Below are 57516 nucleotides of genomic sequence, written 5' to 3' on the forward strand. Positions count from 1 at the left end.
CGGCGAACAGGCCGGCGCGCGCATAGGGTTCGGCTCCCAGGAACGCGTCGACCTCCGCCCGGGTGTCGAAGGACAGGACCATGAGACTTCCGATCACCTTGGTTCCGTCGTCATCCTGCAGCGGGCCGCCGAACGCGACACGGTCGCCGTTGGCGATCATGTATTCCAGATGTTCCGCCCGCGTGCGCTGGCGCAAATCGCCCGCATCCGGCCGGTCGATACAATGGACAACGAATGGCATGGTCTGTTCCCCTGTTTGCGTGTCATTGCCGCTTGCGATGGGCGTTTCCTCCGCGTGCCATGGGGCCCTGTTGCGGGTCTTGCGTGGCACAAGCTGTTGCCATACGTGATTAAAGAGGATATGATTGCAATATGCAATTATATAGCAATAAAAACCAGGGCCCGGATGGAAACGACCTGTCCGAAGATGCCCCTGAACCGGATGAGTCCTCCGCGTCGCAGCAGGCGGCGGCGTTGCAGCTCGAGGCCTGGCTGCCCTATCGGCTGTTCCGCGTCTCCGTTCGCATCGCCGACGTGCTCAATGCCTTCTATGGGCCCAAATTCGGATTTTCCCGCTCCGCCTGGCGCACCATGGCGATCGTTGCCAACCGGCCCGGCGTCAGCGTCAAGGAGATCTGCCAGGCCGGCGGGCTCGACCAGTTCACGATTTCGCGCGCCATCCGGCAACTGGTGGAACTCGGCTATGCCCGCCGCCAGACCGGCCGCACCGACCGGCGCTACGCGGCGATCGAACTGACGCAAAGCGGCTGGGAGGCCTTCACGGAGATCTCCGATCTGGCGCAGCGGCTCGAACGGGAACTGACCGACGCGGTCTCGAAGGACGAACTCGCCGTTCTCGACACCATTCTCACCAAGCTCGACAACGCCAGCGCGGGCATCATGGCGCGCGGCTGGAGGGGCGTGCGGGAGAGCACGGAAACGGACGGAGAGGCATCCGGCACGTAACACCGACGGGCGAGCGAAAACGGGCCAACCGGAGCATGTTCCGATCGGATTTCATCGATCGGAATATTCTCAAGATATCGATCTGGGGCGGTTTCTTGTCGTTCAGGCAATTTCGCCTGCGAGACCCGGCGCTCCAGAGCCCGCGATCCGGCCTGCGATCACGAAAGGCAGACCCAACCCATGCGCGCGCTTCTTTTTGTGGCCACCGCCGTCCTGTGGGGCAGCAGCGCCATCGTCACAGGCCAGCAGGCGATCTCGGGCGCGCCGGAGGTGTCGGTCGGATACCGGATGGCGCTCGTGAGCCTGGCGATGTTCGGCTGGAGCCTGGCGCGCGGCCAGAGCCTCGGCGTGCGCCAGATCGACCGCCCCTGGGTGGTGTTGCAGGGGGTCTCGTTCTTCGGCCTGGCGTTCATCACCTTCTATCACGCCACGGCGCTGATCCCGTCGGGCATCGCGGCGCTGATCCTGTCGACCTCGTCGCTATTCGCCGCGCTGGTGGGCTGGCTTTTTCTGTCCGTCCCCATCACCTTGCGCATGCTGGCCGGCATCGTCGTCGGCATCATCGGGCTCGCCGTGATCGCGGCGCCGCAATTCACCGCGCTGTCCTCGGGTGCGGGAACCGTCGCAGGAGCCGGGCTGGCGCTGGCGGCGGCGGCATGCACCGGTTGCGGCACGGTGGTGGCGATGCGCAACCAGCGCGCCGGCATTCCCATCTCCGTGCTGATGAGCTGGGCGGCCCTGTGCGGGGCGCTGTTCTCCTTCGCCCTCGCCCTGATCGGCCAGGCGAGCTTCCATGTCGACGTCTCCCTCGCCTATCTGGCCGGCCTCGCCTATCTGGCGATTATCGCCTCCTGCGTCACGTTCTTCATGTATTTCAGCCTTGTACACCGGATCGGCGCGGCCAGCGCCTCCTATACGCTGGCGCTGGTGCCAGTGGTGGCGCTGCTGCTTTCCGCGCTCTTCGAAAACCTCAGGATCGACGCGAGCGTGCTGAGCGGCGGCTGCGCGGTGCTGCTCGGCAACATTCTCGTCCTCAGTTCCCAGGCCGGCGCACCCGCCCGCGCAAAACAGGCATCGTGATCGGGCAGACCTCATGACCAGACAGGTTTCGCGAAAGGATTGTCCATGAAGAAGCAGACCTTCGGCGTTCACCCCGTGGTTCCGCTTTCCGCCGCGGTCAGGGCCGGCGACTACATCCACCTTTCCGGTCAGGTGCCCTTCACCGCCGACGGCATGCTGGTCGTCGGCGATATCGAGGTCCAGACCCGGCAGGTCCTCGACAACATCGCGGCCGTTCTGAAACAGGCCGGCGCCGCGCTTGACGACGTGGTCAAGACGACGATCTGGCTGAGCGACCCGACCGACTTCCAGCGCTTCAACGCGGTCTACGGCGAATATTTCGCGCAAAATCCGCCTGCGCGCTCCTGCGTGGCCGGACGGCTGATGGTCAATGCGAAGGTGGAGGTCGAGGCGCTGGCCTACAAGCCGTTGGCGTGAGGCGGGAGCATCCCGCTGCCCGGCCTCCTTCCAGACCGGCGCTCGCCGCGCTCTCCTGCGTGGCGGCCGGCAACGGCCCGAGCATGACCGGGACCGCTTCGAACGTCGGTCGGCCAGCATGTCGGATGGGATGGCGTTCTTCTCGGGCAGGATCAGGTCGCCGAACTCGTAGAGGTGGTGTTCCCACTCGCCCGCCTCTTTCAGCCCGTTATATCTTTTGGAAAATTCCACATCGGAAAAGAGGGACTCGAATTCATCCCAGTTCTTCCAGAGGGGCGGATTGATGACGGTCGCCCCATCGAGGCTCCGGTACAATCGGCTCCAGCAGAATGTCTCGTAGACCGTGAACCCATAAAACCGCTTGGTGCTTTTCTCCCTGCGTCATCCAAAGTTTCCGAATGAGGGGGGCCTTGGATGACGCGCCGCCGCTACGCACTCACCGACCACGAATGGTCGATCCGCGGCAAGGCCGCCAAACCGGGCGGTGGTGCTGTGCGTCGATGAAATCCTCGCCGCCGTCAAACGCTTCTGTCAGAAGACAATGAACCGAAAGTCGGATTCAGGTGACAAGGTCATGATCCTACATCGGGTTCATCCATGCCCTCCCCCAAAAATTCCAGTAGAAGGGTTGAGAACCGATCCGCCGAATCCACGTTGGAGATGTGTGCGGCGCCATCAATCTCGGCGTAGCGGCCTTGTCGCGCGCTCTCGGCCATGCGGTGGCTGGTCTCGGGCGGAGACATCGCATCGAGGCTGCCAGCGATGAAAAGCGTCGGCATGGCGAGCGCGGCGATATGTTCCGTGACATCGAATGCGCCGATGCCGCGTGCCACGTGGGCGAGCGAGGTGCCGTCGGTGGTCGCCGCTATGCCGTGCCAGACCTGATAGGTCACTAAACCCACCTGCGTCGCCTGGAACGCGGGAGAGACAAGCGACGGCCAGCTTTGTTCCAACCGTTGGACCGGACCACTGGGGCGCTCGAAGATCATCGCCCAGCCTTCCGCCAGTGCGTGGAAGGTTGGTGTGTTCGTCTTGTCGAAGCTGTTGGCGACGACCAGTCGGCCGATACGGTCGGAGTGGCGGAGTGCAAGCTCCAGCGCGATCATGCCGCCCAGGGAAAGGCCGACCAGATCGACATGTTCTATATCCAGATGAGCGAGCAGAGCTTCGACATCGTCCGCCAGCGCGGCGACGCCAAAGGGTGCGGTCAGCTTGCCTGACGCGCCATGGCCCGCATGATCGGGCACGATCACCCGATAGCCCGCTTCGACCAGCGGTGAGATCTGCGGTCCCCAGGCTCGGCCTGAGTTGCTGATGCCGTGCAAAAGGAGAATGGGGCGGCCGGTGCCGAATTCGATGAAGTAATTGGTGCGGCCAGCGGAGTCGTAAAGGGCCATTGCCAGGTTCCTGTTATCAGAGGGGAAGGAAGAGACGGTCGCCGGGGCGAAAGCGCGCGGCGACGAGCGCGAGCGCAAGGCACAATCCTGCCATCAGCCACCATGCGGGGGTGAGGTCCGCCAGATTCTGACGCAACAGTCCGGCGACCAGCGGCAGCACAGCCGCGAGGATATAGCCCCCGCCCTGTACGAAGCCGGCGAGCGTGCTTGCCTGATCGGCATCCTCGCCATGATCCATCGCAACGATCAGCGAGAGCGGAAAGAGTGCCCCGATGCCTAGCCCCGCCAGCAGCGCCGCCCCCCATGCGAGCGTCAGTGGCGCGAGGCAGAGGCAAAGCATTCCCATCAGCAGCGCAGCGATCGCGGCGAACAAGACCCCCCGGCGATCCGGCGATCGATCAACCCATAGGGACACGGCAATGCCCGCGGCCACCTCCGCCAGTGTGACGGCTCCGAGCATCGCGCCGGCCGCCTCCCCGGACCAGCCGAGTTGCGTGTAGAAGGGCGGCAGCCAGGCGAGAACGAGCGTATAGGCGCCCGTGCCAAGGCCGAAGAACAGCATCAGCAACCAGGCGCGTGGTGCGCGATGGACCGGGCGGCGTTGCACGGATCCCATGATCTCTTTCGGTCCCTGCGGCACCAGAAGCCAGGCGCCCAGCCCAAGAAGAGCAGGCAGTGCCCAGATGCCCAGCGCGGTCGGCCAGCCCCAGACCTGCCCGATCCAGGCGCAGGCCATACTGGATATCAACGCTCCACCCATGATCGCGGTGGAGTAGAAGCCCATCAGGCGTCCACTGCGTGCTCCGGCCCGGCGGCGAATGGCACCCGGCATCAGCGCCTGAACGATGGCGATACCGACGCCGCCGATGACGGCGGTCAACACTAGCGCGACCGCCTGCGGCCACACCCAGCGGGCCAGACAGGCGAGGAGAACAAGCAGGACACCCAAGGCGATGCCGGCCCGCTCTCCTATCCATCCGCGCAGCCATGCCGTTCCCAGCAGGCAGATGCCCATCAACAACACCGGGACCGTGGTCAGCAGACTTGCGCCGATGTCACCAAGACCCGTGTCGCGCTGGATCGCGTCGAGCAATGGGCCGACAGAGGCCAGTGCCGGGCGCAGATTGATGCCGACGAGCAGGATTGCGGCCGGAAACAGCGTCCGGCCTGTTGTTTGGTTCATGATGGTCTCCGGGCGTTACGCCCTTGCCACGGGCCCCGCTTTTGATAATATCTCTACATAGAGATATATTATCTTGACGTCAAGATAGGTGTGCGAGATGGACAGAGCGGCGATAGCGGCGGAACAATGGGCCTGCCAACGGCCGGATATCGACACCCGTGCAATGGTGCTGCTGGGACGGTTGGGAGAAGCGGCGCTGCTGATCACGCGGGATCGGCTCAATCCGCTATTTGCAGAATTCGGTCTTCAACCCGGTGAGTTCGACGTGCTGGCGACGCTCCGGCGCAGTGGCATGCCTTATGCCTTAACGCCCACCGCGCTTTACGAAGCGGCGATGATCTCATCGGGAAGCATGACCAATCGCATTGACCGTCTGGAGAAGAGCAGACTGGTCGAACGAATGCCCAATCCGGCAGATAAGCGAGGAACATTGGTGGGGCTTACCGCCGACGGTCTGGCCTTGATCGACCGCGCGGTAGAGGCACATATCGCAAACCAGAAGCACGTCGTCAGTGGTCTGGACGAGCAAGAGCAAAAACAACTCGCCGCACTTCTCGGCAAGCTGATTCAATCCCAGCAGGACGCGGGCGGCATTTAGGGGGTACAGGGTAAGCGCGGGTCCCGGTTTCGCCGTTCCCGGCCCGTCATTCACCCCTACAGCGAATTGATTTTATCGCGTTTCATTGTTCTGGTCGCAGGCGGGTCCACCATGGGCTTTCTGCCTTGTCGGGAATGATGACGAGCCAAGCTCCGATTTCTCGCCGGCCTTTTGCAAATTCCGCAGGCGCGAGCAATCGCGTTTCTTCGCGATCGCCCTGCGTCGCCTTCTAACGGTTTATCGCCTCTCAGCCGGCGGAAATCGCGTCGACCTTTTCGCGAAGAAACGCCGTGAAGCGCGGGTCTGTGCCGTAGGCGACATTGACCCGTATGGCGGCCGCGCCCCGCGCCTTGCGATCCGGCGTGAAAACCTGGCCAGGTGCCAGGAAGATCCCGCGTTCCGACGCGCTTCGGCAGATCTCCAGTTCGTCGCTCTCGCCCGGAAACTCCGCCCAGAGATAGAAACCCGGCGTCACGGTCGGGCGTACCGTGAGGCCGGCGGTCTCCAGCGCGGCCTTCGACGCCTTGTGCGCCTCTTCCACGCGCGTCTTCAGCCGCCGCAAATGCCGCAGGTATTGCCCGCCCTGGATGAGATTGAAGACAAAACGCTCGACATAATCGGAACTCGCCACCGTCGTCAGCATCTTGAGGTTCGACAAGGACGAGATGAGCGACGGCAGGCCGGCGACATAGCCGCAGCGGAGGCTCGCCGACAATGTCTTGGAGAACGAGCCAACATAGAGAACGCGGTTGAGCTGGTCGAGCGCGGCAAGTCGCGGCAAGGTCGGAGGGACAATGTCCGCGAGCGCATCGTTCTCCACGATCAGCACGCCCCACCGCTCCGCCAGTTGCATCAGACCGAAGGCGACGGCGGGCGAGAGCGTGCTACCGGTCGGATTGTGGGCGAGCGACTGGGTGAAGAAGATCTTCGGCCTGTAGAGCGCCAGCTTGGCGGCGAGATCCTCAAGATCGGGACCGTCGGGAGCGCGCCGAATACCAATCATCCGAGCCTTGGCGAGGGTGAGCTTGCCAAACAGCGGATAATAGCCGGGATCATCGACGAAAACGGTGTCGCCCGGCTCGATCAGATGGCGGATGATCAGGTCGAGCCCGTGGTTGACGCCGTTCGTGAGAAGGAGCCCGTCCGGCTCCACCGCAATGGAACGCTCCAGCAGCATCATGCGCAGCCTGTCGCGCAAGGGACCATATCCCCAGCCGCTGCCATAGCCGAACTCGACCGCCTCCGGATTACCGGTCTTGAAGCTGGAAAAGAACCTCTTGAGCTCGGACCCCTCGGTCCACAGCGACGGTGGCCTGCCATCCCCCGGGCGCACTTCGTAATGCGGATCGAGCTGCTCGCGCAGCAGCGAGACAACATCGATCGCGGAGACGATGTGGGGTGCGGGCTGCGTCGGACGGCGGAGCTCGAACGGAGCGACGTAGTAGCCCGATCCGGGCCGCGCCTCCAGAAGCCCCTGTGCGACCAGCCGGTCATAGGCCTCGGCCATGGTGTTTTTCGAAACACCCTGCTCCCGCGCGGCCTGGCGCACGGATGGCAACCTCTCTCCGGGCTTGTAGGCGCCGGCGGACAGCAGCCCGGACACATGTTCCACGATACGGCCGGCGCGCGTTACCCGCCCGGTTTCAGGCACCGCGAGCGAGCCCCGCACCACGCCCGGTTCGCCTTTCCATTCCCCCTCCCGCCTCGGCATGGTCAAGACCGCCCCGCTTTTTCCTCTTGGACAGTCTTTGGAAATCCGCTCAAACTGTCCCTCGATTGTCCCAATGCCTTTTATGACACATCAACCGCAACGACAAACACACTGTGCGCGCGAACGCGGAATTGCCGGGTCGCGAAATCACCCGACACATGAACAATACGGATGACGATGTCTGTCCGGCCTTCATGCCCGACAATCGGCAGGCTTGCAAAAAGTGCCATCTGCCGCGAAGGCTGGGAAACGGATCACACGACAGGAACAGGAGAGAGCCATGAAGATCACCCGCCCGGGCGAAACCGCCTCGATGGCCGGCCCCACCGACTGGTTCACCGGCACCGTGCGCCTTGACCCGATGTTCGCGGCCGAGGAACCGGGTCGGGTCGCAGGCGCACATGTGACCTTCGAGCCGGGTGCACGCACCGCATGGCACACCCACCCCGCCGGCCAGACACTGATCGTCACCTTCGGGCGCGGCCGGGTGCAGCGTGAGGGCGGGCCGGTGGAGGAGATCCGGCAGGGCGACGTGGTCTGGTTTCCCGCAGGCGAGAAACACTGGCACGGGGCGAGCCCCGACGCCGCCATGAGCCACATCGCCATTCAGGAAGCCGTCGATGGCAGTGCCGTGACCTGGATGGAGAAGGTGGAAGACAAGGACTACAACGGCTGAGGTGCAATAGGGTCGGGCGCAAGGCCCGGCCCCTTCAGTGACCTACCCTGGATATCCGGCCGACAAAGTCGCGGGTGCGGTCCGTTTGCGGGTTGTCGAAAATCTGCTCCGGGGATCCGATCTCCTGCACGCGACCGTCCGCCATGAAAGCGATGCGGTGGGAGACGTCTCGCACGAAACTCATCTCGTGCGAGACGATCAGCATGGCGATATTGTCCTTGGCGAGCAGGCGGATCGTGTCGAGCACCTCGCTGACGCGCTCGGGATCAAGCGCGGAGGTCACTTCGTCGAGAAGCAGGATTTCCGGCTCCAGGCAAAGCGCGCGGGCGATGGCGACACGCTGCTGCTGGCCGCCAGAAAGCTGATCGGGATAGACGTGGAGCTTGTCGCCGAGGCCGACACGGTCGAGCAGTTCCCGTGCCTTTTCCTCCACTTGCCTGCGGTTGCGCTTCTTGATTGTGGTCGGCGCGACGGTGACGTTGCGCAGCACGGTCATGTTGCCGAAGAGATTGTATTGCTGGAACACGATGGCCAGACGATCACGGGCCGCTTTCAACGACTTGCGGTTGCTGTAGTCGACAGCTGCCCCCGCAAGGGTCACCCGTCCGCGATCAGGCTTCATCAGCCCGGTGATCACCTTCAGGAGCGTGCTCTTTCCGGATCCCGACGGACCGATCAGACTGACGACCTCTCCCTGTTCCACCGACAGATCGATGCCGTCGAGAACGCGAAGCGAGCCATAGCGGGCGCCCAGGTCATGAATGTCGAGAAAGGACAAGGCGGTTCTCCAGATAGCCCCCCAAACGGGCGAGCGGGTAGGAAACGATGAAGTACAGCGCGAGCACGACCGCGTAGACGAGGAACGCGGAATGGCCCTTCGTCGTCATGATCTTGCCGGCCTGGGTGAGTTCCAGAACGCCGACCTGCGAGGCGAGCGCGGTGTCCTTTATGAACAGGACGAAATAGCCGAAGATCGGCGGAATGACGATCGGCAGCGCCTGCGGGATGGAGACGAGGCGAAGCGTCTGAAGCGGCGTGAAGTTCATCACCGCCGCCGCTTCAAGCTGGGCGGGCTTGAGCGTTTCCAGCCCGCCGCGGATGATTTCCGAAACGAAGGCGGTGGAGATGACGGACGTGGCGATCAGCGCGATCGTCAGCGGGGCGAGATCGAACCCCAGCACCTGCGCGCCGAAGAAGAAGAGCATCAGCGTGATCAAGAAGGGCACGCGGCGCACGATCTCCACGAAGAGACCGGAAAGGATGCGCGCGGGTATAAGTGCCCGGCGCCGGCTTTGCCGCGCGATCGCCAGGACGAAACCGACGATCATGCCGATGATGCAGCCGACCGCGGAAAGCAGCAGCGTCGTCAGCGCCGCCTCCCCCCACAACAGTATATTGTAGAAGGTGAAGAGCTTCGGCAGGTCGGAAAGGAAATCCGGGCTCATAGGATACGGACCCTCGCGCGAAAGGCATAGCGGCCGACAAGAGCAAGAAGCGACGTCGCCGCCAGGGTGACGAGGACGTAGATGCCGCCGGTAAGCAGGAAGATTTCGATCGAGCGGAAGGTCGTGGAATTGATGTTGAAGGCCCGGCCGGTCAATTCCTCCACCCCGAAGATCGCCGCCATCGAGGTGCCGAGCGTCATCAGGATGTACTGGTTTGTCATGGCCGGCATGACGACCTTGAAAATGTGCGGCAGGATCACGTAGCGCAGCGTCTGAAGATGGCTCATGCCGAGCGTTTCGGCGGCATCGAGCTCCTGCTGATGGACGGAGGCGAGGCCGGCACGGAGAATTTCCGTCAGATAGCCGCCCGCGTTCAGCGTCATGCCCAGCAGCACCGCGGGGAAGGGATCCAGCAGGATGCCAACCTCCGGCAGCGCGAAGAAGATGAAATAGATCTGCACGAGCTGCGGCGTGTTCGTGAAAAAGGTCACATACCAGCGTGCAAGCCGTGACAACCAGCGACCGCCGCGCAGCCGCATGATCGCGCCGACCATGCCGATGACCATGCCGCCGGCAAATGCCATCACGCTGAGCTCGAGGCTGATCAGCGCTCCCCATAAAAGATAGGGGATCTCGGGCGTGACCTGTCCGAAATGCAAAGTGTAGTGCATCGAAGCGGGTTCTCTCTGAGCTCTTGCGCCAAACGATCGGTTTCCGCTGACGCGCCTTGCGGCTTTTCGCGTGCGTCGGCGGTATGGGCGGGGGTGCAAAACCGGCACAGGCCGGCGAGCCGCCCCGCCTGGTGGACAGGCGGGGCGGTCAGGATTGATGCGCCTTGCGCTCAGAAGTAGGGCTGGGCCGGGATCTTGTAGACCATGTCCATGCCGAACCACTTCTTGTAGCTCTCGTCCATGAAGCCGCTCGTCTGCAGGCTGTAGATGGCTGTGTTCAGCCAGGACTTCAGCGCCGTATTGCCCTGCGCGATGCCGATGCAGTCGTAGTCGACGCTGGCGCTGGGGTCGGACAGAACCTTGGTCTTCTTGTCGTAGTTGGCGGTGTACTTGCCGATATAGTCGACCACATCGACGATCGCGTCACCCCGACCCTGGAACAGCGCCTTCACAGCATCGGGATAGTTGTCGAACAGCATCACCTTCGCGTCGGGCAGGTGCGTCTTGACGAATTCGACCGGAGTGGTGCCACGCACCTCGATCAGCTTCACATCCGCCGAATTGAGATCCGCCAGCGACTTGAAGGGCTTGTCGGCAAGCGTCAGTGCGCTGAGTGCCTCGGTCTGGATCGGCAGCGTGAAGTCGATGACCTTGGCGCGCGCCGGAGTGCGCGTCAGGGCTCCCAGAACGATGTCCGCCTTGCCGGTCGCCAGAAACGGCACACGGTCGGCCGAGGTGACCTCCACGAACTTCACGTCGACGCCGAGAAGCTCGCCCAGCTTGTGCGCCACGTCGACGTCGAATCCCTCGATTTCATTCTTGTCGTTGTATTGGCCGAGCGGCGGCAGATTCGGGTTGATGCCGACCGTGATCGTGCCGCCGGAGAGGATATCGTCCAGCGACTTCGCAGTTGCCGATTGAGCGGAAAACGCCATCAGCGCCACGCCCGCGACCGTACACAGAGACTTGAGAAGGTTCATTTTCGCGTCCTTGATTTCTGTTCCCTCGCGCCTTGGAAAGCGCGTGACCGAGCTTGCCTGTCGGCTTTCAACGGTGTACGTTTCGTATACCGTTCGTAGACAAAAGAACCATCCAAGTGAGCAATTGTCAATCGTCAGACCGAGACGAAATTTCATCTGAACCCTCGAATTCGCGCGGTTCCAGCGACCTCCGCATGCCCGGCGTGCAACGGGGAGGGCGCGTCCGATTCACCTTCGACGGGGAACTGGTGGAAGCGTTTTGCGGGGAAAGCATTGCGGCCGCAGCCTTGGCTAGCGGCATCCGCATCCTGCGCAGCGCGCCGGGTTCGAATGACCCGCGAGGCACGTTCTGCTGGATGGGAAGCTGTCAGGAATGCGTCGTGGTCGTCGATGGCGTCCGACGGCCAGCCTGCCGCACTCCCGTCCATGAAGGGCTCGTCGTGACATCGGGGACGATCTGATGGCAGCCACCTGTGACGTGATCGTCGTGGGCGCGGGGCCCGCCGGTGCGGAAGCCGCCATGGAATGCGCCCGCCATGGGCTCGACGTGGTGCTGATCGACGAGGCGCCGGATGCCGGCGGCCAGGTCTATCGCGCCACGCCGAAGGGGTTTCGCACCCAAGGCCCACGCGAACCCGAGGCGGAAATAGGCGACGATCTGCGCAAGCGTCTGGCGGACAGCTCCGTGCGGTGCCGCTTCGACACGCTGTTGTGGTCGATTGCGCCCGGTTATCGCGCCGATCTGCTCGGCCCCGACGGGCCATCGAGCGAAGAGGCTCCCATCGTCGTCATCGCGAACGGCGCGCGCGAGCGGGTCGTTCCCTTCCCCGGCTGGACCTTGCCGGGCGTCATCGGTCTCGCCGGTGCGACCGTGATGCTGAAATCGCAGAAAGTGCTGCCCGGCCGGCAAACGCTGGTCGCGGGTGCCGGGCCTCTCCTTCTCGCCGTTGCCACAACCCTTCGAAAAGCTGGAGGCGAGGTCGCCGGCGTCATCGACCTCGCCTCGCGGCGTGAATGGCTGGCGACCGTTCCCGCGACCATTTCGCGGCCCGACCTTCTGGCGCGCGGCATCGGCTGGACCTCGCGCCTCACCCTTGCCGGCGTCCCGATGCGCTATCGCCAGGCGATCCGCCGGATCGAGCAGGCCGAAGCGGGCAAGCTGCGCGCTTTCGTCGGTCCCGTGTATGCCACCGGCGCACCGGTTGCGGGCACTGTTCGCGAATTCGTGGTCGATGCGGTCGCCGTCGGCAATGGCCTGGCGCCCGCGAGCGAGGTCACGCGCCTGCTGCGTGCCGAACATGTCTACGACACGGTCCAGAAGGCCTGGGTGCCTCAGCTCGACGAGGATTTCCGGACGTCCCTGCCCGGCCTCTTCGTCGTGGGCGACGGAGCGGGCATCAGTGGCGCGGCCGCCGCCGCGATCGACGGACGGCGTGTCGGCCTCAGCATCGCCTTCGATGCCGATCGGCTTTCCGCAGATAATTACCGCGCGCAAAAGCGGACGCTATCGACCGGCGCGAAAAAGGCCCGGCGTTTCGGACAGGCGATGGCGCGGCTGATGGCACCGCGTTCAGGCCAGATCGCGGCCATTGCCGCCGATGCGGTGGTCTGCCGGTGCGAAGACGTTACCCGGGCGGAGCTCGATGCGGCCGTGGCAGACGGGGCAACCTCGCCCAATCAGGTCAAGGCCTGGACGCGTTGCGGCATGGGCCCCTGCCAGGGGCGCACCTGCGGCGACATCGCCTCTGCGCTGGCTGCCGCAGCACTTGGCCAGGAGGCACCGCCCGCCCCCATGACCGGCCGCTCCCCGCTGCGTCCATTACCGCTCGGCGTTCTTGCCGGCGACATCGACTACGACGATCTCGAACTCCCGCCCCCGGCCCCGCTATGACCCCTCCGGTGACCGCCCAAGCCTCGAACCAGACCTTGTGAACCGCATGTCGAAGTCTCTTCCCCTTGATGCTGCAATCATCGGCGCGGGCGCCATGGGCGCCACGGTCGCCCTGCATCTGGCGCGCAGCGGCATGCGAGTGGCGCTCATCGATCGTGGCGAGATCTGCCGCGAGGCCTCCGGCGTCAATGCCGGCACGCTGACGCTGCACATGACGCGGGCGGCGCTCGTTCCCTACGCCATGAAAGGACGCGAGCTCTGGCTCAATGCCCCCAACTGGCTGGGTATGGACGTCGGCGCGCGCTCCGCCCCCGGCTTTTCGCTCGCCTTCACGCGTGAAGAGCTGGAGATGGTCGAAAAGCGCGCCGAAGCTCGTGCAGCCATGGGCGCACCCATCGAACTCGTAACGCCGAAGCGCGCCTGCGAAATCGATCCGGGACTGAACCCGTCGATGATCGCCGCGGCCTTCTGCGAACTCGACGGCCATGTCACCGCCTACATGACCGGCCGAGCCTACCGGCGCGCCCTTCTGGCGACCGGGGCGATGATCATGGAAAACAGCCCCGTGACAGCGCTCGACCGAGAGGATGGCCTCCACGTCATCCGTATCGACGGCGGCGCCCCCGTCAGAGCGAAACGGCTGGTTCTCGCGGGCGGTGTCTGGCTTGAACCCATGCTTGCCTGGCTCGGCCTGAAGGTTCCGGTCAAGACGCTGATCAACCAGCTGGTTGTGACCGAGCGCATGCGACCGGTCATGCGCTCGGTGGTCGGCATCGCCAACGGGCTCCTCTCGCTCAAGCAGTTCGAAAACGGAACGGTGCTGATCGGCGGCGGCTGGCAGGGCAACGGCGACCGGGTGCGCGGCGGGGTGGAGACGATCCCGAAGAACCTGATCGGCAACATCCAGCTTGCCCGTCACGCCATTCCCGCGCTCGGCGAGACCCGGGTCAATCGCGTCTGGCTGGGGCTGGAATCGGAAACGGCGGATGCGCTGCCGATGATCGGCGAGATCCCGGGCCACGAGGAAGCCTATGTGATCGGCTGCGTCCATTCCGGCTACACCAGCGCGCCCTACATGGGCCGGCTCCTCGCCGACCGGATACTCGGCCGCGAACCGGAGATGCCGCTGTTCGGCCCGGCCCGCCTTATTCAAAAAGACAAGAACATGGAGTTGAGCGCGTGACCCCCGCAGGAGAACATCCCTATCGCGGCATCTACGCCGCCACGCTGACGCCGTTTCTTTCCGACGGACAGATCGATGAAGACGCGTTGCGCGCGCATTTTCTGAGCGTGACGGCCGAACCGGGCATCGTCGGTGTCCTGTGCAACGGTCACGCTGGCGAATGCTTCCTGCTGAGCCGCGAGGAACGGCGCAGGGTTACGGAAATCGCGGCTGAAACCATAGGCGCGACGCATATCATCGTTTGCGGCATCCTCGCCGAAGCGACACAGGAGGCGGCCGCACAGGCGGGCGATGCGGCACAGGCGGGCGCGGATGTCGCGCTGGTCTTTCCGCCTTTCTCCTGGGCACTGTCGCAGGACGACAGCATGGCCGTGACCCACCACGACACGATCGCGAAGGCCTCGGGCCTGCCGCTGATGATCTATCAGGCCGGCGTTTCCTCCAAACTCGCCTACACGCCCGAGGTTCTGGCAAGTCTTGCCGTGCTGCCCGGCGTGGTCGGCATCAAGGAGGGAAGCTGGGAGAGCAACACGTATGAGCGCAACCGCCGCCTCGTGGCGGAACTGGCTCCGCATGTGGAGGTCATGGCATCGGGAGACGAGCATTTGCTGTCCTGCTTCGTACAGGGTAGCACTGGCAGTATTGTCAGTCTCGCCGCCATCATGCCGGCCGACATCGTCGCGCTCGACAGGGCCGTGCAGACATCAGATCTGAAGACGGCCATCGAGATCCACCGCCGTATCCAGCCACTCGCCAACGCTATCTACGGCCTGGCACCCTCGGGACACGCGACGGCGCGTTTGAAGATGGCGATGGAATTGCTCGGCCGGTGGAAGAACGGGGCCGCCCGTCCGCCGATCACGGCCTTGAAAGAGGAGGAAATGAACATGTTGCGCAATGCTCTGGACGGAGCCGGCCTGTTACCGGCGGTATCGTGACCGTGGAGACGGGAACGCCAGAGGGGGCGGGAGGCCTTCAAGCTTTCGACCTGCAGCCGGAGAGTTCTCTGGCGGAACGTGCCTACGAGCAGCTCGCACAGCTGATCCTGACCAAGGCGCTGCCCGGCGGCAGCTCCGTGGTGGAAGGACGACTCGCCAAGCAGCTGGACATTTCGCGCACCCCGATGCGCGAGGCGATCCTGCGGCTTGCGGCGGAAGGACTGCTGGTCAAGCAGGGCTCTCGATCCTTCGCGGTCAGGAAGGTCCAGCCGGTGGAGTTCTTCCAAGCCCTGAAGCTGCGCGAACTGATCGAGGCGGAAGCGGTCGAGCTGGCGATCGGCAAGGTCGCGGCCGAGGACATCGAGGACCTGCGCGCGGAAATCATCCGTCTGGGGCAGCGCGATGCGCAGGAAACAGCTCACTGGGAGCTTGACGACCGCCTCCATATGCTTTTCCCCGCGGCCCTCGGCAATGCGGTCATGATCCGGGTGCTCACCAACCTGCGCATCTCGACGCGGCTGTTCGAACTGTCGAGCGCCGCCGGCCGCGTTTCGGCCGACGCGACAGAACACCTCGCCATTCTGGAGGCATTCGAAAAGGGCGACGCCCGCCGCGCCCGGGCGGCGATGGTCACCCACCTTCGCAACGTGGCGGCGGAAACCCTCGATATCGTCAGCGGCCGCGATCCGGGCGGCCCGAAACGGAGAAGCGTGAAATGAGTGAATACGATCTGCTCATCAAGGGCGGCACCGTTGTCACCGGCGTCGACGTCATTGCCTGCGACGTGGGGATCAACGGCGAGCAAATCGCGGCGATCGGTACGAATCTCACAGGCGCGCGAACCATTGATGCATCGGGTCTTCTCGTCATGCCCGGCGGTGTCGACAGCCATTGCCACATCGAACAGCTCGAGCCGGACGGTTCCATCCACGAGGAAAGCTTCGGCACGGCGGCACGCTCCGCGTTTGCCGGCGGCACCACGACCGTCATTCCGTTCGCCCCGCAGTTCAAGGGCGAGCCGATCGGCGCGCATCTGCCGGACTATCGCGCGCGCGCTCAAAAGTCGCCGATCGACTATTCGCTGCACCAGATGGTCACTGATCCGAGTGAAGCCGTTGTCTTTAACGAACTGCCCGCGATCGCGGCCGGTGGCGTCGGCAGCTTCAAGGTGTTTCTCACCTACGATCCGCTGCATGTCGATGACGGACAATACATATCGGTGCTGGAGGCGGCGAAGCGCGCGGGCGCCGTCGTCTGTGTGCACTGTGAGAATTACGAGGCGATCCGCTGGCGTTCCGAGCAGCTTCTGAAGGATGGCAAGACCCAGCCCGCCGCCCATGCCTGGTCGCGCCCGAAGGTGGTGGAACGCGAAGCGACCTACCGCGCCATCGCCCTCGCGGAGCTGGTCGACACACCGATCCATATCTTCCATGTCTCCTGTGCCGAGGTGGCCGAAGAGATCGCCCGCGCCCAGGCCCGTGGCGTCAAGGTGACGGCGGAGACCTGTCCGCAATATCTCGTTCTTTCCGGCTCCGACATGGATCGTCCGGGCAAGGAAGGCGCGAAGTACATGTGCAGCCCGAGCCCGCGCGAGGCGGCCGATCATGCCGGCCTGTGGGCGATGATCCGACGGGGCGTTCTCGACGTTCTGTCGTCGGATCATTGCGGCTACAGCTTTGCCGGCGACAAGGGCAAATGGCTGAACGGCCCGGATGTCGACTTCACCAGGATACCGAACGGCATCCCCGGCCTTGCCGCCCGGCTGCCGCTGATCTTCAGTGAGGGTGTCGTGAAAGGCGAGATCGATCTTCCGACCTTTGTCCGCCTGACGGCCACCAACCCGGCCAAGCGCTTCGGTCTTCATCCGCGCAAGGGCACGATCGCACCGGGTGCCGACGCCGACCTCGTGCTGTGGGATCGGGAACGCAAGGTATCGATCACCAATGCGCGGATGCAGCACACGATCGACTACACGCCCTATGAGGGAATCGAGGTGACCGGCTGGCCGGTGAAGACGATCGCCCGCGGCCGCGTGGTGATGGAAGACGACGAGGTCACAACCGAGGACGGCCGGGGGCTCTTCCTGAAGAGCGCCCGCACCAGCGCGAACTGAAAGCCCGATTTCCAGTTTACGCCTGCGCGGCGATATGGCCGTGTCGCCGCGCAGTTACCGCCATGAGCCAAGAGGCGCACATCGCTTGCGGATGAGGCCCGCGCATTCAGCTTGCGCCCCACCATCAAAAGAAATGTCTTTACTTTCTATATAGGCACATCCATGCCCGAATATGCAATATCTACGGAATTTCCGTCAGTTTTATTAAAAATAATAATGTATATAAATTTTTATACTCGAATTTAACTAGAATAAACACGCTCCAGAGGCCAAGATCCGCGATAACATATCCTTCATACACTATGACCCTATAGCCCTCGCCACACGCTCCGACATGAACTATCCTGCACGTGACTATTTTCATTTACGAATGTCGTGATAATTCCCTTTCGTTATGGTGCCCTAAGGAGCAAAGCGAAATGCTCTCAGGGCCAAAACCGCATTGCATCGTTTTCGGAACCTCCGCACTCATTGGCGAACCTGTATTGCGAGAAACGTTGATCACTCAGCACCCGTAATGAACTCAGAAAACCAGACTTTACCTGACAGTCCTGCTTCAGAACCAGCGTCCGGCGGCACTTGCCTAGAGGAGGTTCTGTCCGAAGGTGTGGCCCATCGAGAAGAGGGCAGAATCGCGGAGAGCGTTCATCTTCTGTCCATGGCACGCGACAAGTTTCCAGATGCGATAGCCGCGATGTACGAGCTGTCGATTTCCCTGCGCCTTGCCGGTCAGTGTGACGAGAGCCTGGCGCTGAACCGGGCCGCTTTGAAAATCGATCCCGACCACCGGCCTTCGTTGCTTGCCTGTATCGAAACCAATCTTCAGCACGGAAGAACGGAAGCGGCGCTGCAGGCGGCACAAGACGCGCTGGAAAAGCGGCCGGAAGACACGCAGTTCCTTATCAAGAAAGGTGCGGCGCTTCGAAGAACGGGACGCAGCGAGCAAAGCGTCCGGCATCTCGACGCGTTGCGCGCCCGCGCGCCTGAAAACCTCGCGTTGCTGGTCGAACTTGCCATTTCACTGAGGGACGCGGGCGATGAGGACGCAAGTCTCGCGGTCTGCGAACAGGCGCTGGCACTCCACCCGACGCACAGGAATGCGCTGCGCGCTCGAATTGACACCCTCCTGCATTTTCACAGGCTCAAGGGGGCCCTTGCCGCGATCGACAATGCCGGTGACACTTTTGCGAGGGATATCGGGCTTCAGCTGAGACGGGGAAGATTGCTGCAGCAAATCGGCCGATTCGATGAAAGCTCCCGGAGCCTTGCGGCATTGCTTGAGCGGCTGGAGCCGGACGATCCGCAGCGTGACAGGGTCGAACTGGAGCGGGCCCGCGCCCTGCTCGGCGAAGGGGACTGCGCGGCGAGCCTCGCTCTGACAACGCGCATACTGAACAAGCAGCCCCGCAATCTGGCGGCCTGGCTTCACCGCATCGATACGCAGGCCCACGTTCTCCAACTGGACGATGCGTTGACATCCGCAGATGACGCCTTGGCGGCGCTTCCCGCAAACGACGCCTTGTTGCTCAAGAAGGCAACGCTTCTGCGGCAGGCCGGTTGGCTTGTCGAAAGTGACCGGCTGCTCAGGTCCATCGCCAGCGACACGCCGCAGTTGCAGCTCGCCCGGATCGAGAGCGCGCTCGCGCTCGGCCGGATCGATACGGCAAGGTCGGCCCTTCAGGCGCTATGGGATCGCGGAGACCAGACAGCCAGGATCGCACTTGACCTGATCAGGACCCTGAGAATGGAGGGAGACCTCACGCAGGCGCGGATATTCGCCGAGACAGCGGTTGGTGTCCTTCCCGATGCCCCAACGCCTCTCACGACATTGCTCGACCTGTGCCTGGAAATGAATGACCGCGAAACCGCGGACCGGCTCTTGGAAGAGATGCCGCCAGGCATGCGCGACAAACCGGCGTTGCGTCAGCTTCTGGCCAAGATCGCGCTTAGGGACGAAGACTTCGAAGGTGCGGCGACGTCGCATATCGAAGCGGCCGGGGATGCGAGCGTTCCCACAATCGAATTCAACGCGGCGCTTGCCGTCGCGCGAAGCGCGATCACCGAGCGCGATACGGTGCAATCGATCTTTGGCCGGCTCGAGGGGCTGCTCGATCGCAAGGCGGCGTCCCTCCCGCCCTTCACGATCTCGATGCTGAGAGCGAGGATGCTCGCCGCCGCCGGCGACTGGAAAAAGCTTCATCCGCTGGTTACCAGCCTTGAAAAGGAACAGCCGAGGTTGCTCGAACTCACATTGCTCAGGGCCCGAGCGGCCTTCGAGCTTGCAAGGTTCGACGAAGCGGGTGCGGCGGTCGCGCGGGTTCTGGAAAACAACCCTCTGGATGCACCCGCCGCACGGCTGCGGAACGCACTTCTCCTGCTGCAAGGCAAGATCGAGCAGTATTTCGAAATCAATATCGCACGCGCGGCAAACCCCGCCGCAATGACCGAAACCGACTATGTCGAGCTCGTCAAGAACCTGCTCATGGCAGGCAGAAACGATCGCGCGGCCGACCTTCTGAAATACCCGCCACGCCACTTTAGAAATAGCGAAAGGATCGGATTTCAGAGGCAGCTCATGACCGGAGATTCGACTTTCGCGGAACCGGATCGCGAACGCGTCACGCAGGAACCGGATATCGCGACAATACCCGGCAAGACGCTCGCGAGATTGCTCGATTTCAACGACGAAACGGCATTGGCCGGCGATGTCCTCATTCCGTCCTTGTGGATCGCCTGGATGATGCGCAGCGACGCGAAAGAGAGCTTTGACGACTGGCGCCGTGTCGCGCTTGCCGCCGACCACGTCTACGAAGCGATCAGACAGAAGCCACGCTTCGGGGCCCCGCCCCGCGAGGTGCTGCACGACACGGACTACGCAGAACTCGGGGAGCGGATGCGAAACAGGCTGCCGACGCTCATCGTGACGAGCCATTCCGGCCCGGCGATGCTCTCGTTGATGCTGGAGCGGTTTGAAACCATCCGCTATTTCGTCCAGCCGTTCCAGAAGGACTGGATCCACTCCATCAAGGCCAATACGATCCGCTTTGCGGGCCACAAGAACGACACCGCGGTCGAGATCGTCCGGAACCTCAGGCAAGGCAACAGCATCTATTCGCTGCCGGACCTGCCCGTCAGCATTGTCAAGATGCACGATCCCAGCACGATGGCGGTTGGGACGCTTTTCGGCCAGCCCTACCCCATCCTGGACACGTTTCCCAAGATCAGCCGTGCGATGCGGATACCCAGCTTCTGGGTGCAACCGGTCTGGCGCGAAGGAAAAATCCACATCGACATCGAGCGCTTGCCGATGGCGGAGCCGGGCGAAGCGGAAGATGTATGGTGCGCGCGCTGGGCGCAAAGCTATCTCGACCGCGTGGAGGCGTTGTTGGCATCAGGTCCGGAGAACCAATCGCTCCGCCTTCCTGTGTGGCGCTATTTCCTGCTGAAAGGCCTTGGCCCGGCCGCCATCCGGCATGCGGAAGAATCCATGAAAAGACTTGACCCTGCGGACAGGAACCCTGCACGCTGGATAGACCACATAAAAAACTGGGCAAGCGGTGTGGGCATACTCAACAGACGTTGAGTGCCCCACATTCCCCAAAGAAGAACGTGAAGATGGTCTGCCGCGTCGTTCCTCAGTCACCAGACGGAGATGCCAAGTGAAGTTCCTTCTCGTTGCACCCCGCTATGAAACCGACAACGAGCAGGTCAGTCCACTGAATGCGTTCGACGCCTCGATCGGCGGCTACGAGATGAACCCTTCCACCGCCATCGCGACGATCGCGGCCATGGCTCCGGCAGGCATCGACGTGGAGCTGTGCAACGAGGTTACGCAGCCGCTCGACTTCGATAGCGACGCCGATTTCATCGGCGTCACCGCGAATGTCGGCCAGGCGAAACGCGCGCTTTGGATCGCTGACGAATTCCGTTCGCGCGGCAAGCCTGTCGTGATGGGCGGGCCGCATGTCACGCTCGCGCCGGAGGTCTTCCGCGATCATTGCGACTGTATGTTCACCGGCGAGCTGGAGGCCGTCGCGGATCGTTTCTTCGCGGACATGGCCACAGGCACCTTGAAGCCGCACTACAACGGGCCGGGCATCGATTTGACGGCCTCGCCCGCGCCGCGCTGGGACCTCTATCCCACCGACAGGCTCGCCACCGGCATCGTCCAGACGAGCCGCGGCTGCCCCTTCACCTGTAATTTCTGCGATGTGATCCAGTATCTGGGCAATCGTCAGCGCTACAAGTCGGTCGGCCAGGTCATGGACGAGATTCGCCAGCTCTATGACCTGGGCTTCGCCTCCATCATGATCACCGACGACAACTTCTCGGCCAACCGCAAGAAATCAACCGAGATCCTCGCGGCGATCGAGGAGTGGAACGGGGCCGAGGGACGCGACTTCGTGACCTTCCAGACCCAGCTTTCCGTCAACATGACGAAGCACGAGAGCATGCTGTCAGCCTGCTATCGTGCGGGCCTTCTGACGGCCTACATGGGTATCGAATCGGACGATCCCGCAGCGCTCGACGAGTGCGACAAGCGGCCGAACAAGGGATTCGATCTCATCCGCCAGTGCGAGACCTCCATCAAGGCCGGCGTACGCGTCGAAGCGGCCTTCATCGTCGGCTTCGACAGCGACAACCTCTCCGCCTTCGAACGTCAGTTCAGGTTCGCCATGGCCCTGCCGATCGGAACGCCGCGCATCAGCCCGCTCGTCGCCCCGATCAGCACGCCGCTGTTCGACGACATGCGCGCCGCCGGCCGCCTCATCAACGACGATTCCTTCGGTCCCTGCCATTTCACTTCGAACTTCCAGCCGGCACAGATGTCGCGTGCGGAGCTTTATATCGGCTTGCGGTGGCTGATAAGCAGCCTCTACCATCCGGACAACTTCTTCTTCCGCGTGGAGCGGTTGGCCGACATGCTGGCCCCACCGCCCTGGATCGCGCGCGGACTGAAGCAGAAGCGCGCGCCGCGCCCCGCGGTCGCGCGCATGACATCGGCGCTGCTGAAGGAAGCGATGATGATGGACTGGGATGTGCGGGCGCTGATCGACCGCACTCTCGAACTCGCCCGCACACGACCGGAAAACGGCTGGGCTATCAGCGAGATCCTGTTCCGTTACCTCGCCATTCTGTCCAACCTGACGAAGACCGGAATGTTTGACATGACATGGGGCGAGATGGCCGCGCCGCCGTTCGAGCGTGGTTACAGCGACCATCGGCTGGAAAGCATCAGGCGCGAGGAAGCGCTCGCCGCGTAATACCAGCGCTCACGGTTTCTCGACCAGGTAGTCTTCGCAAAGCACGCCATCGAGGCCGGTGGTCGCGAGGATGGCCAGCGCATCTTCCACCGAATGCGCGATCGGCTTGCCCATGACATTCAGGCTCGTATTGAGAGCGACGGGCACGCCGGTCGTCTGGCGCAAGGAATCGAGAAGCGCGCTCATCCACGGCTGACTGTCCGGCGAGACCGTCTGCAACCGTCCCGTGCCGTCTGCATGAACGACAGAGGGCACCCGCACCTGCACGGTGGAGCGCCAGGGCAGCGTGATCGACATGTAGGGCGAGGGTTGCGGACGTTCGAACCAGTCGCCGACCTCCGCTTCCAGCACGACGGGGGCGAGCGGGCGATAGGGCTCGCGCCCCTTGATCTCGGCGTTGATGCGATCCTTGATCTCGGGCCGCGTCGGATCGGCGAGGATGGAGCGATGGCCGAGCGCGCGGGGCCCGAATTCCGCCGGCCCGCGCATGACGCCGATCACCCGCCCCTCGGCGAGCCGGCCGGCGACCGCGGCCGCAGAGCGGCCCGAAACATCCGTGACCGACAGGCCGTTTGCGGCATGCGCCATCTTGCGTTCGATCGCCCTGTCGGGAACTGTCCCCAGAAAGGGCGAGGCGTCGGGACTTGCGGGTACGCCCGCCACACCACGATCCTGCATGAAGGCGAGCAGCGCGGCACCGATGGCGTTGCCGTCGTCGGCCGGACACGGCGCGATATGCACGCGCTCGAAGCCGAGCCGGCCCGCGATCGTGCCGTTATAGGAGGAATTGAGTGCGCAGCCGCCCGTCAGCAAAAGGTCGGGCACGCCATCTTCGCGCACATCCGCGATCACGCGGTCGGCGAGCGCGGCGTATACCGCCTGCCCCGTCGCGGCAAGATCGGCAGCCTTCATGATCGGCTCTGCAGGCATGCGTGCGTGGGCCCGCGTCAGCGCATCGATCGCGGCAATCGTTTCGTTGTCCGCAAACTTCAGGCGCCCGTGATCGACCAAGAGAAGCCGGGTCATCTCGCCTTGCAGCTCGGGCAGAATCGAACCATAGGCGGCAAGCCCCATGACCTTCCATTCCTCGCCAAGCCGCCAGTCGAAGCCGCAATGAAAGGTCAGCCAGGCATAGAAGGTTCCCAGACTGCCGGGGCCCCAGCCACGCCATTTGCGCTTCAGTTCGCGCGATGACATGGAGAACAGCGAGGCCGCGCCCACCTCCCCCTCGCCATCGAGCACGAGGCAGACCGCATCATCAACAGGCGCGAAATAGGCCGTTGCGGCGGCATGGCAGTGATGATGGTCGAAGTGGAGCGTTTCCCGTCGCCCATCCTCCACGCCGAGACGCAGCAGATTGGCGCCTGCGCTCGCCTGAAGGCCGGCCTGAAGGCCCCGCATCCAGATCGTGTCGGAGGCTGGCAGCATGGCGTCGTGGACGACGATATCGAGCGACGCCTTGACCGCTTTCCAGCTCGTCGCGACCACGAAACGATCGCGTTCGGGATCCGCACCGCAAGCTTTCAGCGCATGTTCCAGGTGCGTGACGTGATCGGGCGCTATCCCCCAGGCGCGTTTGTCCTGAACGAAGCGTTCCGTCGCCTCGGCAAACCGGATCTGCCCGGCTTCATCGGCGATCGCCAGGGCAGGATCATGACCTGAAGTGGACAGTCCGAGATACCACGTGGTCACTGAGCCGCGATCCGTTCGTCGATAAGCCCCAGGAAACTGTCGAGCGTGTCATGTTCGAAGATGGAAGCAGGGTCGAGCTCGATGTCGAACTTGTCCTCCACCTCGCCGCACAAAAGAACCGCATCGATCGATTGCAGACCCATATCGACGAAAACGGACGAACCGGTGATCATCGACGGATCCCGCTTGGTGATCTCGGCGAGCCGCTGGGTCAGGAATGCGGCGACCTCGCCGCGTTTTGTGTTTTCTGTCATTCGCTTTTTCTGTGCCAGTTCAGGAAAGAAGACAGGGAAGGCGATCGAGCGCGACCGTCTGGGACATCTCTAGATAACGATGTCGCTGCGGGTCCAGTCGAATATCGGGATGACGGGAAAAAAGCGCCGGAACGGCGGTGCGCAGGATCTGCCGCGACATGGCAGCGCCCAGGCAGCGGTGAAGGCCGTGGCCGAAGGCAAGATGACCGACTGGTTCATGCCGGTTGATGGAAAGAAGCTGCAAACGCGCGGTCGTTCCCGCCTCAACCATTTCTTCGCCCAGTCTTACCGGCTTGCGGGCCACCCGGTAGATGTATTTTGGCGCCGCGCACAGGGCGATCAACCCGTCCAGGCGTTTCTCGAACGTGCCCTTGTCGCGTGCGAAGACCCGCTCTTCGGGCGGCAGCAGCAAGATGTGATAGAGCACGTTGGCAAGCGTGTGGCGCACATTGAAGCTCGCCCCGTAGAGAACGAGTGCCAACGCCTTGATCTCATCCGCGCCAAAGCCCTCCGGTCTGTCCGCCACAAGAGCATGGAGCAGCGGCACCGGTCCCTCTCCGCTCTGTTGCGAACCCGCATCCGGCAACACCATGAGATCGAGAAGCGCGGCCATCACGTCCTGGATCCGCAGCAATTCGCGCATTGGCAGCCAGGGATGCAGCACATCCTGTATCTTCGGTGCAAGCGCATCGAAACGCGCCTCATCGCGAACCTTGATGCCCAGCACCGGCTTGACCGACGCCGTGAACAACGGTTCGGTGAAATCGGCGACGAGATCGACCTTCGCCTGCCCGTCGAGGCGCCCGCTCACCTCACCGGCAACGGCTTCCCAGTGCGGGTGCCATGCGGAAATCCGGTTACCGCCGAGATTGTCCATGACCATCCGGCGCAATGTCTCGTGCCGGGCGCCAGCAAGAAAAAACGGAGCATTGCGCGCCACCTCGATGGCGGTCGCCAGATCGCGGCCGGACTTTTCCTGCAAGACTTCCAGATGCTCCGCCATTGGCGGCGGCATCCAGTTCACGTCGTCATTGACGATCGCGCGGGCATCCGCCTTGCAGCGGATTTCCACCATCCGGGCATTGATGCGTTCATTGACCGGCGCCAGCACGCAGGGAAGCGTCGTCGGGCATTGCAGGATCGATGTCAGGTGCGGGCGGATGCGATCACGGTGGAGGGCAAGACCGGGAAAGGCGTTGGCAAGGCGCGGAAGAACCTCGCCGATGAAGGCACGGCCCAGCGGTTCGCCGACGCATTTGTGAACGCCCGCGCCAAACGACATGTGGGCGGTCCTCTCGCCCGTCCGTTCGCGCAGCGCCGCATTGGCGCCGACCATGTCGAGAATGATCGTCTGGCCGGCCGCGAACGGACAGCCGCGCACTTGCGTATCCTCCTCCGCCACACGACCGAGCGTCAGTGTCGGCAGATAAAGGGAGACGACGAGTTCTGTCGTGTGATCGGCCCTCGACAGATCGCCGATCTCGTCCCATGCCTCGCGCGGGCGCAGCAACAGCCCGTGCAGGGCGAACGACATCGTCTGAACGATCGTGTAGGCGGCGATCGCGGCGGAGATGGCGATGTTGACATCCGCTCCCAGCGGATCGAGCGGGGCGTCGCCGGGCGCCAGGAAAGCCAGCAACGACCCTTCGGGACGGGGAGAACGCACGAGGCGGGCCGCAAGCTCTCCCATTGCCGTATCGATGCGCTTCAGCTCCGACAAGGGCAACAGCGGCTCGGTGGCGTTGTTGGCGCAACCGATCAACCGGACCAGTTCGCTCCTGTCGACATGACTGTCATCTTGACTGTCGCTGGCGTCGAACCCCACAAATTCGGAGATCACCTCGCCGAAGACGGGCTCGACGAAATCACGCACGAGATCCGGATCATCCGCCGCCGCAAGCACCGGAAAGCCGCGCTCGGCCGCGGCGCGGATCCGCGGCCGCCAGCGATCGACAGCGGCAAGCGAGAAGAACGAGGCGACACGGCGGCGCAGGGCCCTGTGTTCCTTGCCCGACAAAAAGATGAAGCTGTGCTCGATCATCGCCCGGAATTGCGGCAACGTCGTTCCGCGCGCCTCCAACTGGTCGAGATAGGGCGCGTAATCGCCCGGCGTCATGACGGCGGAACGCAATATCTCGCGGATCAGATCCGGATCAGCGACCCTCTGTTCGCGGTTCTTCCATTTGCTTTTTTCGATTGCGACCACTGTTCAATGCCTCTGCCGGGGCTCGCCTTGGAGTCCCCCGTTGCGATAGTCAATTGCCACCTGCCGGCGCTGTATCTTGCCGCTGGTGGTTCGCGGCAGACGGCCGCGGGGGAGAATGCGGATCTCGTCGAAGGCCAGGCCCCATTCGCCGAGCGCGAGCGCGCGGATCGCCGCCTTGATCTCCTCGACATCCTCCGGCATCGCCCCGCCTTCGGCGGTTTCCACGATGAGGACGGCACTGGCGGAAACCAGATCGTCGACCATGAAGGCGGCAGCCGCCAGCGGGTTGAGCGCGAAATGGGGACGACAGGTCACCCATTCGACCTCGGCAGCCGACATCTTCCGGCCGTGACTGATCAGGATGTCCTTCGTCCGCCCGACGATGAAAAGCCGGTCTGCCTCGATTCGTCCCAGATCGCCGGTGCGCAGGAATTCTCCCTCTTCCGCATCGAGCCTCGCATGAAACGCGTGCGCGGTCTCCTGCGGCAGATCGAGATAGCCGCGCCCCTTTGACGCCCCTTTCAGCCAGATCTCGCCCATGAGGCCAGGGGTGGCTTCTTGCCCCGTCTCCGGATCGACGATCCGCACTCCGTCGCGAAGTTCCTCGTTCAGGCGGCAGGCATGGGAGGCCGCCGTATTTTCGTCCACCGTCGCGGCATCATCCGGAAGTCCTGCCGCAAACAAGGTCATTTCCGCCATGCCATAACACGCGAAAAGGGCCTCGCGACGCAATCCTGCCGGCGCAAGATGCCCCGCCACTGCCTCCAGCAACCCGTTTGGGACGGGCTCGGCGCCGCAAAATCCCCGTTCCCAAGCAGACAGATCGAGGCCAGCGAGATCTTCCCGTTTGACGCGCTTGACGAGGTCGGAGAAGGCGAAAGCGGGCCCGCCACTGAACGTCGCCCGCCAGTCGGATATGGCTTGCAACCATGAGCGGGGGCTGCGCACGAAATCGTAGGGGCTCATCTGGATGGACAGGCCGCCGCACAACAGCGGGTAGAGGATGCCGCCCATGAGTCCCATGTCGTGGAAATGCGGCATCCAGTTCACGAAGCGGCACCGCTCGTCCATCTGCCACGATCTCATCACCAGAGCGCAATTGGCCAGGATGTTGTCGGCGCCGATCAGCACGCCCTTGGGGTCTTTCGTCGATCCCGAGGTGTACTGGATGATCGCGGCAGGCGGGCGGGATCGCACGGACTGTCCGGGCGCGACCAGTTTTTGCGACGGATCCTCACCGAGCACGACGATCGGCACGTCGATATCGGCGAGCGCCGCCCGGATCGCGGGCTCCTGTGTCGGCGTGCACAGAACGGCGTCGGCGCCGCAATCGCGCACGATATGTGTCAGCCTGTCGGAGGCGCTGCCGCGCCGGGGCGGGGAAACGGGGACTGCCGTGATGCCCGCAAGCAGACAACCGAACAGGGTCGTGAGAAAAACCGGCCCCGGCGGCAATGCCAGCACCAGAACGCGCGCGCCCGCGGCGCCAAGCTGCCCGGCGCGCTCCTGCGCGGCCCGCGCCAATGCGCCACCCGTGAACCGATGCTCCAATCGCCCCCGGCTGAGCGTACACAGGATCTCGCTGTCGCTGCGCTCCCGACAGGCCTGTAGAAATCGATGCGCGAGGTCGTCAGACACGAGAACGAAGCCTCCCTCTCGCGGCGGTTATCCGGGCGATGGCAAAAATCTGACCTGTTGCGGTTTTCCTGGTCATTTCGCGGTTTCCTGCCCTTCCGGTCGGCTCCGGTGCACGCGAGGCATATCGGGAAACGTCATGCCGAGGCTTGCCATCGCGGACGATGCCGGAGCCATCTCGATAATTGGCCGGTACCGACAAGGCAATGCCCGAAGTCGCCTCAGCTCAATTGGGACCATTCCGCGGCCGCGCGGCTTCGATGCGCATATCGGCGAGGGACCGCCTTGATCTTTGATGTGACGCTGGTGCGGGCGGGTGGCGTCGACCGGGTTCAGTCGATATACTTGATCGACTTTCAACCAAGTGCATTACATTGCAATTTCACGTTATCGTCGGAACAAGCGCTCAATTTGTCGCTGACAAATGCCGTTGTGACCCTGATCGGAAAAAAACGATACTGCGTCGTGCCCGCCATGGGCCCGCGGACAGGGACCTTAAAAACTGAGGAACGTCCTTATGATGACATTCAAGAATATCCTTGCTGCGACTGTCGTCGCGGCATTCGCCTTGCCGGGTATCGCGAAAGCGGACGGAACCGTGGAAGTTCTGCACTGGTGGACCTCCGGTGGCGAGGCGAAGGCCGTCGGCGAACTGAAGAAGGCGTTCGAGGCGGACGGCGGCAAGTGGGTCGATTCTCCGATCGCCGGCGGTGGCGGCGATGCGGCGATGACCGCGCTTCGCGCCCGCGTGGTTTCCGGCAACCCGCCCACCGCCGTTCAGCTCAAGGGCCCCGGCATCCAGGAATGGGCGGCCCAGGGTGCGCTCAACGACGTGCAGGGCGTGGCGGACAAGGAGCACTGGGACGACGTGCTGCCGCCGGTGCTCGCCAACATCATGAAATATGACGGCAAATATGTCGCCGCCCCCGTCAACATCCATCGCGTCGACTGGTTCTGGGCCAACCCGCAGGTGCTCGCCAAGGTCGGCGTCACCGAGATGCCGACGACATGGGATGAATTCAACACCATTGCCGACAAGCTGAAGGCGGCCGGCATCACGCCGCTCGCGCATGGCGGCCAGCCGTGGCAGGACGCGACGCTGTTCGAGGATGTCGTGCTCGGCGTCGGCGGCGCCGATTTTTTCCGGAAGGCGCTGGTGGAACTGGATCAGGACGCACTGACCAGCGACACGATGATCAAGTCGTTCGATCAGCTGCGCAAGCTGCGCGGCTATGTCGACGACAACTTCTCCGGTCGCGACTGGAACCTCGCCACCGCCATGGTGATGCGCGGCGACGCCGGCTTCCAGATCATGGGCGACTGGGCCAAGGGCGAATTCCTGGCCGCCGGCAAGGTGCCGGGCAAGGACTTCGTCTGCGCGGCGACGCCGGGCAAGGGCTTCGTGCTCAATTCCGACAGCTTCACCTTCTTCAAGGTGTCGGGCGCCGACAAGATCGAGGGCCAGAAGGTGCTGGCGAGCCTGATCATGTCGCCGAGCTTCCAGGAAACCTTCAACCTCGCGAAGGGCTCGATTCCGGCACGCACCGACGTGTCGCTCGACAAGTTCGACGATTGCGCGAAGAAATCCCGCGAAGACCTGCTGACGGCGATCAAGAACGATACGCTCGTGCCGTCCATGGCGCACGAGATGGCCGTCTCGCGCTCCGTGCGCGGCGAATTCCTCGATCTCGTGACGACGTTCTTCAACTCGGACATGAGTTCGCAGGATGCGGTGAAGGATCTCGCCGCCGCGATCCAGCGCGCGCAGCAGTAACGCGGACGCAGGTGACAGGCCGGGCACATTGTCCCGGCCCGTCACCTGTGGTGGCACGTTTTCCCTCTGAATCAAGAAGGTCGCAATGGGACGCCTGCTGGAGCGCTGGCTGCCGAAACTGGTGGTCTCGCCGCTATTCGCGGTCAGTCTGTTCTTCGTCTACGGTTTCATCGCCTGGACGGTCTATATCTCGTTCACACGTTCCGGCATTCTTCCCAATTACGACTTTGCCGGTCTGATCCAGTACGTGCGGCTGTGGCATACGCCGCGCTGGTACGTCGCGCTCACCAACCTGTTCGTCTTCTCGATCCTGTTCATCGGCGTCTGCACCGCGCTGGGAATGTTCCTGGCCATCCTGCTGGACCAGCGCGTCCGCGCGGAAGGCGCGATCCGCACGATCTTCCTCTACCCGATGGCGCTGTCCTTCATCGTCACGGGCACGGCCTGGAAATGGATCCTCAATCCGGGCCTCGGACTGGAAAAGGTGGTACACGATCTCGGCTTCACCGACTTCCGCTTCGACTGGCTGGTCAATCCGCATATGGCCATCTACACGGTCGTGATCGCAGGCGTGTGGCAATCGTCCGGTTATGCGATGGCGTTGTTTCTCGCCGGGTTGCGGTCCGTGGACGACGACATCCTGAAGGCGGCGGCGATCGACGGGGCGGGGCCGTGGCGCACCTATACCCGCATCATCCTGCCGAACCTCCGGCCTGTGTTCCTCTCGGTCTTCATCATCCTCGCCCATCTGTCGATCAAGAGCTTCGACCTGGTCATCGCGCTCACCAACGGCGGCCCGGGCTATGCGACCGACATGCCCGCGACCTTCATGTATTCCTTCGCCTTCCAGCGTTCCGAACTCGGCACGGCGGCGGCAAGCGCGGTGATGATGCTCGCGACCATCCTCGCGATCATCGTGCCCTACCTCTATTCAGAACTGAGGGAGACGAACCGATGAGCGCCGCGAACTCCTCCGGCATCGTGCGCGCGTCCGGTGCGGGTCAGCGTTTCCTGCGCTACCTGCTCTATGCGCTGCTGGTGCTGTTCTGCCTCTACTATCTCGTTCCGCTCTACGTCATGCTGACGACATCGTTGAAGACGGTGGGCGAGATCCGCACCGGATCGCTGATGGCGCTGCCGGACGCGCCCACCCTGGGGGCGTGGTCCAAGGCCTGGGATACGGCCTGCGTCGGCGTGCGCTGCGACGGACTGAAACCCTATTTCTGGAATTCAGTGGTCATGGTGGTGCCGGCCGTCCTGCTGTCGACCCTCCTCGGCGCCCTCAACGGCTATGCGCTGACCAAGTGGCGCTTTCGCGGCGCCAACATCATCTTCGCGCTGATGCTGTTCGGCGCCTTCATCCCGTTCCAGGTGGTGTTGCTGCCGATGGCCCGCACCCTCGGCCTGCTCGGCCTTGCCGGCTCAGTCTTCGGGCTGATCCTGGTGCACACGGTCTACGGGCTCGCCTTCTCCACCCTCTTTTTCCGCAACTTCTTCGTCGGCGTGTCAGACAGCATCGTCAACGCGGCGAAGATCGACGGGGCGGGTTTCTTCCGGATCTTCTTCGCGATCATGATGCCGATGGCGCTGCCGGCCATCGTCGTCACCATCATCTGGCAGTTCACCCAGATCTGGAACGACTTCCTGTTCGGCGTCGCCTTCACCATCGGCGACAGCAACCCGCTCACCGTGGCGCTCAACAACCTCGTCAACACCTCCACCGGCGTGAAGGAGTACAACGTCGACATGGCCGCCGCGATCATCGCCGCGCTGCCGACGCTGCTCGTCTACATCATTGCCGGCAAGTATTTCGTCCGCGGTCTGGCCGCCGGCGCTGTGAAAGAATAGGCACATCATGGCCAGCATCAGCCTTAACAACGTCTTCAAGCGCTTCGGCAGCACGGAAGTCCTCAAGGGCATCGATCTGGAGATCGAGGACGGCGAGTTCATCGTGCTCGTCGGCCCGTCGGGCTGCGGAAAGTCCACGCTTTTGAACCTGATTTCGGGGCTCGAGACGATCTCCGAGGGAGAGGTGCTGATCGGCGACAAGCGCGTCAACAACGTGCCGCCCAAGGACCGCGACATCGCTCTCGTCTTCCAGTCCTACGCGCTCTATCCCACCAAGAACGTGCGCGACAACATCACCTTCGGCATGCAAACCCGCAAGGTGCCGGAGAGTGAGCAGCAGGCCGCCCTTTCCGAAGTTTCGGAAATGCTGCACATCGACCATTTGCTGGAGCGCAAGCCCGGCCAGCTTTCCGGCGGCCAGCGCCAACGCGTGGCCATGGGACGGGCACTGGTGCGCAAGCCGGAGGTTTTTCTCTTCGATGAGCCGCTGTCCAATCTCGACGCCAAGCTCAGGATCGAGATGCGCACCGAGATCAAGAAACTGCACCAGCGGCTCGGCAAGACCATCGTCTACGTCACCCACGACCAGATCGAGGCGATGACGCTTGCCTCGCGCATCGCGGTGATGGACAATGGCCATATCCGCCAGTTTGCCGATCCGACAACGGTCTACGAGGATCCCGTCGATCTGTTCGTCGCCAGCTTCATGGGGTCTCCGCCGATGAACATGCTGCCAGGCAAAATTTTGCGCGATGGCGGGCTTTTCATCGAACCGGCCGGTGATACGAGCGGACTGCGCTTTCCCGTTCCAGGCGAGATCGCCAGCCGGTTCACCGCCAATGAAGGGCACGAGGTGGTCCTTGGCCTGCGTCCGGAAACGATCTTCGCCGCCGGCGCCGAACTTGCCGGCCCGGACCGTTTCGTCTTCGAGCGACCGATCGACGTGATCGAGCCGACCGGGCCGGACACGATGCTGGTTTTCACGATCGGCGAGACGGAAATGATCGCCCGCGTCCGACCACAGGACGAGGCCCCCGTGGGAACATCTTTCCGTTTCGAGGTCGAGATGGCCAAGGCGAAACTGTTCGACCGCGCAACCGGCGTTCGGCTATAGAGCACTTGTCCTTCAAGCGGACTCGTTTGGTCGACAAGAAACCGCTTCCTCAACGCGCCCCGTGACGCGATCTCTGCTTCAAAACAGAAAAGCGGCGCCGTCTCCGGCGCCGCTTCACAAGATACCGTCTCTTCACCGGCCCGGCGTTTTCGCGGGATCAGTGAACGCTGACAGGCGTCAACTCGTTCTCGACCGCGTTGGCGAGGATCGCGTCGCGGCTGTCGGAGAGCATGATCGGCGAGCCGTCGGCCGCCAGAAGCGCCCACAGCTTGAGTCCTTCCGCCATTTGCGGCGCGCTGGGGAAGAGGTCGTTGATGTCTTCCGAACGCAGCTGGCGGATATAGGCGATGTGACCGTCACCCAGATGGGCGAAGGCCTCTTCGTGCATGTTCTTCAGGTTCTCGGTCATAGACGATCGCTCCTGGGTTACACGGGCCGGTTCGGGTTTACGCCCCTGACCTTGCGTGCGGCTCGCTTTCGCCTTGCCGGGCACGCGCGATCAGGATGGCCGGGTCTGCTCAATCGTGCGCCGAAATCGAGATCCGACGCACGGTCCGTTCAGGTTCCGGACGGACCAGATCAATCGAAAGCAGACCGTCCTTCAGGTCGGCACCCAAAATGACGATGCCTTCCGCCAGCACGAAGGTTCGCTGGAACTGTCTGGCCGCGATGCCGCGGTGCAGGTACTGGCGGTTGTTGTCCTCGGTCTGTCGACCGCGGATGACGAGCTGGTTTTCCTCGACCGTCACATCGAGCTGATCGCTGGTGAAGCCGGCCACGGCAAGCGTGATCCGCAGGATCTCGCCCTGCTCGTCGCCGCGCGGTACACGCTCGATATTGTACGGAGGGTATCCATCGTTGGCGGCCTTCGAGACCCGATCCAACACCCGTTCGATATCGTCGAAACCGAGCAGCAAAGGGCTCGAAAACGCCGAAAGACGCGACATCGTCAAAGTCCTTTTCCCAAGCGACCTTGGCCTTAGCGATCTTGCTAAACCCGGACCCGAATTCGGCATCCGGTCGGACCATCGCGGTCCGCTTCGGGAATGAATATGGGCAGGATGCGGGCACGGTTCAAGAATGGACGTTGCCTTGTCGGCACATCATGGTGGAGAAATCGTGTGAAAGCGGCCACGCCATGCGCGCCGCACCACTGACAAATCAGTCCTTGCCCGCGGTTCCTCCCCCATTGCCACCATTGCCGTTGCCAAGACCGCCCCCGCCGCCATCGCTGCGTCCGCGCGCGCGGTCAACCGGCTGCGCGGCCGGGCTTACACCGCAGGTCGACGCCGCACGATAATCGGGCCACAACCGCGCCTGCCCGGCCAACAACGGAAAGTCCGCTGCCAGAGCCGCCGCGTCGCGTTGCATGATGTCGGAGACGTCCCCCTCGACCAAGACACTCGTGCAGGGTTCTGTAACGAGTTGACAGGCCCCGCCACGACGGCAAACCTCGGCACTGCCGTGCAACAGCAGGAAGGCGGTACGGCCGGCGGCATGCGTGACATCGACCACGGTTCCCCGAATGCCGACGATCGCCACGGGCGTCGTGATCGAGACATCATCGCGACCGGGCCGTGTCCCGGCACCGAGAAAGCGCAGGGCGCCCTTTGTCATGTTGAGCCGAACCCGGGCCGCACCGCCGCGGAAAACGAACTCGTCGAGCACCACTTCGCTCCCCTCGCCCACGACGAGACGGGAGCCATCGATAAAGTGAAACTGCCCGCTGGAGGCGGCACGCGCGCGGATGCTTTCCTTGAAATGAACATCGCTGCCGCGCGACAACACCCGGGTGGGGCCGGAACTGGTCGTTCCCGTCACGGATCCGGAGATCGCGAAGGCATCGCCAATCGTCTCGGCGGCCCAAGCCAGACCGGCCGAGAACGTCAGAAGATAGCAACCGAGGACAATAGCGCGGATCACGATGCGTCTTCCCTTCAAGCAGCAGGATTTCAGGAAGCGGACCTTCAAGAAGCAGACAAAGCCGCTGAGCCTGGCTCTTGCGCCGCGTGCCGATCCCGCTTTGCGTCCGCAAAGGCGGATGCGAGTGGCATTCATCGTTTCAGAATGACCGGTGCTGTGACGTGCCTTATATCACGCAACGTCAATTTTTCCGAACCTTTGCCACCGGCCTCCTCCCCCAAAATGATGCGCGCCCGAACGCAAGAAAGCCGCGGCCAGAGCCGCGGCTTTCAACATTGATGAGGAATTCGGCGGACCTAGCTAGACGGCTTCCACCGCGCAGGCGATGCCCTGGCCGACGCCGATGCACATCGTGACGAGCGCCCGTTTTGCCCCGCGCTCCTTCAATTCCAGCGCGGCGGTGCCGGTAATGCGCGCACCCGACATGCCCAGCGGATGGCCGAGCGCGATGGCGCCACCATTCGGGTTGACGAACTCCGCGTCTTCCGCGACACCCAGATCACGCAACACCGCGATGCCTTGCGAGGCGAAGGCCTCGTTCAGCTCGATGACGTCGAAATCCGTGATCGACAGGCCGAGACGCGCCATCAGCTTTTTGGAGGCCGGCGCCGGGCCGAACCCCATGATGCGCGGCGCAACGCCGGCCGCCGCACCGCCGAGAATGCGGGCGATCGGAGTCAGGCCATATTTCTTCACAGCCGCTTCCGAGGCGATGATCAGCCCGGCGGCGCCGTCATTGACGCCGGAAGCATTGCCCGCCGTGACCGAGCCGTTCTCGCGAAAAGGCGTCGGCAGCTTGGCAAGCTTTTCGACCGTGGTGCCCGGGCGCGGGTGCTCGTCCTTGTCGACGACGATCGCATTGCCCTTGCGCTGCGGGATCGTGACGGGAACGATTTCCTTCGCCAGCCGGCCGTTTTCCTGCGCGGCGACGGCCTTGTTCTGCGAGCGCACGGCAAAGGCGTCCTGGTCGGCGCGCGAGATTGCGAAATCCGCGGCGACGTTCTCGCCCGTCTCCGGCATGGATTCGATGCCGTACTGCTTCTTCATCACCGGATTGACGAAACGCCAGCCGATGGTGGTGTCGTAGATCTCGGCATTGCGCGAGAAGGCGCTGGTGGCCTTGGGCATGACGAAGGGCGCGCGGGACATGGATTCCACGCCGCCGGAAATGACGAGATCAGCCTCGCCGGCCTTGATCATGCGGGCCGCCGCCAGCGTCGCGTCCATGCCCGAGCCGCACAGGCGGTTGATCGTCGTGCCCGGCACCGTCTCCGGCAGACCGGCGAGCAGCACCGCCATGCGGGCGACGTTTCGGTTGTCCTCGCCGGCCTGGTTGGCGCAGCCGTAGATGACGTCGTCGATCGCCGCGAAGTCGATCGACGGATTGCGCTCCACCAGCGCCCTCAGCGGCGCGGCGGCGAGATCGTCGGCACGCACCGCACTCAGCGCCCCGCCGAAACGGCCGATCGGGGTGCGGATATAATCGACGATATAGGCTTCACTCATGATTCTGACTTTCCTCTCACGACCGATCCTCTTCGGCCAAACTCTCTCGAACAGCCCGCGCCTCAGGCCTGCTCGCCGTGCGCGGCGGCAGTGCGGGCGTTGAGGGCGCGCAGCGCCTCAAGCTCGTGTGCGCTTGGCGGCAAGGTCTCTTCCACCTTGTCGGCGAACTGCACATCCCAGCCTGTCGCCTCGATTATCTCCTCGCGGGTGGCGCCGGGATGAATGGAGACGACCTGGAATTCCTTCGTTTCCGGCTCCGGCCGCATGATGCACAGATCCGTGACGATCATGTTCGGCCCCTTGGTGGTGACGCCGAGCTTTTCGCGCGAATTGTGCCCCTCGCCGTGGCCGAGCGAGGTGCGGAAGGAGAGCTTGTCCACAAAGCTGCGCTTGCCCTGCTTCATGACGACGAAGATCTGGCCGCAGGAAGTGGCGATCTCCGGTGCGCCGCCGCCACCGGGCAGGCGGACCTTGGGGTTGTCGTAGTCTCCGATGACGGTGGAATTGATGTTGCCGTACCTGTCGATCTCCGCACCGCCAAGAAACCCGACGGTGATACGCCCGCCCTGCAGCCAGTAGCGGAACATCTCCGGCACGGCAACGGTCGTCAGCGCGGTCTCGCACAGCTCGCCATCGCCGATGGAGAGCGGCAGCACTTCGGGCCGGGTGCCGATGGTGCCGGATTCATAAATCAGCGTGATGTCGGGCGCATGGGTGAGGCGGGCGAGGTTGCAGGCGGCCGACGGCATGCCGATGCCGACGAAGCAGACGTCATCATTCGCAAGCGCGCGTGCGGCGGCGATCGTCATCATCTCGGTGGAAGTGTAATCCATCATCGCGTCCCTCACGCCCTCTCGCCAGCGTAAGCCGCGAAAGCCTCCGGGCCCTTTTCCATGACATTCTCCTGCATCCAGGCCTTGAAGGCGTCGCGGTCGCGCGCGATCGGGTCCCATGCCTTGTAGAAGGCGTTGTCGCGCGGATAACGGCCCTGAACATAGGAGGGATGGGCGCCGCCGGGGACCTCGACGACGGCGGAAACCGTCCAGGAGGGCAGGACGCAGGAATTGGGCGAGGGAGGCGCCAGATCGTCGACGATCTCCTCCACCGTGACGATCGAACGCTCGGCCGCCAGCACCGCCTCCTTCTGCACACCCACGATGCCTTCGATCAGCACGTTGCCCTGCCGGTCGGCCCGATTGGCGTGGATGATCGCGACATCCGGGCGGATGGACGGAACGGCCGCCAGTTTCTCGCCCGTGAAGGGACAGGTGACCGACTTGATGTTCTCATTGACCTTGGCGAGATCCGCGCCACGGTAGCCCCTGAAGATCGCGCAGGGCAGCCCGGCCGCGCCCGCCTCGTAGGCGTTCGCCATGGCCGCGTGACTGTGCTCCTCCAGCGCGAGCGGCTTCGGCCACTGCTTTTCAACCGCATCGCGCAGCCGGTGCAGCGAGCCGACGCCGGGATTGCCGCCCCAGGAGAAGACCAGCTTGTCGACACAGCCCATGCCGATGAGCTGGTCGTAGAGAATGTCCGGCGTCATGCGGATGATGGTCAGGCCCTTGCGCTGCTGACGGATCACCTCGTGACCGGCGGCATAGGGAATGAGGTGGGTGAAGCCTTCCATCGCCACCTTGTCGCCATCGCGCACCAACTCCGCGACAGCCTCCTTCAATGTCATGATACGAGCCATCATACCCGTCCGTCTCTCCCTGGGTCACGCCTTCGCAACGCGGGCCGGGGCGGCAACACACATCCTCTTGTCGCCACCCGCGCCTCCCGACACGAAACCCGGCTTGCCGCCTGACGCATCGGCAAACCCGGTTTACAAAACATCGCAACCAAATCAAGGGGCTTCATCCCGCTCCCCCGCTTGAGACGCCAGACCTCCGCTTCGAGGCTCGGCGCAGGCGGATCGAGAGAGTTGCAAATGTTCGAAATGCGAACTAATATTCGCATAGCGATACGTTTTGCGTCCGAACGCCGCCCCTGTCAAGACCGACAGCGGTGACAGAGCGAAAGCGACAAGAACGGGTGAAGAGATGACGCAGTTGATTGCCACCCCACAAACGCAGCCCGAAGGCGACGGCGCAGACCAGCCTGGCGGAGAGGAAGAAACCCCTCGCGGTCGCGAGTTCGTCAGTTCGCTGGAACGCGGCCTGAAAGTGATGCAGGCCCTGGGCGATGCCCCGGAAGGGCTGACGCTGACCGATGTCGCCGGGCGTATCGGCCTCACCCGCGCGACAGCCCGGCGTTTCCTGCTGACGCTGGTCGAACTCGGGTACGTGCGCCAGGAGCGACGGCTCTTCCTCCTCACACCGAAAGTGCTGTCGCTGGGCGTGACCTATCTGTCCAACCGACCGATCTGGCAGACGGCGGAACCGGTCATGCGGGAGTTGTCGCGGCGCGTGAACGAATCCTGTTCCGCCGCCGTGCTGGACGGCACCGAGGTCGTCTACGTGGCGCGCGTTGCCGGCAAGCGCATCATGTCCGTCAACATCACGATCGGTACGAGATTGCCGGCATTGGTTACCTCGATGGGCCGCGTTCTGCTGTCCAACCTGTCGCCAACCGCACTGCATGCGTTTCTCGCCAAGGCTGAAATCGAACGCTTCACGCAATACACAGTCACCGACCGCGACGCTCTGGCCGCCGAGATCAACAAGGTCCGCACGCGCGGCTATGCGATTGTCGATCAGGAACTGGAAGTTGGTCTGAGATCAATAGCGGTTCCGCTACGTGATCGCGCAGGCCGTGCCTTTGCCGGCCTCAACATTTCCACGCAGACGGCCCGTGTCTCCAGCGAGACCCTTGTGACCGATTTCCTGCCGCTGATGCGCGAAGCCGCCCGGCGCATCGGGGACTTCTACGGAACCCAGCCGCAAGCTTCATTGTCATAAATTTCAATGCCGGCAAACTACCGTTGCGAATACCCTTCCGTTTCGTAGGAAGAAAGTCGGCATTGACCCCAAGCTGTGCGGTATGACATTGCGAAAACATATGGTATAAATGTCGGATTAGTCTGAAGGACCCGTGGTTCAAGAGGTCTAGCGCGAAGACTAGTTTCTTTCGCAGTGCACGTGAGAAGAAGCACGAAGGACGCGCATCTCCGCGCACCCAACGGAAGGGCCCAGATGGTCACGTCACAACGTCAAGCCGCATCGACGCGGGACAGATTGGTGTTTTCGGCTTGCAAGATTTTTGCTTCGAAAGGCTATCGCGATACGACAGTCGCCGATATCTGTGAAGCAGCCCAGGCCAACATCGCTTCGGTCAACTATCATTTCGGAAACAAGGAAAGCCTTTATCGGCAGGTTTTCCAGCGCCAGATCGATCTTTACGAGCCGCCGCATTTGCCGCCCGTCGCCAATTGCGAGGACGGTGTGAAGGTTCTCAAATCCTTCATCGTGGATCGTCTGGAATGGCTGGTGCAGGATGACCCGCTGGAACGGCTGATCCGCGCGGAACTGGTTCAGCCCACCGGGCTGGTGGACGATCTGCGTGTCGCCGGACTGGAAAAGTCACAAACCCATTTCATCGAAGCCGTACGCATGGCCAGCGGCGACGCGCTGCCCGAGGCGACGGTTCGCCTCTGCGTGACCAGTATCCTCAGTCAGTGCAGGGCGCTCATGGCACTCAGCCAGCTCGGGTTTTACGCGACATCCGCGCCGCGCCCGACCGACGCCGAAATCGAGACCTTCGCAAATCACGTCACGGTGTTCTCGGTCGCCGGTATCAAAGCGCTGACAGAGCGTCAGCAGAACCCCGGTGCGGGTTTCACGCAGACGCAATCCACGTCTCAATCCAGCGAACCGCTTGCGCAACACTCGTAACGCGGTGCCCGCCGCAAGACGGCGGGCGATCCACCATGAAAACGGGCAATGCGAGCGTGCGCGCCGCGTCGATCTTGGCGCGGCCGGACAAGCCTCCGCTGTTCTTCGCCACCACATGAGTGATGGCATGGTGGCGCAGGAGCGCGATCTCCCCACCCTCGTGCGCACACGGGCGACCCAGCACGATCTCGCCGCCGGGCACCCTGGCACCGGCCGCCGGAGGATCGATCATCCGCATCACGAAGCGCACATCGCCCCTTTCGGCAAAGGTGGCGATCTCCTTGCGGCCAATACCGAGAAAGACACGCGCGCCTGACGGCAGCAAAGCCGCGGCCTGCGCCAACGTCGCTACCGATCGCCAGTCGTCGCCGGGCCGCGCCTGCCATGCCGGCCTTTCCAGCCGCAGGTAATCGATCTTCGCCGCCATGCAGGCATCAACGGCGTTCGCCGTGATGCGCGCCGCGAAGGGATGGGTCGCATCGACCACGACGTCGATGTCCGCCTCACGAAGGAAACCGACAAGCCCCTCCTTGCCGCCAAAGCCGCCGATGCGGGTTTCCACGCCAAGCGCAGAGGGCTTCGCCGTGGCGCCCGCGAGCGAGGCGATCACGCGCATCCGCCGTTCCGCCATCGCCTGAACCGCGGCCAGCCGATCGGCCAGTTCGCGGGCTTCCGCCGTCCCGGCAAGAAGCAGAATGGAGACGGGTCCGTTGTGCGCGCTACTCATCGGCCCGACCAATGATCACGCCGTCGCGATCGACCACGACGACATCCACCAGAACCGGGGCTTCGCGAAGCGTCGCCCGCACCGTCTGCAACGCCCGGGCCGCGACCTCGCATCCGAGCGGGACGCCCTCGCGCGCGGCCGTGTCGAAAACCTGCTTGGCGGTATTGGCCGCGCGCGTGGACGCGACGAGCCCGCCAGGAGCGCCTGCTTCCTCCAGCACACGGGCAAGCCAGTCAAAATCGACGCTGCCGCGTCTTGAATGAAGATCCAGCAGGCCTTGCGCCAGCTTCACCATCTTACCGGGCCCGCCGCCGATGGTCAGCCGGTCGACCGGATGCTGGCGCAGGTACTTGATAACGCCGCCCGCGAAGTCGCCCATGTCGAGCATGGCGATCTCGGGCAGACCGTACAGCGCGCGCACCGCGTCTTGCGATGTGGAACCGGTACACCCCGCGAGATGGCGGGCGCTGGCGGCACGCGCAACATCGACACCGCGATGGATGGATGCGATCCAGGCGGCACAGGAGAACGGCCGCACGATACCCGTCGTTCCCAGAACAGAAAGCCCGCCCATGATGCCAAGCCGGGGATTTGCCGTCTTCAACGCAAGCGCGGCGCCGTCGGCGATTGAAATCTCGATCTCCACGTCCCCGCCCGCGCCAGCCTCTGTGGCAATCTCCGCAACAACCTGGCGCATCATGCGTCGCGGAACGGGATTGATCGCCGGTTCGCCCACACCGATCGGAAGGCCGGGAAGCGTCACCTCGCCAACGCCCTTGCCTGCCTTAAAGCGGATGCCGGAACCGGCCGGCAGGGCTGTCACGCGCACGGATACCAGCGCTCCGTGGGTTACATCGGGATCATCCCCCGCATCCTTGACGATGGCGGCCTCGCACCAGTCCTCGCCGCGATCCTCGCGCGCGAGCGCAAAGCGCGGCCGCTCGCCCTTCGGGAGGACGATTTCCACCGGATCGGGAAAGGCGCCGGCGACAAGCGCCTGATAGGCGGCCTTGGTCGCGGCGGTGGCGCACGCTCCCGTCGTCCATCCCCGCCGAAGCGGGCGGCCATCGTTTTTGATCGGCAGTTCGGTCATGTCGGCGGAGTATAGAAGCGGCGCGCGCGCAAGACGAGCGCGTGTTTGACGCTTCAACGACCGGTCCGCCATCTTGCGCCGCAGCACCAAACCGCTAAAACCGGATCATGGTTCATTCTTTCAATCCGAACAGCGAACCGGAGGGCGCGGACTTCCTTCCGCGCTTCGAACCCGGCTGGGTCTGGCTGGCGGGAGCCGGCCCGGGAGACCCCGGTCTCGTCACGCTGCACACGCTCAGCGGCCTCAAGCAGGCCGATGTGGTCGTCTACGACGCGCTCGTCGACAAGCGCATCCTCGCCTGGATGCGGCCTGGCGCGGAGGCCGACTATGCGGGCAAGCGCGGCGGCAAGCCATCCCCCAAGCAACGCGACATTTCCCTCAAGCTGATCGAGATGGCGCGCGCGGGCAAGCGCGTCCTGCGGCTCAAGGGCGGCGATCCCTTCGTGTTCGGGCGCGGCGGGGAGGAAGCGCTGGCGCTTGTCGAGGCAGGCATACCGTTCCGGGTGATCCCGGGCATCACGGCGGGCATCGGCGGACTGGCCTATGCGGGCATTCCGCTCACCCATCGCGACGTCAATCAGGCGGTCACCCTGCTGACCGGGCACGACCAGAGCGGACTGACGCCAGACGCCTTCGACTGGCACGCCATCGCCAGGGGCGCCCCGGTCATCGTCATGTACATGGCAATGAAGCATCTGGCGGCGATCTGCGGCAAGCTGATCGAAGGCGGCCGTTCTGCGAAAGAACCTGTCGGGATCGTCACCAGCGCCTCGCTCGAGGGACAACGGGTGCTGGAAACCACGCTCGAACGTGCAGCGGCCGATGCGGAACGGGCCGGGATGGAACCGCCGGCCGTCGTGTGTGTCGGCGAAGTCGTGCGCTTACGCGCCGGGCTCGACTGGCTCGGCGCGCTGGCAGGCCGCGAACTCGTCTGCGATCCGCTCGGAAAGCGCCATTGCGACGATGGAAAGTCTGAAACGGGATGAGGCGCGCGCCGGGTCTTGTGCTTGCCGCGCCGCATTCGGGGTCTGGCAAGACACTCGTCACGCTCGCCCTGCTCAGAGCGTATGCGCGAAGCGGCCAGCGCATGACTTCCGCCAAGGTCGGCCCCGATTATATCGATCCGAAATTCCACGAGGCGGCGGCAGGCGGTACCTGCCCCAATCTCGATCCCTGGGCCATGCGTGAGCCGCTTCTGCGCGCGCTCGCACAAGAGCAGTGCGCGGATGCGGACCTGCTGCTGATCGAAGGCGTGATGGGGCTCTATGACGGCGCGGCCGATGGAACCGGTTCGACCGCTGATCTCGCCGCGTTGCTGGGCCTGCCGGTGGTGCTGATCATCGATGCTGCGAAACAGGCGCAATCGGTCGCGGCCCTGGTGCGCGGCTTTCGCGACCACGGACCGGCGCGCGTGGCGGGTGTGATCCTCAACCGCGTGGGCAGCGGTCGTCATGCTGCAATGCTGCGTGAAAGCCTCGACGCGATCGCGATGCCCGTGCTCGGTGCCGTGCCACGCGCGCCCGATCTCACCCTTCCCGCTCGCCATCTCGGCCTCGTCCAGGCCGGCGAACATGCCGATCTCGATGCGTTTCTGGAGCGCGCGGCCGACCTCGTCTCGCGCTCGGTCGATCTCGACGCCGTTGCCGGGCTTGCCGAACCGCTGGCCGTTTCACCGGACGACGCCCGGACCTTGCGGCTTGCACCGCTCGGCCAGCGCATCGCTATCGCGCGCGACGAGGCCTTTGCCTTCGCCTACCCGCATCTTCTGGAAGGGTGGCGGGAGCAGGGCGCGGAGCTTTCCTTCTTCTCGCCCCTTGCCAATGAAGCGCCGCAGCCCGGGGCGGATGCGATCTACCTGCCGGGCGGCTATCCCGAGCTTCACGCAGGGCAGCTGTCGCAGAACGCCGGTTTTCTAGCCGGGCTGGACATGGCAGCCAAACGGCGGGCACTCGTCTACGGCGAGTGCGGTGGCTACATGGTCCTCGGCGAGGCTCTCACCAACGCAGACGGAACTGTCCACCGCATGGCGGGACTGCTGCCGTTGGAGACAAGCTTTCAGGCGCCGCGATTGCATCTGGGCTATCGCAGGCTGACGCCGTGTGCCGACCGACCCTGGACGGGCGAACTCACCGCGCACGAGTTCCACTATGCCGGCACAGTGCGCTCGGGCGACGCCCCCGCGCTCTTCGAGGCCAGTGATGCTCAGGGAACGAAACGCGACCCCATGGGTTTGGTGAGGGACACGGTCATGGGATCCTTCGCCCACGTGATCGACCGCCTCTGATCCGCGCACGCCTGCCCGTTCCCCTCACACCCCACCACCATCCTCGCACAACCGACGAGCCGCAGAATGATGAATCAAACGTTCATTTGCCATTAATGCAGGCCGCGCCATGTTGCGCGACATAAACGCTGGAGCTAAAAAAATGAAAAACTACAGAGCCATATTGACCGCCGTCGTTATCGGATTGAGTACGACCATCGCAGCCGGCCCGGTACTGGCGGCGGGTCCTCGGCCGATCGAGATCCAGAAGCACCACTACAAGGGTGAGGGGCCGGCGATCCGGCAGAAGTCAGTCAAGCATCCATCGTCCAAACACAAAACATACACCAAGCATCGTCGCAGCGACTGGATGCGCCGCGGCGGCCACATGCCAAGCGCCTATCGCGGCCACCCGGTCGACTACCGCAAGCATCACCTGAGGAAGCCGCCGCGCGGCTATCATTGGGTGCGCCACGATGACAACTACGTGCTCGTCGCGATCACGTCGGGGATCATCTCCTCGATCATCAACGCCACGCGATAAGTCGCCGGCTCCGTATCAGGAATGTTCGCGCCCGCCGTCCCCCGTGACGGCGGGCGCTTCTCGCTGCAGACATGTCTTCCCCAGCGTAATTGCCGCTTTCGTTGATGCCGCAACTCCTTTACCCTCTCGACATGTACCATCGGCCGGCCACCTGCGAAGGAGAGAAAGGGCGTTGACGAGCAAACCCTGCAACGTGCTGCTGATCCAGCCCCGCTTCACCGCTGGGTCCTTCTGGAACTATCAGGAGACCTGCAAGATCGTCGGGGCGAAGTACCCGGCTCCCCCACTGGGGCTGATCACGGTGGCGGCCATGCTGCCGCAAAGCTGGACCTTGCGGCTCGTTGACTGGAACACGCAGGAACTCGATGACGCCGATATCGACTGGGCGGACATCGTCATGAGCGGGGGCATGCTCCCCCAGCAGCCTTCCACGCTCGCCATCATCGATCGGTGCAAGGCCCGCGGCGTTCCCGTCGCCATCGGTGGGCCGGATGTCACCACAAGCCCGGAACGCTACGAGCACGCCGACTTCCGTGTCATCGGCGAGGCCGAAAGCGTGATTGCCGACTTTGTCGACGCCTGGCAGCGGGGCGAGCGCTCCGGCCTGTTCACGGCGGAGAAATTCAAGGCCGACGTCACCACGACACCGATCCCGCGTTTCGACCTTCTGAATTTCGCGGACTACACCCAGATCTGCGTGCAGTTCTCGCGCGGTTGCCCGTTCACCTGCGAATTCTGCGACATCATCGAGATCTATGGTCGGGTGCCGCGCGCCAAGACGAATGACCAGATGCTGGCGGAACTTCAGGCGCTCTATGATCTCGGCTACCGCGGCAACGTCGATTTCGTCGACGACAACCTGATCGGCAACAAGAAGGCGGTGAAAGCCTTCCTGCCCGAAATGATCCGCTGGCAGAAGGAGCGGCATTACCCCTTCCTGTTCTCCACCGAAGCCTCATTGAACCTCGCCGACGATCCGGTGTTGCTGAACATGCTGCGGGATGCCGGTTTCTTCACCGTATTCATCGGCATCGAGAGCCCGGATCCCGACGTTCTCGTCGCGACGCGCAAGAAGCAGAACACCCGGCGCGACATCGCCGACAGCGTGAACAAGATCTACGAGGCGGGCATCTTCGTGCTGGCCGGGTTCATCGTCGGGTTCGATGAGGAAAAGGAGAGCGTTGCCGATCCGATCTGCAAACTGATCGAGGATGCGGCGATCCCGGTCGCGATGGCGGGTTTGCTGTTCGCGCTGCCCGAAACGCAACTGACCCGCCGCCTGGAGCGCGAGGGCCGGCTGCATCCCGGGCACGATCAATCCGACGGCGACCTGGGCGACCAGTGTACCTCGGGGCTGAATTTCGACACGCAACGGCCGCGCGCGGAGATCCTGACCGACTACCGACGTATCGTCGATCACATCTACACGCCGCAGAACTATCTCGCGCGTGTGCGACAGGTGATCGACCGGCTCGACATGTCCGGGCCGAACGGCGATCTCTCACGCGCCCGGCTGAAGAAGGATGCCAGCGAGTTCATCAGGATCTTCTGGAACCTGACGGTGCGCAAGCCCGAGCACCGGCGCGCCTTCCTGTCGCTTTTCTTCTATTGCCTGAAGCGCAATCCGCGCGCGCTCAACGCCGCGTTGATCATGTATGCGCTGTTCGTGCATCTCGGCCCGTTCTCGCGCTATGTCGTCGGCGAGATCAGCAAACAGATCGAAGACGTCGAAAACGGCCACTGGCAACGTCCGGTTCTGGAAGCCGCGCAGTAGCCGCAAGAGCCGCTTTTCGGCCCTCGTTCGGTCCCGAAAAGTCGGCCCCGAACGAGAGTCGCCTTCTCAACTCAGAATGCGCGCCTCGGTGACCGCCTGAACGTCTTCGAGCGTATTGCCGGGGGCGAGATCCACGAGCCGGAAACCGTTATCCGTCACATCCAGCACCGCGAGATCGGTATAGACGCGGCTGACGACCCCCGGTCCGGTAAGCGGATAGGTGCAGCGGCGCAGCACTTTCGGGCTGCCGTCGCGGTTCACGTGGCGCATGATGACGTAGATCCGCGGCACGCCGACCACCAGGTCCATCGCCCCGCCGACAGCCGGCGGATGGCTCTCGTCGAGTGTCGCCCAGTTGGCGAGATCGCCGTTCTCCGCCACCTGATAGGCGCCCAGCACCGCGATATCGAGATGCCCACCGCGCATCATCGAGAAACTCGTCGTATGGTCGAAGAACGAGGAGCCGGGGATGGTCGTCACCAGTTTCTTCGACGCATCGATCAGTTCCGGATCCGCTTCGCCTTCGGCCGGCGCAGGGCCGACGCCGAGCAGGCCGTTCTCTGTCTGGTACATCACCTCGCGGCCTTCCGGCACGAAGCGGGCGACCTTGTTGGGCATGCCGATGCCGAGATTAACATAGGCACGGTCGGGAATGTCCTGCGCCAGGCGGCGGGCCACATCGTCATCGCTCAAACGGTTCACGGGCGCACCTCGTACTGGGTCACGGCATCGACAAAGATGCCCGGGGTAACGACACCCTCCGGTTCCATCGGTTCATCGAGGACCATCCGCGCCTCGACGATCGTGTGACGGGCCGCGGTCGCCATCACCGGATTGAAATTGCGCGCGGTGGCGTGATAGCGCAGGTTTCCCCAGCGGTCCGCCGCCTCGGCGCGGATCAGCGCGATATCGGCGTGAAGCGGCTTTTCGAAGACGTAGCCATGACCGTCGATGATGCGGGTTTCCTTACCTTCGGCGAGTTTCGTGCCGTACCCGGTGCGGGTGAAGAAGCCGCCGATACCCGAGCCGGCCGCGCGGATGCGCTCCGCCAGCGTTCCCTGAGGCACGACTTCCAGTTCCACCTCCCCCGCCTCGTAGCGGCGCTCGAACCAGATCGACCCCGGGGTTCGCGGATAGGAGCAGATGACGCGAGCCACCTGACCGCAACGCAGCAAGGCGGAGATACCCTCCTCACCCGCGCCGGCATTGTTGGAGATGACGGTGAGACCGCCGACGCCCGTTTGCGCCAGGGCATCGATCAGACCGTAGGGGATGCCGGCGGAACCGAAGCCGCCGATCATCACCACGTCACCGGGCCGGATTGAGGCCACCGCCTTGGTCAAACTCGCCACACGCTTGTCGATCATGAAGCGGCTCCTGCACGCTGTTTGCCTGTACTTGTCAGAATTATCGCAGCGACGACCACAACCGCCATGAGCCCGAAGCCGCCTATGTCGGTGTAGAGATCGGGCAGCAAGACGAGAACGCCGGCGATACCGATGCCGAGGCGCAGCGGTATCGACAGCCGGCCGACACCGTAAAGCCAGCCTTCCATGGCGCTCGTCATCGCCCAGATCGCCACCACGCTCAGCGCGACCCGGCCAAGGATCTCGCCCCATCCGCCTTCCATGATCAGCGCCGGATCGTAGACGAAGATGAAGGGCAGGATGAAAAGAATGCCGCCGAGGCGCATCGCATAGACACCGGTCTTCATCGGCGGAGAATGCGCCAGGCTGGCGGCCGTGATGGCGGCAAGCGCCACCGGCGGGGTGATGTAGGAGAGCATACCCCAATAGAGAATGAAGAGGTGGCTCGCCAGGGGATTGAGACCCGCGTCGATCAGCGCCGGCGCCAGCAGAATGGAGAGGAAGATGTAGCAGGCGCTCACCGTCATCCCCATGCCGAGAACGAAGCTCGTCACGGCACCCGCGATCAGCATCAAGGCGACGTTGCCATCCGCATAGAGCAGCAATTCGCGCGAGAAGGCGCCGGCGACGCCGGAATAGGACAGACCGCCCACGATGAGGCCGATCCCGGCCAGGATCGCGACGAGGCCGGCGATGTTCTTGACGATGTCGAACAGCAGAGCCAGGGCGCGGCCCGGCGACATCCGGGTGCGCTTGCGAAACGCGGTCGCGATCAGCAGAACGGCCGAGGCCGCGTAGGGTGAATAGGTTTCCTGACGAAGCACCATCAGGACATAGACCAGCACCACGAGCGCCAGCAGATACGGCCAGCCGCGCATCAGGGTCGGCAAGAGCGGCGGAATTTCCTCCGCCGGTGCGCCCTTCAGTCCCCGGCGGGCGGCGAACATGTCGACCTGAAAGATCAGCGCCAGATAGAACAGCACTGCCGGAATGAAGGCGGCTGCTGCGACATCGGCGTAGGGCACGCCCAGGAATGAGGCCATGATGAAGGCGACGGTTCCCATGACCGGCGGCATCAGCGTCGCGCCGGTGGAGGCACAGCTTTCGATGGCGGCCGCATAGACGGCCGGGTAGCCTATCCGCTTCATGGTGGGGATGGAGAAGGGACCGATCGTCAGGATGTTGGAGATCACGCTGCCCGACAGCGAGCCGAGGATGCCGCTGCCGACGACCGCGACCTTGGCCGGTCCGCCGCGCGTGCGTCCGAGAAGGGCGGCGGCGAGATCCATGAAGAACTCCGAGCCGCGCGTGATGGTCAGCACCGAGCCGAAGATGACAAACCCGATCACCAGTTCCGCGACCACCTGCATGGGGATGCCGATGATGCTCTCGACGCCCATGACGTGCGCCTGCAACGCCTCAAGCGGACCATACGACGTTCCCCAGAGAAAGCCCGGCATGTAGTCGGCGAAGAGCGGATAGGATCCGAAGAAGAGCGCAGTCGCGAGAAGCACCAGGCCGCCCGCGCGGCGGACCCCTTCCAGCGCCGCAACGATCACCACCGCGGAGGCGACGTCGGCCTGCCAGGGGGCCTCGTATTCCCAGCCGAGCTGGATGATGTCGAGCCCGTGCAGGCCGAGATAGCCGCAGGCGGGCAGCAACAGTGCGACCAGCACCCAGTCGTACCAGCGTGTGTGGCCGGTATCGGCGGCACACGCCGGCACCACGAGGAACGCCACCGAAAGGAAGATGCCGATCAGGTAATAGAGATAGCTGTTGCCCAGCGGCTGGAAGCCGAACAGGTTCAGCAGGAAGACTTGGTTCAGCGCCAGCACGATACCAAGCCCGCCCAGCACGAGTACCGCGAGCCGTGCGAAGCCCGCCGGGCGCGCACGCGGGGACGGCATGTCGCTTCCCATTCCGGCATGGCTGGACAGCGCCGCGCCGGCATCTTGTTCTTTAACCGGCTCGCCGGCCGGCACGGTCTGGGAGTGAGTCATGGCAGGGCTTTCCACTGCGCTTGCATTTGTTGAAGCAGGCGTCGATGAGATGAAGCGCGCGGGCGGACACGGCCGCCCGCGCGCTCACGAAGGGGTGGCCGTATCTACTTCAGTCCGGCGACAACCTTTTCGCGGGTCTCATGCCAGGCGGCGGAGAAGTCGTCCTTGGACAAGCTCTTGTGCTCGGGCAGGAAAGTTTTCCAGGCGGCCATCAACGCGTCGAGCCGCTCGATCCGCTTGTTGTTCCAGGCGTCGTCCTTGGCCGTCCAGATACCCTTTTCCTTCAGGTACTTGATCGCGCCGGGGTGGAAGGGAACGTCGATCGGCGGCTGACCGGCCTGGTCGATCGCCCAGCGCTTCATCGTGGCGGTGCCGTTCTTGTAGAGGTTGTAGGTCTCGTCCATCGCCTTGATGAAGGCGTAGACCTCATCTTCGGACTTGTCGGCCGTGGTGGCGATCACCGGGTAGCGGTAGGCGGCCATCGGCACGCTCTTGCCCTTTTCCAGGCCGGCCGCGATCGTCTCCTCGAAAGGCTTCATGATCGGCAGCACCTTGTCGAGGGCCGCCCAGCCTTCCTTGTTGTCGGCGGGGAGCGGAACCCAGTAGATGCCGCGCGGCGATTCCGCCAGTTCGTAGAGCTGGCTGGTCGTCGGCGTGGTGCAGGTGGCGTCCGTCTGGTTCTTGGTCATCGACGACATCGCCGCCGCATAGGTCGGGAAGGTGATGACCTGAACGTCGTCCAGCGTCAGGCCGCCGAAGGCGAGGATCGCCTCGCACTTGACGTTGATCGAGGGGTTGCCGGCGACAAAGGCGAGGCGCTTGCCCTTGGCGTCGGAAATGGTGCGGATATTGGCGTCCTTGGCCGTCACCATCGAGATGGAGGCCGGGCGGCCGAGCACCGCGCGCAGATTCTGCGGGCCCCAGTCAGGCGTCGCGAAATCATAGGCACTTTCGGAAACGAAGAAGGTTTCGGTCGCCAGGAAGCCATAGTCCGCCTTGCCCTTGAGGAGCGGCTGCAACCGGCCGACGCCGCTGCCCGACGGCAGGATGCGGACCTTGGTGGCGAATTTCTGGCCAAAAGCGTCGGCGATCGCGGAGGCTTCCGCGTAACCGGCCGAGCCGACATCGTAGCTCGTCCAGATCATCGTTTTCGGCAGTTCCTGGGCGCCGGCGGTGCTTGCGGCGGCGGCGATGACCAGACCCGCCACGGCAGAACCGAGCAACAGCGGGCGCAGGGCCCGGGCGTATTTCCGTTTCATGTATTCCTCCCGTTTATCCCGCGGCTTGTCGCGTTCGGTTTGGCCGAAACGTGCGCGGGCGGCGCTTCGACGCTCTCGACTTGTCCTCCCCCCTTCACCCCTCTCCCTGGGGCCTCTCGGGGGCTTTTCCTTGACTTACGCTGTCGTTCGCCAATTCATATATCAAATGCACTGACGACATATCAGCCATAAGGAACCCGCATATTGGATTTCCGGCAATTGCGGAGCTTCGTACAGACGGTGGATCTCGGCAGCATCACGGCCGCGGCGGAGCGGTTGAAGATCGCCCAGCCGGCGCTGAGCCGCCAGATCCAGGCGCTCGAACAGGAGCTTGGCGTCACGCTGCTGCGCCGCCACGGGCGCGGGGTGGTGCCGACCGCGGAGGGCCGCACCATGGCCGAGCGCGCCCGGCAGATTCTCAACGACATCGACGCCATGGCGCGCGACGTGGTGGCGAGCGACCATCGCCTGCGCGGCACGATCACCTTGGGCCTGCCGCCGACGGTGGCGGAGGTGCTTGCCGAACCGCTCGTCTCCGAAACCCTGCGGCTGCACCCGGAGGTCCGCATGCGAATCGTTTCCGGCTTTTCCGGACACGTTCAGGACTGGCTCCAGCGCGGCACGATCGACATCGGCGTGACCTACCAGAGCCGCAGGGTTCCGCTGGTCCGCAGCCAGCCGCTGCTGATGGAACGGCTTTTTCTGATCGAGCCGGCGGGTGCGCCGGAGGAGCCGCTGCTGTTGGCGGAAGCGCTCAACCGCAACCTGATCCTGCCGAGCCCCGACCACGGCCTGCGCCGGCTCATCGACGATGCCGCGCGCGAGGTCGGCGTGGAACCGCGCGTCGGCGTCGAGATCGACATCCTGCCGACCTTGATTTCCTTTGTCGAACGCGGCGCGGGAAGCACCATCCTGCCGCTCGTCAGCGTCTTCCGAAAGGTCAACGAAGGCCACCTCGTCGCCCGCCCGATTCGCGCGCCGTCGGTCGACCGCCTGCTGGTGCTGTGGACGCCACTCAACCGGGAGACGAGCCGGCTTACCGGCCCGTTCCTGGACATGCTGAACGCCACCGTGCGCCGGCTCGTCACCAACGGGGAATGGCCCGGAACAGAATTGTAATTTCAGCATATCTCTTCTATCCGTTATGCCGTAACGGCATTTTTGCATGTTTTCGTCGATTCGAAAAAACCCAGGAAAATCAGTGCGACCGATTTTGAATTTCATTGAAATTCGACAAATCGACAAAAGCGACCAGCACTGCTTTCCTTTCGGCATTTCCGTGTCAGACCGGATCCCAGCAGAAGATGTCCCCGGAGCGATCCGGCGCCGTGAAACTCGGCTTCAATGCCGGCATGGCCCGCTCGGCGATCGTCGCCGGGGTCCAGCCCTCACCGGAATGGACGGAGCGCACCGGCCGGGTCTGGCCGAACAGAAACAGCTCGTTCAGACGGGCGGCGAAGATCTGGCCGGTGACGTCAGAGGCGGCGGCCGAGGCGAGGTAGACGACCAGCGGCGCGTTGGTTTCCGGCGTCATCCGCTTCATGCGTTCGACACGGGCCTGTTCCTCCGGCGTGGTGGCGGGAATGGAATCCGTCATCCGGCTCCAGGCGAAGGGCGCGACGCAGTTGGAGCGCACACCGAAGCGGGCCATGTCGAGGGCGATTGACTTCGACAGACCGACAATGCCCATCTTGGCGGCCGAATAGTTGGCCTGCCCGAAATTGCCGATAAGACCGGAGGTCGAGGTCATGTGGACGAAGGCGCCCGCCCCTTGCGCGCGGAACACCTCGGCCACAGCCCGGCTCATGTAGAAGCTGCCGTTCAGATGGACGCCGATGACGGCCTCCCAGTCGGACGGGTCCATCTTGTGGAAGATCACGTCGCGCAGGATGCCGGCATTGTTGACGAGCGCATCGACGCGGCCGAAGGCGTCCATGGCGATTTCCACCGTGCGCCTGGCCGCCGCCCATTCCGACACGCTTTCGGAACTGATGACCGCCTCGCCGCCCAGCGCCTCGATCATGGACTTCGTCTCTTCCGCCGGGGCCGAGGACCGCTCGCCGGTGCCGCCGAGCGAGACGCCGATATCGTTGATGACGACCTTCGCGCCCGCTTTCGCGAGTTCCAGCGCGATGCCGCGGCCGATGCCGCCGCCGGCACCGGTGACGATGGCGACCTTGCCTTCAAGTCCGAGATCGATGGGCATGCATATCTCCTCTTATGCGTTCTTGTTGTGCGTTGTTCTTGTCTAGCGGCCGAGGCCAAGCACCTGCTTGGCGACGATGTTGCGCTGGATTTCCGACGAGCCGCCGTAGATCGAGCTGGGCCGCGCCTGCAGGAACACCGAGCCCGGATAGAGCGTCGCCTCATTCGGCAGAGCGCCGGCATAGGCGCCAAGCTCGCCCGCCAGATCGAGAATGCGGTCGGTGATCTTCTGGTAGAGCGTCGACTGGTTGATCTTCAGCATCGACACATCGGGCCCGAGCTTTTCTCCGCGCCGCACCTGATCGGCGAAGGTGGTGTAGAAGGCCTTGTGGTCCTCCAGCTCCATCTTCAGGCCCGACAGCGCTTCGGCCATCTCAGTGCTGCGCCCCAAATGCGCGGCAAGCCGCTCCAGATGATCGAGCGCGCCTTCCGCCTGCTTGGGCGAGCCCAGAAACAGCCGCTCGAAGCCGAGCAGGTTCTTGGCGATGGTCCAGCCGGCATTGACCTCACCGACGATTGCATCGGCGGGAACGCGCACGCCGTCGAAGAAGACTTCCGCGAATTCGTCGTGCCGGTCGATGTTGACGATGGGGCGCACGGTAACGCCGGGCGTGTTCATCGGCACCAGGAAGAAAGAGATGCCGCGCTGCTTCGGGCCTTCCGGATCGGTGCGGGCCAGCACGAAGATCCATTGCGCGTCCATGCCGAGCGTCGTCCAGATCTTCTGGCCGTCGATCACCCATTCCTCGCCCTCGCGCACCGCACGGGTGCGCAGCGCCGCCAGATCGGATCCGGCATTGGGCTCCGAATAGCCCTGACACCACAGGCATTCGCCCGACAGGATCTTCGGCAGGTGGTAGGCGCGCTGGGCGTCCGTGCCGTGGGCGATCAGCAGCGGGCCGACCATGGTGAGCCCGGTATCGGGCAGCCGGGCGCAGCCGTAGCGCTCCATTTCCTCCATCATGATGAGAAGCTTTGCCGGCGAAAGACCCATGCCGCCATGTTCGCGCGGCCAGCCCGGAGCGAGCCAGCCCTGAGCTGCCAGAATGCGATACCAGGGCATGGCTTCGTCGGCATGAAGACGCTTCACCGGGCTGCGCAGCTCCGGCGGATAATTGGCCGAAATCCAGTCGCGCACGGTCTTGCGGAAGACGTCGTCCGAAAGCGGGTTCAGATCCTCGAAGGGGGCTGGCGAGTGCGTTGCTTGCGTCATGTCATTTCCCCTGGAAAACGGGCGCGCGCTTTTCGAAGAAGGCTTCGCGGCCTTCTTTGGCATCGGCGCTCAGCATCAGGAAGGGCTGCACCTGGCGTTCGAAATCGAGTGCGCGGTCGACCTCGGCGGCGAAATAGTCCTTGATGAGCGCGCGCGGCAGCGGGGCTGCCCGCATCGCCTCGCGCGCGATTTCCATCGCCCGGTCAAGAGCTTCGCCTTCGCCCGTCAGGTGATCGACGATACCGAGCCGGTGGGCCTCGGCCGCATCGAGACGGGCGGCATCGAGCAGGATGCGCTGCGCCCGCCCCTGCCCGACGCGGGCGGAAAGCGTCGCCAGAATGCCGAGATCGGGAACGAGACCGATGGCGCCGAAGCTGGCGGCGAAACGCGCCGTATCGGCCGCGACCACGGTTTCGCAGGCGATCGCCAGCGACAGTCCGCCGCCGGCCGCCCAACCTTCCACCGCGCTGACGAGCGGCTTCGGGAAGCGCACCATGCGGCCGATCAGCTCCTTGATGACGAGGAAGCGGTCGCGCGCGCCGATGACGGTTTCAACGCTCTTCTGGTCGCGGATATCGCCGCCGGCGGAAAAGTGCCCGCCGGCCCCGGTCAGCACGACGGCGCCGACGGCGCCGTCCGCCTCCGCCGTTGACAGCATCGACACCAGCGCCTTGCGCACCGGATGGCCGAGCGGATTGCGCCGCTCCGGCTCGTCCAGGGTGATGATCAGGACACCGTCCCGGTTTGTGGAACTGAGGCTCACGGGCGGCCCTCCGAAAGGGAATGGTAGCGGCGACGGTGGACGTGGGCGGTGCCGAAGCGGGGGGCGAGCACCATGGCGCGGCGCAGGAAGAGCCCGATATCGGCCTCCTCCGTGTAGCCGATGGCGCCGTGCATCTGCACCGCCTGACGGGTGATCAGCATCGCGGCGTCCGAGGCACGCGCCTTGGCGCGCGAGACGATGCGGCGGCAGTCCTCGCCCGCGTCAAAGGCGGCGGCGGCATCGCGCAGAACGGCCCGGGTGATGCCGGTCTCGATTTCCAGATCGACGGCGCGGTGCTGAAGCACCTGGAAATTGCCGATCGGCTGGCCGAACTGGACGCGCGTCTTGAGATAATCGAGCGTGATGGCGAAGGCGCGTTCCATCACCCCGAGCAGGGCTGCCGCGGTGGCAAGCGTCGCCGCCTCGAAGGCGCGGGGGTCCGGCGCGGGCAGACGGGTGGCGGCGACATTCTTCAGGGTGAGCCGCGCCGTGTGGCCACCGTCGAGCGTGTCTTCGGCATCGAACGAGAGGCCTTCCGCGTCGGCGGCGACCAGCCACGCGCCCTCGGTGGCGACGATCACGAACGCATCGGCGGCGGAGGCAAGGGCCACGAAGCGACGCTCACCGGAAATGCGGCCTCCGGTTTCGGTAACGCCGGGAGCGGGCTCCAGCGCGTCGGGCGCGTCCATCCAGGCCGGCAGGATGACGGCGTCGGCCGGCAGTCCCGTCGGCGTGCCGGCCAGAAGGTCGAGCGCGAGCTGCATCTCGGTCAGCGGTTCGGGACGCAGCGAAGCGCCCAGTTCCGTAGCCAGAGCCGCGGCTTCCGTCATGCCGAGACCCGCGCCGCCTTCCATCTCCGGCCGGCGCAGGCCGAACCAGCCCATATCCGCCATCTCGCGCCAGCGGGCGCGGTCGATGCCGGGACGCGCGAAACGCAAGGCGCGCACCGCCTTAAGATCGCCTGTGCGCGGGGCGATGCCCGCCGCACTCTCGACGATGAGACGCAGCGCCTCGAACCGCTCCTCCTCGATCATCGCCACCTGGTTCATGTCGTGCTCCCTAACGAGATTTGGCCTGACGAGATTTGACCTGACGAGATTTTCCGGTTCTCCCGGAAACGTTCCTTCATGCGACCCGACAAAACGCCGGCAAATCACCTCTCCCATGAGGAGAGGTCGGGCCGCAGGCCCGGGTGAGGGGGTTCGCCCTTGCCGTATCCATGAGCCCTCCCCTCATTCGACCCGTGCCAGACCGTTGCCGATCACGACGACGTCGCGCTCCACCGCCAGCGTGCGGAAGGAGCCGTCGCGCCAGATCTCGGTGCGGAGCCGCTCGCCGGGGGAAACCGTTGCGGTAAAGCGGGCCTGAAGGCCCTTGAGGCGCGCCGGATCGCCGTCACACAGGCGCGCCACCAGGCCGTGCGCGGCGATGCCGAGCGTGCAGAGCCCATGCAGGATCGGTCGTTCGAAACCCGCTTTGGCGGCCACCGCCGGATCGAGATGAAGCGGGTTGTCGTCGCCGTTCCAGCGATACCAGAGCGCCTGTTCGGGGCGTGTCGCGGTCTCGTGGGCCATGTCGGGCGCGGTTTTGGGCAGCGTGTGCGCCGGCTTTACCGGACCTTCGGGGCCGCCGAAGCCGCCATCGCCGCGCAGGAAGGTGGTGCTGCCGGTGGTGGCGTAGAGGAGCCCGGTTTCGGCATTGATAAGCTGCTTTTCCGAATAGAGCAGCGCGCCGCGCCCCTCGCCCTTGTCGACAAGCCCCGTCACCCGCGTGCGGCCGATGACGGTGCCTTGCGCCGGCAGCGGATGGTGGAGCGAAATCCACTGTTCGCCGTGAACGAGACGGACGGCATCCACCCCCGTATCGGGCCGGGCCAGCCAGAAGCCCGGATGGCCGAGCACCAGCGGCATGGTGGGAAAGGGGATGATCTGACCGGCGCCGACGAAGGCGAGATCGGCCTCGTCCATCGGGTCATGGCCGACGCCGATGGAGAGCGCGTAGAAGGCGGCC

53 protein-coding genes (2 of these 53 only partly in view) are annotated in these 57516 nt (G+C 64.0%); 24 read left to right on the forward strand and 29 right to left on the reverse strand.

Annotation, left to right across the window (positions count from 1 at the left end):
- A protein-coding gene (locus C8N35_RS03010) for a YciI family protein (protein ID WP_107988117.1) crosses the window boundary here: on the reverse strand, positions 1-241 show its 5' portion. Its footprint begins 95 nt before the window's first position; only the first 241 of its 336 coding nucleotides appear in the window; its start codon is at positions 239-241; its stop codon lies beyond the left edge, outside the window.
- Positions 242-372: 131 nt separating this feature from the next.
- Here C8N35_RS03010 and C8N35_RS03015 point away from each other — a divergent pair, with 131 nt between their 5' ends.
- The 3 genes from C8N35_RS03015 (at position 373) to C8N35_RS03025 (ending at position 2463) form a co-directional block, all read left to right on the forward strand.
- On the forward strand, positions 373-966 hold the full coding sequence (locus C8N35_RS03015) for a MarR family winged helix-turn-helix transcriptional regulator (protein WP_107988118.1): 594 nt from the start codon (positions 373-375) through the stop codon (positions 964-966).
- Positions 967-1146: 180 nt separating this feature from the next.
- Entirely contained in the window at positions 1147-2046 is a 900-nt protein-coding gene (locus C8N35_RS03020) for a DMT family transporter (RefSeq protein WP_107988119.1), read from the forward strand.
- A gap of 45 nt (positions 2047-2091) precedes the next feature.
- On the forward strand, positions 2092-2463 hold the full coding sequence (locus C8N35_RS03025; RefSeq protein WP_107988120.1) for a RidA family protein: 372 nt from the start codon (positions 2092-2094) through the stop codon (positions 2461-2463).
- A 572-nt stretch (positions 2464-3035) separates the two neighbouring features.
- On the opposite strand, the gene C8N35_RS03030 is transcribed toward C8N35_RS03025, so the two are convergent.
- Positions 3036-3860: an alpha/beta fold hydrolase gene (locus C8N35_RS03030; protein ID WP_107988121.1), complete on the reverse strand. Its 825-nt coding sequence runs from the start codon at positions 3858-3860 to the stop codon at positions 3036-3038.
- A 16-nt stretch (positions 3861-3876) separates the two neighbouring features.
- Entirely contained in the window at positions 3877-5043 is a 1167-nt protein-coding gene (locus C8N35_RS03035; protein ID WP_107988122.1) for an MFS transporter, read from the reverse strand.
- Positions 5044-5140: 97 nt separating this feature from the next.
- On the opposite strand from C8N35_RS03035, the gene C8N35_RS03040 reads away from it, so the two are divergent.
- Positions 5141-5641, forward strand: coding sequence for a MarR family winged helix-turn-helix transcriptional regulator (locus C8N35_RS03040; RefSeq protein WP_107988123.1), 501 nt, complete (start codon positions 5141-5143; stop codon positions 5639-5641).
- Between the two features lie 247 nt (positions 5642-5888).
- On the opposite strand, the gene C8N35_RS03045 is transcribed toward C8N35_RS03040, so the two are convergent.
- Positions 5889-7352, reverse strand: coding sequence for an aminotransferase-like domain-containing protein (locus C8N35_RS03045; protein ID WP_107988124.1), 1464 nt, complete (start codon positions 7350-7352; stop codon positions 5889-5891).
- Between the two features lie 280 nt (positions 7353-7632).
- Here C8N35_RS03045 and C8N35_RS03050 point away from each other — a divergent pair, with 280 nt between their 5' ends.
- Positions 7633-8028: a (R)-mandelonitrile lyase gene (locus C8N35_RS03050; RefSeq protein ID WP_107988125.1), complete on the forward strand. Its 396-nt coding sequence runs from the start codon at positions 7633-7635 to the stop codon at positions 8026-8028.
- 34 nt (positions 8029-8062) lie between these two features.
- On the opposite strand, the gene C8N35_RS03055 is transcribed toward C8N35_RS03050, so the two are convergent.
- From C8N35_RS03055 to C8N35_RS03070, 4 genes are all read right to left on the reverse strand, one after another.
- Entirely contained in the window at positions 8063-8806 is a 744-nt protein-coding gene (locus tag C8N35_RS03055; protein WP_107988126.1) for an amino acid ABC transporter ATP-binding protein, read from the reverse strand.
- Positions 8784-9473: an amino acid ABC transporter permease gene (locus C8N35_RS03060; protein ID WP_107988127.1), complete on the reverse strand. Its 690-nt coding sequence runs from the start codon at positions 9471-9473 to the stop codon at positions 8784-8786. Before C8N35_RS03060 ends, C8N35_RS03055 begins: the two co-directional genes overlap by 23 nt.
- Complete coding sequence (locus C8N35_RS03065; RefSeq protein ID WP_107988128.1) at positions 9470-10144, reverse strand: amino acid ABC transporter permease; 675 nt, start codon at positions 10142-10144, stop codon at positions 9470-9472. The genes C8N35_RS03060 and C8N35_RS03065 overlap by 4 nt, the downstream gene beginning before the upstream one ends.
- A gap of 170 nt (positions 10145-10314) precedes the next feature.
- Entirely contained in the window at positions 10315-11124 is an 810-nt protein-coding gene (locus tag C8N35_RS03070) for a transporter substrate-binding domain-containing protein (protein WP_107988129.1), read from the reverse strand.
- A gap of 194 nt (positions 11125-11318) precedes the next feature.
- Here C8N35_RS03070 and C8N35_RS24465 point away from each other — a divergent pair, with 194 nt between their 5' ends.
- The 8 genes from C8N35_RS24465 (at position 11319) to C8N35_RS03110 (ending at position 22513) form a co-directional block, all read left to right on the forward strand.
- Complete coding sequence (locus tag C8N35_RS24465) at positions 11319-11585, forward strand: (2Fe-2S)-binding protein (protein ID WP_107988130.1); 267 nt, start codon at positions 11319-11321, stop codon at positions 11583-11585.
- Entirely contained in the window at positions 11585-13015 is a 1431-nt protein-coding gene (locus C8N35_RS03080; protein WP_107988131.1) for an NAD(P)/FAD-dependent oxidoreductase, read from the forward strand. The genes C8N35_RS24465 and C8N35_RS03080 overlap by 1 nt, the downstream gene beginning before the upstream one ends.
- A 46-nt stretch (positions 13016-13061) precedes the next feature.
- Complete coding sequence (locus C8N35_RS03085; protein ID WP_107988132.1) at positions 13062-14198, forward strand: NAD(P)/FAD-dependent oxidoreductase; 1137 nt, start codon at positions 13062-13064, stop codon at positions 14196-14198.
- Entirely contained in the window at positions 14195-15136 is a 942-nt protein-coding gene (locus C8N35_RS03090) for a dihydrodipicolinate synthase family protein (protein WP_107988133.1), read from the forward strand. Before C8N35_RS03085 ends, C8N35_RS03090 begins: the two co-directional genes overlap by 4 nt.
- The gene (locus C8N35_RS03095; protein ID WP_245926639.1) at positions 15133-15855 is read left to right on the forward strand and encodes a GntR family transcriptional regulator; all 723 of its coding nucleotides are present in this window, start codon (positions 15133-15135) and stop codon (positions 15853-15855) included. Before C8N35_RS03090 ends, C8N35_RS03095 begins: the two co-directional genes overlap by 4 nt.
- Positions 15852-17249, forward strand: coding sequence for a dihydropyrimidinase (gene hydA, locus C8N35_RS03100; protein ID WP_107988134.1), 1398 nt, complete (start codon positions 15852-15854; stop codon positions 17247-17249). Before C8N35_RS03095 ends, hydA begins: the two co-directional genes overlap by 4 nt.
- 607 nt (positions 17250-17856) lie before the next feature.
- Positions 17857-20832: a tetratricopeptide repeat protein gene (locus C8N35_RS03105; protein ID WP_170122005.1), complete on the forward strand. Its 2976-nt coding sequence runs from the start codon at positions 17857-17859 to the stop codon at positions 20830-20832.
- 76 nt (positions 20833-20908) lie between these two features.
- Complete coding sequence (locus C8N35_RS03110) at positions 20909-22513, forward strand: B12-binding domain-containing radical SAM protein (protein ID WP_107988136.1); 1605 nt, start codon at positions 20909-20911, stop codon at positions 22511-22513.
- Positions 22514-22522: 9 nt separating this feature from the next.
- On the opposite strand, the gene C8N35_RS03115 is transcribed toward C8N35_RS03110, so the two are convergent.
- From C8N35_RS03115 to C8N35_RS03130, 4 genes are read right to left on the reverse strand one after another with little or no spacing between them, the layout of a single operon-like run.
- Positions 22523-24205 carry a carbamoyltransferase family protein gene (locus tag C8N35_RS03115; RefSeq protein WP_107988137.1) on the reverse strand — a complete coding sequence of 561 codons (1683 nt, stop codon included), beginning with the start codon at positions 24203-24205 and terminating at the stop codon, positions 22523-22525.
- Entirely contained in the window at positions 24202-24459 is a 258-nt protein-coding gene (locus C8N35_RS03120) for an acyl carrier protein (protein ID WP_107988138.1), read from the reverse strand. Before C8N35_RS03120 ends, C8N35_RS03115 begins: the two co-directional genes overlap by 4 nt.
- Before the next feature lie 19 nt (positions 24460-24478).
- A complete protein-coding gene (locus C8N35_RS03125; protein WP_107988139.1) occupies positions 24479-26665 on the reverse strand; it encodes a cytochrome P450 in 2187 nt (728 codons plus the stop codon).
- Between the two features lie 3 nt (positions 26666-26668).
- Positions 26669-28303, reverse strand: a complete 1635-nt coding sequence (locus C8N35_RS03130; RefSeq protein ID WP_107988140.1) for an AMP-binding protein — start codon at positions 28301-28303, stop codon at positions 26669-26671.
- A gap of 499 nt (positions 28304-28802) precedes the next feature.
- Between C8N35_RS03130 and C8N35_RS03135 the strand changes: the two genes are divergently transcribed.
- From C8N35_RS03135 to C8N35_RS03150, 4 genes are all read left to right on the forward strand, one after another.
- Entirely contained in the window at positions 28803-30074 is a 1272-nt protein-coding gene (locus tag C8N35_RS03135) for an ABC transporter substrate-binding protein (protein ID WP_428977097.1), read from the forward strand.
- 85 nt (positions 30075-30159) lie between these two features.
- Positions 30160-31032 carry a carbohydrate ABC transporter permease gene (locus C8N35_RS03140; protein WP_107988141.1) on the forward strand — a complete coding sequence of 291 codons (873 nt, stop codon included), beginning with the start codon at positions 30160-30162 and terminating at the stop codon, positions 31030-31032.
- A complete protein-coding gene (locus C8N35_RS03145) occupies positions 31029-31922 on the forward strand; it encodes a carbohydrate ABC transporter permease (protein ID WP_107988142.1) in 894 nt (297 codons plus the stop codon). Before C8N35_RS03140 ends, C8N35_RS03145 begins: the two co-directional genes overlap by 4 nt.
- Positions 31923-31929: 7 nt before the next feature.
- Positions 31930-33036, forward strand: a complete 1107-nt coding sequence (locus C8N35_RS03150; protein WP_107988143.1) for an ABC transporter ATP-binding protein — start codon at positions 31930-31932, stop codon at positions 33034-33036.
- A 157-nt stretch (positions 33037-33193) separates the two neighbouring features.
- Here C8N35_RS03150 and C8N35_RS03155 read toward each other — a convergent pair whose 3' ends face one another.
- From C8N35_RS03155 to C8N35_RS03180, 6 genes are all read right to left on the reverse strand, one after another.
- The gene (locus C8N35_RS03155; protein WP_107988144.1) at positions 33194-33445 is read right to left on the reverse strand and encodes a BQ00720 family protein; all 252 of its coding nucleotides are present in this window, start codon (positions 33443-33445) and stop codon (positions 33194-33196) included.
- Positions 33446-33554: 109 nt separating this feature from the next.
- Positions 33555-33983 (reverse strand): Hsp20 family protein, encoded by a 429-nt coding sequence (locus C8N35_RS03160; protein ID WP_107988145.1) that lies wholly within the window; start codon positions 33981-33983, stop codon positions 33555-33557.
- Between the two features lie 214 nt (positions 33984-34197).
- The gene (locus tag C8N35_RS03165; RefSeq protein ID WP_170122006.1) at positions 34198-34959 is read right to left on the reverse strand and encodes a FecR family protein; all 762 of its coding nucleotides are present in this window, start codon (positions 34957-34959) and stop codon (positions 34198-34200) included.
- 300 nt (positions 34960-35259) lie between these two features.
- On the reverse strand, positions 35260-36465 hold the full coding sequence (gene pcaF, locus C8N35_RS03170) for a 3-oxoadipyl-CoA thiolase (protein WP_107988147.1): 1206 nt from the start codon (positions 36463-36465) through the stop codon (positions 35260-35262).
- A gap of 62 nt (positions 36466-36527) precedes the next feature.
- Positions 36528-37301 carry a CoA-transferase subunit beta gene (locus tag C8N35_RS03175; protein WP_107988148.1) on the reverse strand — a complete coding sequence of 258 codons (774 nt, stop codon included), beginning with the start codon at positions 37299-37301 and terminating at the stop codon, positions 36528-36530.
- Positions 37302-37309: 8 nt separating this feature from the next.
- The gene (locus C8N35_RS03180; RefSeq protein ID WP_107989045.1) at positions 37310-38158 is read right to left on the reverse strand and encodes a CoA transferase subunit A; all 849 of its coding nucleotides are present in this window, start codon (positions 38156-38158) and stop codon (positions 37310-37312) included.
- 349 nt (positions 38159-38507) lie between these two features.
- On the opposite strand from C8N35_RS03180, the gene C8N35_RS03185 reads away from it, so the two are divergent.
- On the forward strand, positions 38508-39365 hold the full coding sequence (locus tag C8N35_RS03185) for an IclR family transcriptional regulator domain-containing protein (protein ID WP_107988149.1): 858 nt from the start codon (positions 38508-38510) through the stop codon (positions 39363-39365).
- A 279-nt stretch (positions 39366-39644) separates the two neighbouring features.
- Positions 39645-40298: a TetR/AcrR family transcriptional regulator gene (locus C8N35_RS03190; RefSeq protein ID WP_170122008.1), complete on the forward strand. Its 654-nt coding sequence runs from the start codon at positions 39645-39647 to the stop codon at positions 40296-40298.
- Here C8N35_RS03190 and C8N35_RS03195 read toward each other — a convergent pair.
- On the reverse strand, positions 40243-41025 hold the full coding sequence (locus tag C8N35_RS03195; RefSeq protein WP_107988151.1) for a cobalt-precorrin-6A reductase: 783 nt from the start codon (positions 41023-41025) through the stop codon (positions 40243-40245). The two genes, C8N35_RS03190 and C8N35_RS03195, sit on opposite strands and share 56 nt — an antisense overlap.
- Complete coding sequence (locus C8N35_RS03200; RefSeq protein ID WP_428977084.1) at positions 41018-42175, reverse strand: cobalt-precorrin-5B (C(1))-methyltransferase; 1158 nt, start codon at positions 42173-42175, stop codon at positions 41018-41020. Before C8N35_RS03200 ends, C8N35_RS03195 begins: the two co-directional genes overlap by 8 nt.
- A gap of 50 nt (positions 42176-42225) precedes the next feature.
- Here C8N35_RS03200 and cobA point away from each other — a divergent pair, with 50 nt between their 5' ends.
- The 4 genes from cobA to C8N35_RS03220 all read left to right on the forward strand — a co-directional run bounded on the left by cobA (position 42226) and on the right by C8N35_RS03220 (position 46699).
- Positions 42226-43104 carry a uroporphyrinogen-III C-methyltransferase gene (cobA, locus tag C8N35_RS03205; RefSeq protein WP_107988152.1) on the forward strand — a complete coding sequence of 293 codons (879 nt, stop codon included), beginning with the start codon at positions 42226-42228 and terminating at the stop codon, positions 43102-43104.
- A complete protein-coding gene (locus C8N35_RS03210) occupies positions 43101-44402 on the forward strand; it encodes a cobyrinic acid a,c-diamide synthase CobB (RefSeq protein ID WP_107988153.1) in 1302 nt (433 codons plus the stop codon). The genes cobA and C8N35_RS03210 overlap by 4 nt, the downstream gene beginning before the upstream one ends.
- Before the next feature lie 142 nt (positions 44403-44544).
- The gene (locus tag C8N35_RS24135; protein ID WP_245926640.1) at positions 44545-44925 is read left to right on the forward strand and encodes an RcnB family protein; all 381 of its coding nucleotides are present in this window, start codon (positions 44545-44547) and stop codon (positions 44923-44925) included.
- Positions 44926-45097: 172 nt separating this feature from the next.
- Positions 45098-46699 carry a B12-binding domain-containing radical SAM protein gene (locus tag C8N35_RS03220; RefSeq protein WP_245926641.1) on the forward strand — a complete coding sequence of 534 codons (1602 nt, stop codon included), beginning with the start codon at positions 45098-45100 and terminating at the stop codon, positions 46697-46699.
- 66 nt (positions 46700-46765) lie between these two features.
- On the opposite strand, the gene C8N35_RS03225 is transcribed toward C8N35_RS03220, so the two are convergent.
- From C8N35_RS03225 to C8N35_RS03240, 4 genes are all read right to left on the reverse strand, one after another.
- Entirely contained in the window at positions 46766-47401 is a 636-nt protein-coding gene (locus C8N35_RS03225; protein WP_107988155.1) for a 3-oxoacid CoA-transferase subunit B, read from the reverse strand.
- Positions 47398-48063, reverse strand: coding sequence for a CoA transferase subunit A (locus C8N35_RS03230; protein ID WP_210203427.1), 666 nt, complete (start codon positions 48061-48063; stop codon positions 47398-47400). The genes C8N35_RS03225 and C8N35_RS03230 overlap by 4 nt, the downstream gene beginning before the upstream one ends.
- Positions 48063-50066, reverse strand: a complete 2004-nt coding sequence (locus C8N35_RS03235) for a TRAP transporter permease (RefSeq protein ID WP_210203373.1) — start codon at positions 50064-50066, stop codon at positions 48063-48065. Before C8N35_RS03235 ends, C8N35_RS03230 begins: the two co-directional genes overlap by 1 nt.
- Before the next feature lie 104 nt (positions 50067-50170).
- Entirely contained in the window at positions 50171-51325 is a 1155-nt protein-coding gene (locus tag C8N35_RS03240) for a TAXI family TRAP transporter solute-binding subunit (protein ID WP_107988157.1), read from the reverse strand.
- A 219-nt stretch (positions 51326-51544) separates the two neighbouring features.
- Between C8N35_RS03240 and C8N35_RS03245 the strand changes: the two genes are divergently transcribed.
- Positions 51545-52444, forward strand: coding sequence for a LysR family transcriptional regulator (locus C8N35_RS03245; RefSeq protein ID WP_146177337.1), 900 nt, complete (start codon positions 51545-51547; stop codon positions 52442-52444).
- A 163-nt stretch (positions 52445-52607) separates the two neighbouring features.
- Here C8N35_RS03245 and C8N35_RS03250 read toward each other — a convergent pair whose 3' ends face one another.
- From C8N35_RS03250 to C8N35_RS03270, 5 genes are all read right to left on the reverse strand, one after another.
- Complete coding sequence (locus C8N35_RS03250) at positions 52608-53531, reverse strand: SDR family NAD(P)-dependent oxidoreductase (protein ID WP_107988159.1); 924 nt, start codon at positions 53529-53531, stop codon at positions 52608-52610.
- A 42-nt stretch (positions 53532-53573) separates the two neighbouring features.
- The gene (locus C8N35_RS03255) at positions 53574-54743 is read right to left on the reverse strand and encodes an acyl-CoA dehydrogenase family protein (RefSeq protein ID WP_107988160.1); all 1170 of its coding nucleotides are present in this window, start codon (positions 54741-54743) and stop codon (positions 53574-53576) included.
- Between the two features lies 1 nt (position 54744).
- Entirely contained in the window at positions 54745-55506 is a 762-nt protein-coding gene (locus C8N35_RS03260) for an enoyl-CoA hydratase/isomerase family protein (protein ID WP_107988161.1), read from the reverse strand.
- Entirely contained in the window at positions 55503-56555 is a 1053-nt protein-coding gene (locus C8N35_RS03265) for an acyl-CoA dehydrogenase family protein (RefSeq protein WP_107988162.1), read from the reverse strand. The genes C8N35_RS03260 and C8N35_RS03265 overlap by 4 nt, the downstream gene beginning before the upstream one ends.
- A 183-nt stretch (positions 56556-56738) precedes the next feature.
- A protein-coding gene (locus tag C8N35_RS03270; protein ID WP_107988163.1) for a MaoC/PaaZ C-terminal domain-containing protein crosses the window boundary here: on the reverse strand, positions 56739-57516 show its 3' portion. The gene runs 68 nt beyond the window's last position; the window shows 778 of its 846 coding nt (coding positions 69-846); its start codon lies off the right edge, out of view; its stop codon occupies positions 56739-56741.

The sequence above is a fragment of the Breoghania corrubedonensis genome (assembly GCF_003053845.1).
Lineage (GTDB): Bacteria > Pseudomonadota > Alphaproteobacteria > Rhizobiales > Stappiaceae > Breoghania > Breoghania corrubedonensis.

Coding starts and splice junctions, on each gene's coding strand:
- C8N35_RS03015 (WP_107988118.1), top strand. CDS start 373: ATGCAATTATATAGCAATAAAAACCAGGGCCCGGATGGAAACGACCTG.
- C8N35_RS03020 (WP_107988119.1), top strand. CDS start 1,147: ATGCGCGCGCTTCTTTTTGTGGCCACCGCCGTCCTGTGGGGCAGCAGC.
- C8N35_RS03025 (WP_107988120.1), top strand. CDS start 2,092: ATGAAGAAGCAGACCTTCGGCGTTCACCCCGTGGTTCCGCTTTCCGCC.
- C8N35_RS03030 (WP_107988121.1), bottom strand. CDS start 3,860: ATGGCCCTTTACGACTCCGCTGGCCGCACCAATTACTTCATCGAATTC.
- C8N35_RS03035 (WP_107988122.1), bottom strand. CDS start 5,043: ATGAACCAAACAACAGGCCGGACGCTGTTTCCGGCCGCAATCCTGCTC.
- C8N35_RS03040 (WP_107988123.1), top strand. CDS start 5,141: ATGGACAGAGCGGCGATAGCGGCGGAACAATGGGCCTGCCAACGGCCG.
- C8N35_RS03045 (WP_107988124.1), bottom strand. CDS start 7,352: ATGCCGAGGCGGGAGGGGGAATGGAAAGGCGAACCGGGCGTGGTGCGG.
- C8N35_RS03050 (WP_107988125.1), top strand. CDS start 7,633: ATGAAGATCACCCGCCCGGGCGAAACCGCCTCGATGGCCGGCCCCACC.
- C8N35_RS03060 (WP_107988127.1), bottom strand. CDS start 9,473: ATGAGCCCGGATTTCCTTTCCGACCTGCCGAAGCTCTTCACCTTCTAC.
- C8N35_RS03065 (WP_107988128.1), bottom strand. CDS start 10,144: ATGCACTACACTTTGCATTTCGGACAGGTCACGCCCGAGATCCCCTAT.
- C8N35_RS03070 (WP_107988129.1), bottom strand. CDS start 11,124: ATGAACCTTCTCAAGTCTCTGTGTACGGTCGCGGGCGTGGCGCTGATG.
- C8N35_RS24465 (WP_107988130.1), top strand. CDS start 11,319: ATGCCCGGCGTGCAACGGGGAGGGCGCGTCCGATTCACCTTCGACGGG.
- C8N35_RS03080 (WP_107988131.1), top strand. CDS start 11,585: ATGGCAGCCACCTGTGACGTGATCGTCGTGGGCGCGGGGCCCGCCGGT.
- C8N35_RS03085 (WP_107988132.1), top strand. CDS start 13,062: ATGTCGAAGTCTCTTCCCCTTGATGCTGCAATCATCGGCGCGGGCGCC.
- hydA (WP_107988134.1), top strand. CDS start 15,852: ATGAGTGAATACGATCTGCTCATCAAGGGCGGCACCGTTGTCACCGGC.
- C8N35_RS03120 (WP_107988138.1), bottom strand. CDS start 24,459: ATGACAGAAAACACAAAACGCGGCGAGGTCGCCGCATTCCTGACCCAG.
- C8N35_RS03140 (WP_107988141.1), top strand. CDS start 30,160: ATGGGACGCCTGCTGGAGCGCTGGCTGCCGAAACTGGTGGTCTCGCCG.
- C8N35_RS03145 (WP_107988142.1), top strand. CDS start 31,029: ATGAGCGCCGCGAACTCCTCCGGCATCGTGCGCGCGTCCGGTGCGGGT.
- C8N35_RS03150 (WP_107988143.1), top strand. CDS start 31,930: ATGGCCAGCATCAGCCTTAACAACGTCTTCAAGCGCTTCGGCAGCACG.
- C8N35_RS03155 (WP_107988144.1), bottom strand. CDS start 33,445: ATGACCGAGAACCTGAAGAACATGCACGAAGAGGCCTTCGCCCATCTG.
- C8N35_RS03160 (WP_107988145.1), bottom strand. CDS start 33,983: ATGTCGCGTCTTTCGGCGTTTTCGAGCCCTTTGCTGCTCGGTTTCGAC.
- pcaF (WP_107988147.1), bottom strand. CDS start 36,465: ATGAGTGAAGCCTATATCGTCGATTATATCCGCACCCCGATCGGCCGT.
- C8N35_RS03175 (WP_107988148.1), bottom strand. CDS start 37,301: ATGATGGATTACACTTCCACCGAGATGATGACGATCGCCGCCGCACGC.
- C8N35_RS03180 (WP_107989045.1), bottom strand. CDS start 38,158: ATGGCTCGTATCATGACATTGAAGGAGGCTGTCGCGGAGTTGGTGCGC.
- C8N35_RS03185 (WP_107988149.1), top strand. CDS start 38,508: ATGACGCAGTTGATTGCCACCCCACAAACGCAGCCCGAAGGCGACGGC.
- C8N35_RS03195 (WP_107988151.1), bottom strand. CDS start 41,025: ATGAGTAGCGCGCACAACGGACCCGTCTCCATTCTGCTTCTTGCCGGG.
- cobA (WP_107988152.1), top strand. CDS start 42,226: ATGGTTCATTCTTTCAATCCGAACAGCGAACCGGAGGGCGCGGACTTC.
- C8N35_RS03210 (WP_107988153.1), top strand. CDS start 43,101: ATGAGGCGCGCGCCGGGTCTTGTGCTTGCCGCGCCGCATTCGGGGTCT.
- C8N35_RS24135 (WP_245926640.1), top strand. CDS start 44,545: ATGAAAAACTACAGAGCCATATTGACCGCCGTCGTTATCGGATTGAGT.
- C8N35_RS03235 (WP_210203373.1), bottom strand. CDS start 50,066: ATGACTCACTCCCAGACCGTGCCGGCCGGCGAGCCGGTTAAAGAACAA.
- C8N35_RS03240 (WP_107988157.1), bottom strand. CDS start 51,325: ATGAAACGGAAATACGCCCGGGCCCTGCGCCCGCTGTTGCTCGGTTCT.
- C8N35_RS03250 (WP_107988159.1), bottom strand. CDS start 53,531: ATGCCCATCGATCTCGGACTTGAAGGCAAGGTCGCCATCGTCACCGGT.
- C8N35_RS03255 (WP_107988160.1), bottom strand. CDS start 54,743: ATGACGCAAGCAACGCACTCGCCAGCCCCCTTCGAGGATCTGAACCCG.
- C8N35_RS03265 (WP_107988162.1), bottom strand. CDS start 56,555: ATGAACCAGGTGGCGATGATCGAGGAGGAGCGGTTCGAGGCGCTGCGT.